We start from the raw sequence: 54538 nt of genomic DNA on the forward strand, positions 1-54538 counted from the left end.
GTGCCGCAACCGGCGAGCATGAATTCGACAAGCTCTGCGCCGAACTGGGCATCGAGCACCGCCTCACCCCGCCGAAATCGCCCCAGACCAACGGTATGGTCGAGCGCTTCAACGGCCGGATCGAAGAGGTTCTTCAAAGCCACCACTTCCGCTCAGGCGAGGAACTGGAGACCACACTTCATCGATATGTCTGGCTCTACAACCAGCAGCTCCCGCAATCAGCCTTGGGCAGCAGGTCGCCCTTGCAGGCGATGAAGGACTGGCACAAACTCAAGCCGCAGTTGTTCAGGAAGAAGCCATACTACCTTCCGGGATGTGACAGCTATCCCAAATGACACTTCGTTCCTCAACTGACGCAAATCGCGTCGGAACTCGCCGCTTCAGATACCACGTCTTTCCGCGCAGGACAGGTTTTGACATCCTCGCATTCCCCAACATACGGCTTCGTGAAGCATAATGTGGTGCAGAAAGGGTAGCAAAACAAGGGAGAGGGGTCAGCTCACGTGAACCACATCAAGATAAGTGTTTGATTTTAATGTATATTATAAAATTATCCACATATTACAGTGGCGGAGCCGATGGGATTCGAACCCACGAGACCCTTCCGGGCCTACTCCCTTAGCAGGGGAGCGCCTTCGACCACTCGGCCACAGCTCCGCTGATGCGTATAACGGGGCGGGCGGCGGGAACACAAGGCTGAATTTGCCCTGCGTTCCGAAAGCCTTCGATCAGAGCGTGATCACCGTGGAGCCGGTGGTCTCGCGCGCCTCGAGGGCGCGATGCGCCTCGGCGATCTCCTCGAGCGGGTAGCGCCGGCCGATGGTGGGGCGCACCGCGCCGCTGCCGACCTTGTCGAAGAGGTGCCGCGCCATGTCCTGACAGCGCGCGTGATCGGCGAGAAAGGTGAAAAGAGTCGTGCGCGTCATCTTGAGCGAGCCCTTGGCCGCCAGCGTCAGCAGGCTCACCGGCGCGACCGGGCCCGAGGCATTGCCGAAGGAAATCATCATGCCGAGCGGTTTGAGGCAGTCGAGCGAGCGCTCGAACGTGTCCTGCCCGACCCCGTCCATCACCACATCGACGCCCGCGCCACCGGTCAGCGCCTTGACCTCTTCGACGAAATCGCCCGAACGGTAGTTGAGGCAGGTCTCGGCCCCGTTCTCGACCGCGAGCGCACATTTCTCATCCGTCCCGGCGGTGCCGATCAGGCGGATACCTATGGCGCGCGCCCATTGGCAGGCCAGAAGCCCCACGCCCCCGGCGGCGGCGTGAAAGAGCACGCTCTGTCCCTTTTCCAGCGGCCAGACCCGGTGAAAGAGATATTCCACCGTCATGCCCTGCAACATGATCGCGGCGGCCTCCTCGAAGGAAATCCCCTCGGGCAGCGGGCAGACCTGGGCGGCGGGCATGACGCGGGCCTCCGTGTAGGCCCCCGGCGGGGTGGCGGCATAGGCCGCGCGGTCGCCGGGTTTGAGATGGCTGACGCCCGCGCCCACGGCCTCGATCACGCCTGCGGCCTCCATCCCGAGGGCATGAGGCAGGGCAAGCGGGTAAAGCCCGGTGCGCTGATAGACGTCGATGAAGTTGAGGCCACAGGCCTCGTGGCGGATGCGGATCTCGCCCGGACCCGGCGCGCCGACCTCACGCTCGACCAGCGTCAAAACCTCGGGGCCACCGGTTGTCTCGATTACCACAGTGCGTGCCATGACGCGTCCCTCCCTGTCCTGTTCGCGGCGCAGTCAACACCAGCGGCCGGGGCATGGCAAGGCTCAGCGCACCAGCACCACGGGCACCTTGCAGGAGCGGACCATTTCCGTGGTGGTGGAGCCGATGATCAGGCTGCGGATGCGGCTGTGGCCATAGGCACCCATCACCACCATGTCAAAGCCCGCCTCTTCCACCAGCTTGCCGAGCGCCGTCTCGGGCTGGCCGGCGACCACATCCGTCTCGGCCTCGATCCCGGCGGCGACCAGAAGCGCGCGGGCATCTTCCAGACCCTTCCTGACGTCCGGCGTGGCCTGACCGACCGTCACCACATGCACCTTCAGCCCGGAGAAAAGCGGGCTGCGCGCGATGTGATCGACCGCCTTCATCGCCGAGGTGCCGCCGTCATAGGCCACGAGCACCTTCTCGATGGGCTGAAACGCGCGGGAGGCCACGAAAACCGGCTTGTGGCTGGCGCGCACGATGCGTTCGAGGTTCGATCCCAGATGGCCCTTGGCGAAATCGGCGGCCTCGCCGCGCTTGCCGATCACGATCACGCGGGCGTCATGCTCGACCTCGGCCACCGTCTCGACGATATCGCCCTGCCGCAGGCGGGTGGTGATCTCGTTGATCTCGGCCTTCTCGAGGATCGCGCGCGCGTCTTCCAGGATCGCCCGCCCGCGATGCGCCACCAGCTTGGCGCGCTGTGCGTCAAGCTCGGCCAGTTCCTCCAGCAATGCCGTGCGCGCGCCCAGTCTGATCGCGCCTGAAAGGTCCTGCTTCTCCGCCCCTTCGCGCCGCCCGAGCACATGCAGCAACTCGACCGCCGCGCCGGTGCGCTGCGCGATCCAGGCCGCGTGGTCGCAGACCGAGGCCGAATAGATCGACCCGTCCACCAATGCGATCACCTTGTCCGTCATGGTCATATCCTCCCTCAATGCGCCATCAGCTTGTCCATCGCGCCCGGCTTGTCATGGATGGCAAGCCTGTCAACGATGGTCTCTGTGGCCTCGTTCATGCCGATGATCTCGACCTCGGCCCCGTCGCGGCGGAATTTGAGGATCACCATGTCAAGCGCCTGAACCGAGGAAATATCCCAGATATGCGCGCGGCTCACGTCGATGATGACCTTTTCCAGCGCTTCCTTGAAGTCGAAAGCGTTCATGAAATCCTCGACCGAGCCGTAGAATAGCTGCCCCTCCACGACGTAGGTGCGGTGGCTGCCGCTTTTGGTGATATGGCTCGTCACCTTGAAAAGCTGCGCGATCTTGCCGGCAAAGAAGATGCCCGACAGGAGCACGCCCACCAGCACGCCGATGGCAAGGTTGTGGGTGTAGACCACGGTGACCACGGTGGCCAGCATCACGATGGAGGACGAGCGCGGATGCGTGCGCAGGTTCTTGATCGACGACCACGAGAACGTGCCGACCGCGACCATGATCATGATCGCCACCAGCGCCGCCATCGGAATGAGGCTGACCACATCGCCGAGCCCCACCACCATCGCCAGCAGGAATACCCCCGCCGAAAAGGACGACAGCCGCCCGCGCCCGCCGGATTTCACGTTGATGATCGATTGGCCGATCATCGCACAGCCCGCCATGCCGCCGATAAAGCCGGTCGCGGTATTGGCGATGCCCTGCCCGACCATCTCCTGAGAGCGGTTGGATTTGGTGTCGGTCAGGTCATCGACGATGTTCTGCGTCATCAGGCTTTCGAGAAGGCCCACGACCGCCACCGCCATGGAATAGGGCAGGATGATCATCAGCGTCTCGAAGGTCAGCGGGATCTGCGGGATCAGGAACACCGGCAATGTGTCGGGCAGCGCGCCCATATCGCCCACGGTGCGCACATCGAGACCCATGAAGTAGGCGATTGCGGTCAGCACAACAATGGTCACCAAGGGCGACGGAATGGCGCTTGTCAGCAGCGGAAAGAGATAGATGATCGCCAACCCCGCCGCCACCAGCACAAAGGTGATCCATGTCACGGCGCGCGGATCAAGCTCGGGCAGTTGCGCCATGAAGATCAGGATCGCCAGCGCGTTGACAAAGCCGGTCATCACCGATTTCGACACGTAGCGCATGACAAATCCCAGCCGCAGCACCCCCATGCCGATCTGGATCAACCCTGCCAGCACGGTTGCCGCCAGCAGGTATTCCAGCCCGTGATCCCGCACCAGCGTGATCATCAGCACAGCCGTCGCGGCGGTGGCCGCCGAGATCATGCCCGGCCGACCGCCGGTGAACGCGATCAGCACCGAAATCGAGAAGCTGGCGTAAAGCCCCACCTTCGGGTCCACGCCCGCGATGATCGAGAATGCGATGGCCTCGGGGATCAGCGCGAGCGCAACCACCAGCCCGGCGAGGATATCGCCCCTGACATTTCCGAACCATTGTGCCCGATAGGCGTCGAGAGAGATCATGCGTTCATCCGTTTCCTGTCCGGCATTGGCGGCCGCCGGGCTGTCCTTGTCGTGCGAGAGCTGTGCAGGGAACCGACGACAGGACGCCATTACAAGGCCTGTCCGCTCCACCCTCCCGCCCCCTACCCGCCTGCCCCGCCCCTGCCAACCGGAAATTGCCGCATTGCAGAATTGCGTCATGCGCAAGGCTTGTCCGCCCTGACTGCCGTGCCGCCATGGGGCCATGGTGCGCGCACCGCTTGTTGCCTGCCCATGGGCGCGATAGAGAGGGAGCAAGACAGCGAGAGGCAGGCACATGCGCATTCTGATCACAAATGACGACGGCATCAACGCACCGGGCCTTGCGGTGCTTGCGGAAATCGCCAGCGCACTTGCGGGCGATGACGGTGAGGTCTGGACCGTGGCCCCCGCCTTCGAGCAATCGGGCGTGGGCCATTGCATCTCCTATACCCGCCCGATGATGATCAGCGAAATGGCCCCGCGCCGCTATGCCGCCGAGGGCAGCCCGGCCGATTGCGTGCTGGCCGGGCTTTATGACGTGATGAAGGACGCACGCCCCGATCTGGTTCTCTCGGGCGTCAATCGCGGCAACAACTCGGCCGAGAACGCGGTCTATTCCGGCACCGTGGGCGCGGCGATGGAGGCAGCCTTGCACGGTGTGCCCGCGGTCGCGCTCAGCCAGTATTACGGCCCCGCGCAGCGCGACGCGCCCGATCCTTTCGAGGCCGCGCGCGTGCACGGCCTGCCCGTGCTGCGCCGTCTTCTGGACAAGGGTGTGTGGACGCGCGACGATTACGGCATCTTCTACAACATCAACTTTCCGCCCGTCCCGGCGGCGGATGTCAAGGGCATCCGCGCCGCGCGACAGGGCTTTCGCCGCGACATGGGCTTTGGCGTGCAGCCCGCGCATTCCCCCTCGGGGCGGCGGTTCCTGTGGGTCACGGGCGCGCCGCAGAACATGCCCACCAGCCCCGGCTCGGATGCGGATGTGAACCTTCAGGGCTATATCTCGGTGACGCCGATGCGCGCGGATCTCACGGCGCATGACGCGCTGGAGGCACTGAAAGCCATCGAATGAGCGACGGGGACGATCATATCGCCGAACGCAAGATGCAGTTCCTTTATGCCCTGCGCTCGCGCGGTGTGACGGATGCGCGCGTGCTCACCGCGATGGAACGGATGGACCGTGGCCCCTTCGTGCGCGGCTATTTCACCGACCGCGCCTATGAGGACATGCCGCTGCCCATTGCCTGCGGCCAGACCATCAGCCAGCCCTCGGTGGTGGGGCTGATGACGCAGGCGCTGAAGGTCACGCCGCGCGACAAGGTGCTGGAGGTGGGCACCGGCTCGGGCTATCAGGCCGCGATCCTGAGCCAGCTTGCCCGCCGCGTCTATACCGTGGACCGTCACCGCCGCCTCGTGCGCGAGGCGTGCGAGATTTTCGCGGCACTCGATCTGACCAATATCATCGCGCTCACCGCCGATGGCAGCTTTGGCCTGCCCGAACAGGCCCCATTCGACCGGATCATCGTGACGGCAGCGGCCGAGGATCCGCCGGGGCCGCTCTTGGCGCAACTCAAGATCGGCGGTATCATGGTCTTGCCCGTCGGTCAGTCCGATGCGGTGCAGCATCTCATCCGCGTGACCCGGCACGAGACCGGATACGAGTATGACGAACTGCGCCCGGTGCGCTTCGTGCCGCTGGTCGAGGGGCTGGGGCGCGATGGGTAAGGGCCCGCACGGGCACGGCGCGACAAGAGGCGCAAAGACAGGACGAGGCAGGAAACAGGGAGTATCGAGGATGCGACAGTTACCGCGACATCTGGCGATCGGCATGGGGCTGGCTTTGGGGCTTGCCGCCTGTAGCCAACCGCTCGACATCGACATGCGCGGGGCCTTCGGCAACGCGCCCAGTACCGCCGACGCGGCGCGCACGGCCAGCACGGCGCGCCCGCAGCCCGACGACCGCGGCATCATCTCCTATCCCGGCTATCAGGTGGCGGTGGCGCGGCGCGACGATACGCTCGCGCGGCTGGCCACCCGTATCGGGGCCGACGCCGAGGAGCTTGCCCGCTTCAACGGCATCCAGACCGGCGACATCCTGCGTGACGGCGAGATCGTGGCCCTGCCCCGCCGTGTCGCCGAACCGACCGGCGGGCCGATCCAGCCTCCTTCGGGCGTCGATATCGCCTCGGTGGCGGGCGGAGCCATCGCGCGCGCCGATGCGCAACAGGTCCGAACCACGACACTCGCCCCCGCGGCGCAGGTGGGCACAGAGCCCGTGCGCCACCGGGTCGAGCGCGGCGAGACAGCCTTTTCCATCGCGCGGCTCTACAACGTCTCGGTGCGCAGCCTTGCGGACTGGAACGGGCTCGGACCCGATTTCGCCGTTCGCGAGGGTCAGCATCTGCTCATTCCCGTGGCGACGCCCGGCGCGACGCCCCCGCCGCGCGAAGCGGCGGCCGCCCCGGCCGCCGTCAGCCCGCCCGGCTCCGGCTCGCCCACACCCACGCCGCCAAGCGCGGCACAGCCCCTGCCCGCAGAAGAGACCCGGCCGGTCGCCACACCGACCCCGCCGGTCGCCGCCCCGGACCTCGGCCAAACCGCAACAGGCAGCGCGCGCATGGCGCAGCCCGTCGAAGGCTCGATCATCCGCGACTATGCCAAGGGCCGCAATGACGGCATCGACATCGCCGCCACCCCCGGCGCGCCCGTGAAGGCCGCCGATGCGGGCACGGTTGCCGCGATCACCGAGGACACCAACGGCATCCCCATCATCGTGATCCGCCATCAGGGCAGCCTGCTCACCGTTTATTCGAACGTGGACGCGCTCAGCGTCAAGAAGGGCGATACCGTTGCACGCGGCCAGAAGATCGCCGAGATCCGCCGCGACGGCGCGGCCGCGCTGCATTTCGAGGTGCGCGACGGGTTCGAAAGCGTCGATCCCAACCGGTTTCTCAATCCCTGAGCGCTCAGCGCGTCAGCGGCGGCGGGGGCGCGGCACAATGCCCGCCGGTGGCCGCCAGACCCGAGCCGAGCGCAATCATCGGCGGGGCGTTATAGGGGTTGAGCGGCTGCGACTGCGCCTGATCGAGCGCCAGCAGCCCGGCCACCCCCAGCGCCACCAGAAGCGTCACATGCACCCGCCTCATCGCCGCGCCTCCAGACCCAGCGAGGGCCGTAGCCTGATCCCCACCCAGGATCCGGCAAAGGCCGCCGCGAACCAGACCCAGCCATGCGCCGAGCCGGTGGCGATGCCGCTGAAGAACGCGCCGATATTGCAGCCGAAGGCCAGCCGCGAGCTGTAGCCCAGCACCAGCCCCGCCACGATCACCGCCACCCAGGCGCGCGCGGGCAGCACGCCCACAGGCGAGGCAAGACCCGTCCGCCACCACGCCACCAGCGCCGCGCCGCCGATGAGGCCCAGATCGGTGAGCGAGGTGATATCCAGCAAAAGGCTGGCCTCGACCTGCGCCGCATTGGCCGGAGCCGACCAGAAGACCGACCCCGAGAGATCACCCCCCACGGCCACCACACCCTTGGCCACCCAGAGACCAAGGCCGTAGACCACGCCCCAGGGCTGTCCCGCCACGACCAGATGCAGGATGGCCAGCGCCGCCAGCGCCAGCAGCGCGCCCCAGTATCGGGCAGGCAGCCGGTGACTGCCGCGGCGTCCGATCACGAGCGCCAGCGCCGCCACCCCGGCCAGCCCGAGAAGCGTGATGCCAAGACCAAACGTCCCTTCCAGCGCCATGACCGGCAGGCTGCCAAGCGCGGTCCACCAGCTCAGGTGCCAGGCGCCTGCGAAACTGCCGATGGCGAAGAAGGGCAGCGCCACCGCGCCGATGGCATTGCCGCTCCCGGCATTGACCAGCGTGCCCGAGCCGCAGCCAAGCACGATCTGCATCGCCGCGCCAAAGACGAAGGCCCCGCCGACCATCGCCAGCCCGATGGGCGCATGGGCCCCCTTCAACTCGGCCCCGTTGGCGGCCAGCAGCGGCAGCGCCGCGCAGGCGACAATGGCAATCGCCAGAAGCTGCGCCAGAAGGCCAGAGGCGTCGCGCTCGAGGATCATCCGCCGCCACGGCCCGGTAAAGCCGAAGCGAAAGCCTTCAAGCGTGAGGCCGAACCCCAGCCCGATCAGCAGCACCAGCCCCGAACGCGGCCCCGCGAACAGCGCCACAATCAGGACGGTCGCCGCCACGAGGGCAAGCATCGATGCGCGCGGCACGAGGCCCGGCGCGGTGGGGACAGCGGGCGCGGCCGTGGTCATGTCATTGCCTCAGTTCTTGCCGGTGATCTTGTCGAGCAGGTTTTGAAACAGCCCCGGCACATTCGCCATCTCGAGCCCGGCATTGGACCAGCCGACCACCGATTCGGGATACATCCGCACGCCCTCGATCCCCGCCAGTTCGCTCAGCGCGAACCAGTTTGTCGCGGCCCAATGCCCGGTATTGCAGAAACTCACCAGCCGGTCGCCGGGACCAAAGCCGTTTTCCTCGGCCAGTTGGCGCACGAGGTCCGGCTTGATCAGCGACGGCTCGCTTTGGCCGAACCAGCGATCATGGGTGAAATATTGCGATTGCGGGATGGTGCCGGGACGGGCGGCGGCGGCGTGCTTGGTCTCGCCTTTCCAGAACGCCTCGGGGCGCGCGTCGATCAGTTGGGCATTGTCGCGCCCGTCGACGATGGCCTGCACATCCTCCCGCGTGGCAAGCCATTCGCGCGAGAAACGCACGGTGATATCCGAGGGCGTGACCTGCGATGCGGGGCCGGTCTCTTGCGGCGCGTTGGCGGCAGCCCAGGCGTTCATGCCACCGTTGAGAATGGCCAGCGTCTCGACCCCGCTTGATTTCAACGTCCAGTAAACCCGCGCGGCCGCGCCGAAATCGGTCTGGTTGGTGCCCTGATGGACCACGACAACGGGCGTATCGGTGGAGATGCCAAGACCGCGCAGCACCTCGGTCAGATGCGCCTCGGAAACAAGCTCGCCGGGGTTCTCGGCGGGGCCGCGAAAGAGACCGTAGGGCGCGTTGAGCGCGCCGGGCACATGGCCGTTGGCGTAGGCATCGCCCGCGCGGATATCGAGCACGACAGGGGCCTCGGCGTCAAGCGCAGCGCGCAGATCGGAGACATCGACAAGCGGTCCGAGCGCGTGTGCCGCCATCGGAAACACGGCGAGCGCGAGGGCAAAGAGGGATTTGCGGAAGCGGGCGAACATGAGCGGGTCTCCTTTCGCGCGAAAGCTGACGGTTGCGCGATAGATACGCCCCAAGCCCCGCCGCAACAAGCCTCGTCACGCAGTCTGACACGCGTTTGAGACCGCGCATCGCGCCAGATGTGACTGGACAAGCGGCGCGCTTGGGCCAAGCATGGCCGGAGCCGGAACACTGCGAAAGGACCGCGCATGGCCAAGCCGCCCTTTACCCTCGTGCAACTCTCGGTGCTCGAGGCCATCGCGCGCTGCGGTGGGATCGGGGCGGCGGCGCGCGACCTGGGATTGTCGCAGCCGTCGGTCTCGAACCACCTGTCGCAGATCGAGGAGAAACTGCGCGCGCGCCTCTTTGACCGCTCCGGCCACCGGCTTGAGGCGAACGCGCTGCTGATGCCCCTTCTGCCGCGCCTGCGGGCATTGTTGCAACTCTCCGACGAGGTGGCGGACGGGCTTGGCGGACTGGCCACGCTCGATTCTGGGCGCCTGGCCATCGGCTACACCACGCATCAGTTCATCATGGACATTCTCGCCACATTCCGCTTGCGCCACCCCGGCGTGCGGATCGAGGCACGCTGCCATGGCTCGCATGACCTGCTCGAGGGGCTGCGCCATGGCGCGTTCGAGGCCTGTTTCGTCACCCTGCCCGAGCCGGAGCCGGACCTTGTCTGCCTCGAATTGCGGCGCGAGGATGTGGTGCTGATGGTCGGGCGCGACAGCGCGCTTGCGACCCGCGCGCAGGTGTCCTGGTCCGAGGTCGGCACGCTCGACCTCATTCGTCGCGAGGGGGCCTCGGGCACGCGACGCCTCTTTGACGCCTATGCCGCGCGGCAGGGCGTCAGCCTGCGCACCGCCATCGACCTTGGTTCGTGGGAATCGATGCGCCTCGCCGCCGCGCAGGGCGTGGGCGTGGGCATCGCCATGGCCGGCGAGATCGAGCCGGACGATCCGCGCATCGTGGCCGTCACCCTGCAAGAGCCGGTGCCGCGCCTCGGACATTACCTTGTGACCCTGCCCGAACAGCGCGACATGGGCGCGGTCGCGGCCCTCTTCGAGATCGCCGGGCTGCGCAAGCGCGCCGCCTGATAGGGAACCGTCCGTGAGCATTTGAGAAGCAAATGAATGCTTATGTTTCATTTATCCGTTACAGAATCGTGCAAAGGGATGACAGATTTGAAATTAGCGGTAACATCCCGCCACCAACACCTGGAGGAAAACCGATGCGTCCCAAGAAAATATCGCTGCTTGCCAGCACCACGGCGCTTGCCCTGAGCGGCACCATGGCCTTTGCCGCCTGCCCGCCTGCCACCGTGGCCGACATGAAGGGCCTTGCGCCCGCCTTCCCGCAACAGTTCGAACTGGCCGAGTTGCAGTCCGCCGCAAGCTGCACGCTCGATCTGGCCGAGAACCCGGCCATGGCCGATCTCAATGCGCGCATCGCGGGCAACCCGGATCTGCCGCCGGTGGCCGCACGCCTGCCCGAAGAGCCGCTGGTCGTGGCACCCTATGCAGCCATCGGCCAATATGGCGGCGTGCTGAGCGGGGCCTCGCGCGGCACCGAATCAGGCACATCCGACATGCTGTCGGTGCGTCATGTCAACCTCGTGCGCTACGCCGATGATCTCAAGACCATCGTGCCCAACGTGGCCAAGGGCTGGTCGTGGAACGCCGATTACACGCAACTGACCTTTACCCTGCGCAAGGGGCACAAATGGTCCGACGGCGCGCCCTTCACCGCGCATGACGTTGTTTTCTGGTATGATGACGTGCTCACCAATCCGGCGATCACCGAAACCACCCCCGGCCGCTGGCTCTTTGGCGGCGAGCCGGCCCGCGTCGAGGCGGTGGACGATGTCACCGTCACCTTTACCTTTCCCACGCCGCAGCCCAACCTCATCAACCGCTGGGCGATGGATTACGGCCAGACCTTCCTGCCGCGCCATTTTCTTGGCCGGTTCATGGACAAATACAACGATGGTGCCGCCGCGCTGCGCGCCGAACATGGCTTTGCCAGCGAGAAGGAGGCAATCGACTTCTATTACGGCGCGTCTGACTGGAAAGACGTGCCCTCACCGCTCATGAAGGACCCGGCCAAGGCCGCCGCCCTCGGCGCCGCCGTCAAGCCGACGCTGGAAAGCCATATCGTCGTGGCCGAGGATTCCAACGGCCGCCGCCTTGTCGCCAACCCCTATTTCCACATGGTCGACACGGCGGGCAACCAACTGCCCTATATCTCGGAGATCCGCGAGGATTACATCCCCGAGCGCGACGTGGTGAACCTCAAGGTCATGAACGGCGAAATCTCCTGGAAACAGCAGGCGATGGAGCTGAACGACTTTCCGCTCCTGAAGGAGAACGAGGCCAAGGGCAACTATACCGTGAGCCTTGCGCCGACACTGGGCGAGACGGTCTATTATTCCTTCGCGCGCAACCACAAGGACCCGGTTCTCCGCGACATCTTCAACGATCCGCGCTTTTCGCAGGCCATGTCACTGGGCCTCGACCGCGAGGAAATCCGCGAGATCGTGTATCTCGGACAGGGCACGCCCGCGCAGGCCATCCCGGTCGAGGCGCGCACCGTCGATTTCGTGCCCGACTATGCGCTCACGCAGTTTCTTGATCATGACGTGGCGGCGGCCAATGCGCTCCTCGACGAGATGGGCCTTGCCCGCGACGGCAGCGGCAAGCGCCAGCGCCCCGACGGCAAGCCGCTCGCCATCCGCATCCTCTTCGCCAGCCAGGGCAGTCCGGTGCAGTTGCACGAGTTGTCGCGCGGCATGTGGGAAGAGTTGGGGCTGACCGTCGATCTGCGCGAGGTGACATCGGACGAATATCGCTCCAGCGCCAATGCCAACGACGTGGACGTGTTCATCTGGAAGAATGACGGCATTTCGGGCCCGTTCATCGCGCAGGACGCCACCATGCTGGTGCCGCCCTTCGGCGATTTCTTCAACCCCGGCGGCGGTTTCGAATGGGCCAAGTGGCACCAGACGAACGGCGCCGAGGGGATCGAGCCGCCCGCCGATATACAGAAGCTGTGGGATCTCTCCGAACAGTTCCTGTCAGAGCCGCTCGGCACGCCCACGTCGAGCCGGATCGGCGAGGAGATCGTGCGCATCCATGCCGACCAGATGCTCAAGATCGGCGTCGTGGCGGAAATCCCGTCGCCTTACGTGCATCACAACAGCGTGCAGAACGTGCAGCCTCTCACGTCCAAGACCTATGACTACTACTGGACCTATCCCTACCGTCCGCAGCAGTGGTTCATCGCCAACTGAGGACTGAGCGCCGCCCGCCCCGGCCTTGCGCCGGGGCGGGTGCCGCCTGTGGGGGACACAGATGGCCCGTTTCCTGATCGACCGGATCGTCGGCATGGTCGTGACGCTCGTTCTCGTCTCGATCATGGTCTTCGTGATCATGGAACTGCCGCCCGGCGACTATGCCGAGCGCTATGCGTTCCGCAAATATTCCGGCACCGGCGTCACCATGACCGAAGCCGATGTGCAGGCGATCCGGGTCGAGCTTGGCCTCGATGCGCCAGCCGTGACGCGCTATCTGGACTGGATCGGCGGCATCGTGCTGCGCGGCGATTTCGGACCGGCCTATGCCTTTGACACCTCCGTCAACACCATCATCAGCGGCAAGGTCTGGCTGACGCTGGGGTTGCTCTTTGCCACGCTGATCGTGACTTATCTCGTGTCGATCCCGGTGGGGATCTATGCCGCCGTGCGTCGGGGCGGGTTCGCCGATTACGGGCTGACCGTATTTTCATATCTCGGCCTTGCGCTGCCGAATTTCCTTCTGGCGCTGGTGATGCTCTATTTCGCCAACCGCTGGTTCGGGGCCTCGATCGGCGGGCTGTTCAGCCCGCAATATTCCGATGCGCCGTGGTCGGGGGCGAAATTCTGGGACCTGATGAAGCATCTGTGGCTGCCCGCCGCCGTGCTGGCCTGGTCTGCCATGGCCTATCAGATCCAGACGGTGCGCGCGACCATGTCGGACGAGTTGGGCAAGCTCTCGGTCATGGCCGCGCGCGCGCGCGGCGTGCCCGAGGGGCGGCTTTTGCTGAAATATCCCGCGCGGCTGGCGATCAACCCGGTGGTCTCGACCATCGGTTTCGACGTCAACCGGATATTCTCGGAACTGCCCATCGTCGCGGTGGTCCTGGGGCTGACCGAACTGGGGGATCTCTTGCTCAAATCCTATCTCGATCTCGACATGAACGTGGCGGGCGCGATCCTTCTGCTGCTGACGGTGGTGATCGTGGTGATGAATTTCGTCTCCGACCTGCTGCTGGCATGGCTCGACCCGCGTATCCGGCTGGGAGGGTGACGTGACCGACAGGCCCGACACCCCCGAGAACCGCACCGAGACCGCCGCCGAACGGCGCGAGCGCCGCCAGCGCGAACGCTATTATTCGGCCAGCCAATGGACGCTGATCTGGTGGCGCTTCCGCCGTCACCGCGCGGCCATGGCCGCCGCTTGCGTGCTCGGCCTGATGGTGATTCTCGGCCTCTTCGCCGAGTTTTTCGCACCCTACGGCACCACTGAGCGCAACCGCGACTACCTGTCCGGCCCGCCGCAGATCCCGATGTTCTGCGACGACAATGGCTGTAGCCTGCGCCCCTTCGTCCACGGCACCCGCACAGAGCGCGACCCCGTCACGCTGCGCGCCGTCGCTATGCCCGACCCCGAAACGCGGCGCTACGTGGCGTTTTTCGTCGAGGGCCAGCCCGCGCATCTGCTGGGCGTGATCCCGATCGAGACCCGGCTGTTCGGGCTGGAGGACGGCGCGCGCCTGCACCTCTGGGGCACCGACCAGATGGGGCGCGACGTGTTCTCGCGCACGCTTTATGCCACGCGCACCTCGCTCTCCATCGGGGTGGCGGGGGTGCTCATATCCTTCGTGCTGGCGCTGGTGATCGGGGGGGCGGCGGGCTATTTCGGCGGCATGGTCGACAACGTGATCCAGCGCATGACCGAGGTGGTGCGCGTGATCCCGATCATCCCGCTTTACATGGGGCTGGCGGCGGCCATGCCCAAGGACTGGTCCTCGACGCAGGTCTATTTCGCCATGACCATCATCCTCGGCCTCTTCGGCTGGCCGACGCTGGCGCGGCGCATCCGAAGCCAGCTTCTGTCGATCCGGAGCGAGGATTACGTGCTGGCGGCCGAACTGGCGGGCGCGCGCCCGGCCCGCGTGATCGCCACTCACATGCTGCCGTCGTTCACCAGCTTCATCATCGTCGATCTGGTGATCTCGTTTCCCTACATGATCCTGTCGGAAACCGCGCTCAGCTTTGTCGGTCTCGGGCTGCGCCCGCCCTCGGTGTCCTGGGGGGTGATGCTGCAACAGGCGCAATCGGTGCAGGCCATCGAACAGGCGCCGTGGCTCTTTATCCCCGCCGGTTTCGTCGTGCTGGCGGTGCTGGCCTTTACCGTTCTGGGCGACGGGTTGCGCGACGCGGCCGATCCCTATTCGGAGGCGCGCTGATGCTGACGGTCGAGAACCTCACGATCAGCTTTCGCACCGACGAGGGGCGCGTCACCCCGGTGCAGGGGGTGGGGTTTTCGGTCGCCGAGGGGCGCACCCTCGGCATCGTGGGCGAAAGCGGCTCGGGCAAGTCGGTCTCGACCAAGGCGCTGATGCGGCTTCTGCCCGGCAATGCCGAAATCGCTCGAGAGGCGCGGATGCGCTATACCGCCAAATCCGGCGAGGAAATCGCCATCGAGTCCTTGAAGCCCAATGCGCGCGCGTTGCGCCACCTGCGCGGCGGCGAGATCGGCATGATATTTCAGGAGCCGATGGCGAGCTTCTCGCCGGTCTACACCATCGGCAACCAGATCATGGAGACGATCCGCCTGCATCGCGGCCTCAAGGGGCGCGCGGGCCGCGATCTGGCGGTGGACATGCTGGACAAGGTCGGCATCTCCAATCCCGATGCCCGCGTCGATCAATACCCGCACGAACTCTCGGGCGGGATGCGCCAGCGGGCGATGATCGCGCTGGCGCTGTCCGCCGGGCCGCGTCTGCTCATAGCCGACGAGCCGACGACCGCGCTCGATGTCACCATTCAGGCGCAGGTGCTTGACCTCATGCGCGGGCTGCAACGCGATCTGGGCATGGGGATGATCTTCATCACCCATGATCTGGGCGTGATCGCCCATGTCGCCGATGACGTGGCGGTGATGTATCTGGGCACCATCGTCGAGACCGGCACCGCGCGCGAGGTGCTGAAATCGCCCGCCCATCCCTATACGCGCGGCCTGATCAAGGCGATTCCACGCGCCGACAGGCTCGATGCACGGCTCGAGGCGGTGCCGGGCGATATCCCCTCGCCCTCCGCGCGGCCCGCGGGTTGTCCGTTCCATCCGCGCTGCGCCGAGGCCATCGCGGGGCTGTGCGACCGCGAAACGCCGCCCGAGGTCACGCTTGGCGTGGGCCGCCGCGTGCGCTGTCACCTGCACGGGACGAGGGCCGTGGCATGATCCCCGACAAAAGCCCGCTCCTTGAAATCCGCGATCTGGAAGTAAGCTTCGATCTTGGCAAGCGCGGGTTCTTTTCCGGCAGGCGCAAGCAGCTCAAGGCCGTGGACGGCGTCACCTTCGATATCCGCCGGGGCGAGACGGTGGGCCTCGTGGGCGAAAGCGGCTCGGGCAAGACCACGGTGGGCCGCGCCATCCTGCGGGTGATCTCGCCCTCGGGCGGGCAGGTGCTGCTTCATGGCGAGGGCGCGCCGCTTGACCTTGTGCCGCTTGGTCCGAAGGCGCTGCGCCCGCTGCGCCCGCGCATGAGCCTTGTCTTTCAGGACCCCTATTCCAGCCTCAACCCCCGCATGACCGTGCGCGACATCATCGCCGAGCCGCTGGTTGTCGCGGGCCTGATGCGCGACCGCGAGTCGATCGACGCCCGCGTGCGCGCCATCGCCGCGCGCTGCAAGCTCGACCTCGAACACCTGCGCCGCTTTCCGCACGCCTTTTCCGGCGGGCAGCGACAGCGCATCTGCATCGCCCGCGCCCTTGTCGCAGGACCCGATTTCGTGGTCTGCGACGAGAGCGTGTCGGCGCTCGATGTGTCGATTCAGGCCGAGATCATCAACCTTCTGAAGGATTTGCAGGAGGAAACCGGCACATCCTTCCTGTTCATCGCGCATGATCTGAACGTGGTGGCGCGCATCAGCCACCGGGTTGCCGTCATCTACGTGGGCCGCTTCGCGGAATATGCGCCCACCGAGAGCCTCTTTTTCCACCCGCGTCATCCCTATACCCACGCGCTGCTGTCGGCCGTGCCCGAACCCGATCCCGATCTGCCGTTTCGCCCTGAGCGCCTTCAGGGCGAGATCCCCAATCCCGCCGACGCGCCGCCCGGCTGCCGCTTTCACACCCGCTGCCCCTTCGCGCGCCCGCGCTGCGCCCTCGACGTGCCTGTCTGGCGCGAACTGGCCTCAGATCATTTCGTCGCCTGTCACTATGCCGAGGAGTTCGATTTCCGTAGATCAAGGGAACCGGCGGGCACAACGCCCGCAAAGGAAAGAGAAATACCGTGACCACCCTCAAGATCGAGCCGCCGCAGGGCGGCGAGCCGTGGCTTCTGACACCGGGGCCGCTTTCAACCTCCTACAGCGTCAAGGCGGCCATGCTGCGCGATCTGGGCAGTTGGGACGGCGATTTCCGCGCCATGACGGCGGACCTGCGCGCGCGGCTGGTCGCGCTGCTGGGACCGGGTGGCGAGGCGTTCACCTGCGTGCCGATGCAGGGCTCGGGCAGTTTCGTGGTGGAGGCGATGCTGGGCACATTGGTGCCGCGCGAGGGAAAGGCGCTGGTGCTGGCCAACGGCGCTTATGGCTTGCGCGCGGGTGCCGCCCTGCGGCAGATGGGCCGCGCGGTCGAGGTGCTCGACAAGGGCGATTACCTGCCGCCGCGCGGGGATGAGGTGGCCGGGATCCTCGCCCGCGATCCCGCCATCACCCATGTGGTCGCCATCCATTGCGAGACCTCATCGGGCATCCTCAATCCGCTGGCCGAGATCGCCGAGGCGGTCGCCGCCGCAGACCGCCGCCTGCTGGTGGATTCCATGTCCGCCTTCGGTGCGGTGGCCTTGCCCGAGGGCCTGCCTTTTGACGCGCTGGTCAGCTCGGCCAACAAATGCATCGAGGGCGTGCCGGGTTTCGGCTTTGCCCTTGTCCGCCGCGCGGTGCTGGAGGCGGCAAAGGGCAACGCCCATTCGCTGGCACTCGATCTCTACGCCCAATGGGCCGAATTCGAGCGCTCGGGCCAATGGCGCTACACGCCCCCCACCCATACCGTCGCGGCCTTCCTTCAGGCGCTGGATGAGCACGCGGACGAGGGCGGCACGGCGGCGCGCGGCGCGCGGTATGCGGCCAACCGCGATGCGCTGGTGGCGGGGATGCGGGGCCTTGGTTTCGAGACGCTGCTCGCGGATCGCTGGCTCAGCCCGATCATCACCACGTTTTTCTGCCCCGCCGATCCGGCCTTCCGCTTTGCCGAGTTCTATGACCGGATGAAGGCGCGCGGATTTATCCTCTATCCCGGCAAGCTGACCGTGGTGGACAGTTTCCGCATGGGTCATATCGGGCGGCTCGATGCGGGCGTGATGCGACAGGTCGTCGAGGCGGCGCGCGCGACGCTGCAAGACATGGGCGTGGCCTCCGCCGCCCCGCCCGAGGCCGCACAGGCCGAGAAACGACGCGCGGAAAGGGAGATGGCATGAGCAAATTCGACGCGGTGATTTTCGACTGGGCGGGCACGCTGATTGATTTCGGCTCCTTCGCGCCGATGGGGGCCTTTGTCGAGGCCTTCGCGCGCTTCGGCGTGACGGTCAGCATCGCCGATGCGCGCGGGCCGATGGGGGCACCCAAGCGCGACCATATCCGCGCCATGATGGCCCTGCCCCATGTCGCCGAAGGCTGGCGCGCGGCGCAAGGCTCCGCGCCGGACGAGGCGGCGATCGACCGGCTCTACGAGGTTTTCGTGCCGATGAACGAAGAAGTGGTCGCGCGCTACGCGACCCTTGTCCCCGGCGCGCCCGCCACGCTTGACTGGCTCTCGGCCCAGGGCATCCGCGTGGGCACCACCACGGGCTATGTCCGCTCGATCATGGCGTGGGTGCTGCCCGTGGTGGCCGATCAGGGCTTTGCGCCCGAGGTCTGCATCTGCGCCGATGACGTGCCCAAGGGCCGCCCCGGCCCGTGGCAGATGTATCGTGTCTTTGCCGACATGACGCTCCTGCCCGGCCCCCATATCGTCAAGGTCGATGACACGCCGCCCGGCATCGCGGAGGGCCGCGCCACCGGTTGCACCGTTGTGGGCGTGGCGCTCTCGGGCAATATCGCGGGACGCACGCCCGAAGAGCTTGCGGCGCTGCCCGAGGCCGAGCGCGACGCGATCCGCGCGCAGGCGGGGGCGGAATTGCGCGACGCCGGGGCCGATCACGTGATCGATTCCATCGCCGATCTGCCCGCGCTTCTCACGCGGCTCGACGCGGAGGGGTGATGGCCCCGAACCTCCTCTTTGTGACGCTCGATCAGTTGCGCGCCGATGTGCTCTTCGGCGCGCTTCATGGCATCGTGCCCACCCCCGCGCTCGACCGGCTGATGGCCGAGGGCACGTCCTTCACCCAATGCTTCACCGCCGCCGTGCCCTGCGGCCCCGCGCGCGCCTCGCTTCTGACCGGGCTTTACGCCTTCAACCATCGCGGCATCCGCAACGGCACGCCGGTGGCCGCGCATCATGCCACGGTGGCCACCGAGTTGCGCCGCGCCGGGCATGAGCCGCTCCTGTTCGGCTATTGCGACATGGCCGCCGATCCGTCCGAGCATCCCCCCGGCGATCCAGACCTTGCCACCTATGAGCTGCCCGCGCGCGGTTTTCGTGAAATCGTCGAAATGCGGTTCGAGGCCCCGTTGGCCTGGATCGGGCATCTGCGCCGCCGTGGCTATGACCTGCCCGCGCCCCTGCCGCAACGCTGGTTCGATCTCTATCAGCCGGTCGGCGAGGGGCTGCGCGCGCCCGCGCTCTACCGGACCGAGGACAGCGATACCGCCTGGCTCACCGACCGCACATTGGAGGCACTGGAGGCGCGGCGCGACGGGGCGTGGTGCGCGCATCTCACCTATATCCGCCCCCACCCGCCGCTGGTCGCCCCAGAACCATGGAACGCCCTGGCCGACACCGCCCGCATCCCCGCGCCCGCGCCCGCCGGAACCGATCACCCATTCCGCGCCGCGTGGTTTTCGGCCCCCGCGCAGCACGGGCTCTTCCGGGGGTTCGACGGGCGCTGTGACCGGCTCTCGCCCGATCAGGCGGCCGATCTGCGCGCCACCTACCTTGGCCTCGTGGCGGAGGTGGATCACCACCTTGGCCGCCTGCTTGACTGGCTGGATGCGACCGGACAGGCCGGGCGCACGCTTGTCGTGCTACTGTCGGATCATGGCGAGATGCTGGGCGATCAGGGGTATTGGGGCAAGGACAACGTGCTCGCCCCCGCCCATCACGTGCCACTGGTCATGCGTGGTCCCGGCGTGGCGGCGGGGCAATCGGTGGCGGATATGATCTCGACCGTGGACGTGGCCCCGACGATCCTCGAACTGATGGGCACGGATGTGCCGCCCGCCATGGACGGCGCAAGCCTTGTGCCCTTTCTGAACGGCAGGCGCCCCGAAGGCTGGCGCGGCCTGTCGCTGACCGAGATCGACCTCGCCGAGCCGGACGCGCCCACGCGGTTCGAGCGCGCGCTTGGCCTCACGCCGCTCACGGCCAATGCCGCCATCCTGCGCGACGCGACCCACAGCCTTGTGCATTTCAATGGCGGTGTGCCGCCGATGCTGTTTGATCGGCGCAACGACCCTTTGGAATGTCACGATCTGGCGTCAACACCCCAAGGAGCGGCTGAGGTGGCGCGCTTGCGCGCGGCGCTCCTCGATCTGCGGATGACGCGCGCCGACCGGCGATTGACCCACCTGTCGCACCTGCCATGACCGGCACTCAGTCCCGCAGCGGCAGCGCCCGCTCGACCAGCCGCGCGAAAAACGACGCGCCGACCGGGGCCACCGCATCGTTGAAATCAAACGCCGGATGGTGCAGCCCCGGCCCCGCGCCCTGCCCCAGAAAGAGATAGGACCCGGGCCGCGCCGCCAGCATGTAGGCGAAATCCTCTGCCCCCATCTCGCGGGTGCGGTCAGCGATCACCGCACCCGCGCCCACGACCTCGCGCGCGACCTCGACGGCGAAGGCGGTCGCCTGCGGCTCGTTCACCGTCGGCGGATAGCCAAGCTCGATCTCGACCTCCGCACGCAGCCCATGCGCCGCCGCCACCCCATGGGCCACCTCGCGCAACCGCCGGTGCACCATCGTCTGCACGGTTTCCGAGAATGTGCGGATGCTCGCCCCCACATAGGCGCGGTCGGGGATGACGTTATCGGCGCTGCCCGCGTGGATCTGCGTGACCGATATGACCAGATCGTCGAGCGGGTCACGGTCGCGCGTCACGATGGTCTGGATCGCCTGCACCAGCGCAACCGCCGCCGGGATCGGATCGCGCGTCTCATGCGGCATGGCGGCATGGCCTCCCTGCCCGATCACCTGCACATGAAGCGTGTCGACGGCGGCCATGATCGGCCCCGGCGTGGTCTCGAACTGCCCCTCGGGCGCACCGGGCAGGGTATGGAGCGCGTAGACCTCCCGCACGCCGTGGCGGTCGAGCGCGCCCTCCTCCACCATCAGCCGCCCGCCGCCCGGCCCCTCTTCGGCGGGCTGGAAGAGGAGCACCGCGCGCCCCGCAAAATTGCGCGTCTCGGCCAGGTATTTTGCCGCGCCGAGCAACATGGTGGTATGCCCGTCATGGCCGCAGGCATGGGCACGCCCCGGCACGGTGCTGGCATGGTCCGTGCCGCTCAGGTCCGCCATCGGCAGCGCGTCCATATCCGCGCGCAGGCCGATGGCCGGCCCCGCGCCGTGCCCCTCGATCACCGCGACGACGCCGGATTGCGCCACCCCGGTCTCGATCTGCTCGATCCCGAATTCGCGCAACTTTGCCACCACGAAAGCCGCCGTCTCGTGACACTCAAGCCCGATTTCGGGATGGGCGTGCAGGTGCCGCCGCCACGCGGTCATCTCGTCGGCGAAACCACTGATGCGGTTGATCACGGCCATGGCTGGACTCTCCCCCCTCGGTCAGGTCAGGGTGCAGTCAATCCCAAAGACGAAGGCGCTGCAATGGCTGACGATGCTCTTATTCACGACTCCAAGGGCGGGCTGCCCCGGCTGATTGCGATCATGGCGCGGTTGCGCGATCCCAGGACGGGCTGCCCGTGGGACATCGAACAGGATTTCGCCACCATCGCCCCCTATACCATTGAAGAGGCTTACGAAGTTGCCGACGCCATCGAACGGGCCGACTGGCAGGACCTGCGCGCGGAACTGGGCGATCTGTTGTTGCAGGCGGTGTTCCACGCCCAGATTGCGCAGGACAAGGGGCTTTTCGACATCTCGGATGTGGCCAATGCCATTTCCGACAAGATGGTGGCGCGGCATCCGCATGTGTTCGGCAATGAGAGCCGCGAAAAATCCGCCGAACAGCAAACCCGCGACTGGGAGGTGGTGAAAGCCGCCGAACGCGCGGAACAGGGGCAGCGCGGCACGCTTGAGGGCGTGGCGCTTGGCCTGCCTGCGTTGCTGCGCGCGGTGAAATTGCAGAAGCGCGCCGCGCGGGTGGGGTTTGACTGGCCAGACTCGTCTCAGGTTCTCGACAAGATACGGGAGGAAGTTGAAGAACTGCATGAAGCCGCGGCCGACGGGGACCCCTACAGGATCGAGGACGAATTCGGCGACCTGCTCTTCGTCATGGCCAATCTTGCGCGGCACATGGCGCTCTGCCCCGAGGCCGCGCTGCGCCGCGCCAATGCCAAGTTCACCCGTCGATTCGCGTGGATCGAGGCCCGTCTGGCCGCGCAGGGCCGACGCCCCGAGGACAGCGACCTTGCGGAAATGGACGCGCTCTGGAACGCGGCGAAGCTCGAAGAGCAGCGGTGACGCGGGCCGTCACTCCAGCGTGCGCGCCTCGTCGATCAGCATCACCGGGATGCCGTTGCGGATCGGAAAGGCAAGGCCCGCCCGGCGGCTGACGAGTTCCTGCCGCGCGGCGTCGTAATCAAGCGGGCCGTGGGTCTGCGGGCAAATCAGCGCCTCGAGCATCCGGCGGTCAAAGGCGGGCGCAGATGCTTCGGTCATTGCATGATGTCCTCATTGTCGCCGCCACGCAGGGTGTATTCGATCAGCGTGACCAGCGTTTCGCGCCGGGTCGAGAGGGAGGGCGCTTCGAGAAGGGCCTGCTTTTCCTCGGGCTCGAACCCCAGAAGCATCGACAGCGAATTGATCAGCAATTCGTCCTCCGCCTCTTTCAAAGAGCCCCAATCCGTCTGCAAACCGCGCGTCTCGAAATAGCGCGCAAGCAGGGCCATGAACTTCGGACGCTTGAACCCCGGATCGGTCTCGGGCGGGCCAAGGTCGCGCTCGAACCCGGCCCAACTCACCTTTGCCCGGCGGTAGGGGGCAAAGCCCTCCACCTCCTCGATCACGCGAAATCGCGAGAGACCCGAGAGCGTGATCATGTAGCGCCCGTCCTCGGTTTCGGAAAACTGCGTCACACGGCCCACACAGCCGATGGTATGAAGCCCGTGCCCGTCGCGCCCCGGCACGCGGTTGGGCTGGATCATGCCGATCACCCGCTCGGGCGTCTTGAGCGCGTCGTCGAGCATGGCAAGATAGCGTGGCTCGAAGAGATGCAGCGGCAGCCGGGCGCGCGGCAGCATGAGCGCGCCGGGCAGCGGGAAAACCGGAATGATTTCGGGCAGATCGTGGGTGTATGTCATGACGTGGAGCTAGCCCGACGCGCCGCTCAGGCAAATATCATCGACGAGAGCCTGCGCCGCCCGTTCAGAAGCACCGGATCGTTTGGTTTCAGCGCTTCGAATATGGTGAAAAGCTGCGCGCGCGCGGCACCGTCGTTCCACTCGCGGTCGCGGCGGAAGAGGTCGAGCAACGCGTCAACCGCCTCGGCCACCTGCCCGTTGGCATGCAGCGCCAGCGCCAGATCGAAGCGGGCCTGGTGGTTCTCGGGATCGGCCTCGACGGCGGCGCGCAGCGCGTCCACCGGGCCCGCATCCTGAGCCTGTCGCGCAAGGGCGATCTGGGCATGAACCGTCTCGATCTCGGCCTTGCCGGCAATGGTGGCGGGCGCGCCGTTCAGCACCGCCTCGGCCTGATCAAGCTCGCCAAGGGCTATCTGCACGCGCGCCATCCCGGCAAAGCCGCGGGCATTTTCCGGGTCTTCCTGCACCACGGCGGCATAGGTCTGCATGGCATCGCCGAGCGCGCCCGCCTCGAGCATCTCGTCGGCCGCGTCAAGCGCCTCGTCAAGTCCGCCGCTCGCGTCGCCGCCCGCCGCCTGCACCACGCGGGCCACGAAAGCCTCTATTTCCGAGGGCGGCACCGCGCCCTGAAAGCCGTCGATCGGCTGGCCCTGCCAGAAGGCATAGACCGTCGGGATGGATTGCACGCGAAGCTGTCCGGCGATCATCTGGTTCTGGTCCACATCGACCTTGGCCATGCGCACCGCACCCTTGGCCTTGATCACCGCCGCCTCGAGCGCGGGGCCAAGCGTCTTGCACGGGCCGCACCACGGCGCCCAGAAATCGACGATCACCGGCACGGTCATCGAGGCATCCACCACCTCGGCCATGAAATCCGCCTCGGTCACGTCGCGCACCAGATCGGCGGCCGTGGGGCCCGTTGTCTTGCCCAGTTCCAGCATGTCCTGTCTCCCCTTCATCCGGTTGCGCCCGGTATATGTGGGTGCATCCGGCAGTGTCAAAGATCAAATGTCGCGAAAACCGGCGCGTGGTCGCTGGGCTGATCCCAGCCGCGCGCGGCCCGCAGGACGCGGCTGGAATGGCCCGCGGCCGCGATATCGGCACTGGCCCAGACGTGATCGAGGCGGCGGCCCTTGTCGGCCTCGTCCCAGTCGCGGGCGCGGTAACTCCACCAGCTGTAAAGCTGCCCCTCGGGGATGTCCTGCCGGGTGATGTCGCACCAGCCCCCCGCCTCCATCGCATCGCCCAGATGCGAGACCTCAACCGGCGTGTGGCTGACGATCTTCAGAAGCTGCTTGTGCGACCACACGTCATCCTCGCGGGGCGCGATGTTGAGATCGCCCACGAGGATGGATTTTTCCGGGCGGTTCTCCTGGAAGAAGTCGCGCATGTCGGTGAGGTAATCGAGCTTCTGGCCGAATTTCACATTCACCTCGCGGTCGGGCACGTCGCCCCCGGCGGGCACGTAGAAATTGTGGATCACCACGCCGTTTTCCAGCCGTCCGGCGATGTGGCGCGCGTGGCCCAGTTCGGCGAAATCGAAACTGCCCGCCTCCTCGATGGGCCGCCGCGACAGGATCGCCACGCCGTTATAGCCCTTGTCGCCGCGCGCGATCATGTGCGGATAGCCGAGGGCCGCGAAAATCTCGGCGGGGATCTTCTCGACCGGGCTCTTGCATTCCTGAAGGCAGAGCACATCCGGCCCCTCCTCGCGCAAGAGCCGCGCGACAAGCGGCGCGCGCAGCCGCACCGAGTTGATGTTCCAGGTGGCAAGGGTAAAGGGCATGGGCACTCCGGCATGTGGCGTCTCGGGCGCAAATGACCGCAGGGCGCGGGCGAGGGCAAGCGGAAATCCGGAGAGGGGGCAGGTGTGGTCTGAAGCGGTCGTTGGAGTGAAGCCCCCGCGCGGAATCAAGGCGCGCTTGCGCGCCGCCGCGCGAGCGCCCGACCGCCCCCCGGGCGGGCGCTTTTTCGACGCTGAACCCCTACAATCGTTCCAGTATTTGGCACCATAAAGCGCCCCCCGAAACCGTTGCAGCGCCCACCCGCGGTCGGGCCCTCGCACGGCTACACCAATGTCAGCAACAGGCCCGCATCCCGACATGCCCCCGGCGCGCCCGATCGGAAATACCCCCTCCGGGCGGACGTCAAGCGACGCTTGAGGTTTACACCGGTCAAACCCGAAGGCACTCTCCGGGCAAACGCAGCTTCCGGAAGGCCCCCCATGACCGACAGCACGAGCATCAACCCGACCGCCAGCGATCTTGCCTTTACCCGGCCCGACCCGCGCGGCACCGTCGCAGAGCCTGCTTATGCCGGCGCGCTCAGCTTCATGCGCCGCCGCTACACACGCGATCTGAGCGGTGCCGATGTGGCGGTCATGGGCGTGCCCTTCGACATGTCCGTGTCCGGGCGCTCGGGCACCCGGCTTGGCCCCCGCGCGATCCGCGCGGCGTCGGCGCATATCGCCTGGTCCGCGCCCTGGCCCTGGCCTTTCGATCCGTTCGAGCGGCTGTCCATCGTCGATTACGGCGATGTGTTCTTCGATCACGGCTATCCCACGGCGATCCCCGAAACCATCGCACAGGCCGCGCGCGATGTGCTGGCCACCGACACCGCCCTCCTGACGCTGGGGGGGGATCATTTCATCACCTGGCCGCTGCTGAAGGCCCATGCCGAAAAACATGGGCCTTTGGCCTTGATCCAGATCGACGCCCATTCCGACACATGGGAGGACGAGCCGGGCCGCATCGACCACGGCACGATGCTCTGGCACGCGGTGCGCGACGGGTTGGTGGTGCCCGAGCACTCGGTGCAGGTCGGCATCCGCACCCACAACCCCGATCCCTTGGGCGTGCATGTGATCGACGCGCGCGAGGTGCATCTGACCGGCCCGGTGGCAGTGGCCGCGCGGGTGCGCGACATCGTGGGCGACAGGCCCTGTTACCTGACATTTGACATCGACGCGCTCGACCCGTCGATGGCACCCGGCACCGGCACGCCGGTCATCGGCGGGCTTACAACCTTTCAGGCACAGGAGATCCTGCGCGGGCTGGAGGGAATCGCGCTGCGCGGCATGGATATGGTGGAGGTGGCCCCCGCCTATGACGTCTCGGAAATCACCGCGCTCGCGGCGGCAACGCTCGCCTGCGACATGCTCGCGCTCTATGCGTCGGCGAGATAACCCCCGGAAAAGAAAGGGCCCCGGGCAATGCCGGGGCCAGTCCAACAGGGAGGTTCACGTATAACCGTAAGTGAACGATACCATATTAATCGTGAAACGAGGATAAGACTTTGATCTTGGTCAAGCCAGCGTGACTATTAAACCACAAGGCGATAGCCGCCCGATTCCGTGACCAGCAGACGCGCATTGCCGGGATCGGGTTCGATCTTCTGGCGCAACCGGTAGATATGCGTCTCGAGCGTGTGGGTGGTCACACCCGCATTGTAGCCCCAGACCTCATGCAAGAGCACGTCGCGCGCCACCACGCCTTCGGGAGAGCGGTAGAGGAACTTCAGGATATTGGTTTCCTTCTCGGTCAGGCGCACCTTGCGCTCGTCGTCGGTCACCAGCATCTTCATCGCGGGCTTGAACGTGTAGGGGCCAAGCTGGAACACCGCATCCTCGGACTGCTCATGCTGGCGAAGCTGCGCGCGGATACGCGCGAGCAACACCGGAAACTTGAACGGTTTGGTGATATAGTCGTTCGCACCCGCATCGAGCCCCAGGATCGTGTCGGCGTCGCCATCGTGGCCCGTGAGCATCAGGATGGGCGACTTGACCCCCTGCTTGCGCATCCGCCGACACAGTTCGCGCCCGTCGGTATCTGGCAGGCCGACATCGAGAATGACAAGGTCGTAGATCATGTCCTTGATCCGGGCCATCGCGTCCACGCCGGTGCCGGCCTCGAAGACATCGAAATCCTCGGTCATGATGAGTTGTTCGCCAAGCGCCTCGCGCAGGTCGTCATCATCGTCAACCAGCAATATTTTCTTTACTTGTGCCATGCTGCTATCCTCTTCCTGTCGGGCAACATGCGCAAGCCGTGCCGTCCGGGCAAGAGTGACGACATGCGCCTCACGCCCAAGTGTTGCAGCGCGAGCGTTTCTTTCACTTCGTTACAGAATACGCTAGAGCGGTGTCGAGACAGCGGAGAAAACGCATGGGGCTTTCCCCGGACATCCTCGAAATCCTCGCTCGCGCGCGGGCCGATCTGCGCATGGGCGTGCCGGTCGTGCTCTCGGGGCACGGCGGCGCGGCGCTGGTGCTGGCCGCCGAGACGCTGGGGGCGCAGCGGCTCGCGGATCTTCAGGCGCTGGGCGGCGCGCCGGTCCTTGCCATCACCGCGCGGCGCGCGGCCACGCTCAAGGCGCGCGCCTATGACGGCGATCTGGCGCGCGTGGCGCTGCCGCCCGATGCGCGGCTCTCCTGGGTGCTGGCGGTGGCCGATCCGGCGGACGATCTGCGCGTTCCGATGAAAGGCCCCCTCGTCACACGCCGCGAGGGTGCGGCGCATCTGCACCGGCTGGCGATTCTTCTGGCCAAGGGCGCGCGGCTCCTGCCTGCCGCGCTCGTGCTTGAGCTTGCCGACGGGCCGGGCTTTGCCGCCGCGCATGGCCTCACGCTGATCGACGCCGCCGCCGCCCTGCCGCGCCTGACGGAAACCAGCCCGCTCACCCCGGTGGTGAGCGCGCGCCTGCCGCTTGCCGTGTCCGAGGCCGGGCGGCTGCACATCTTTCGCCCCGAGGATGGCGGAGAAGAGCATTACGCCATCGAAATCGGCCAGCCGGACCGCGCGGCTCCGGTGCTGGCGCGGCTGCATTCGGCCTGCTTTACCGGCGATCTCATGGGCAGCCTGAAATGCGATTGCGGCCCGCAACTGCGCGGCGCGCTGGCGCAGATGGGGGCCGAGGGCGCGGGGGTGCTGCTTTACCTCAACCAGGAGGGGCGCGGCATTGGCCTCGCCAACAAGATGCGCGCCTATTCGTTGCAGGATCAGGGGTTCGACACGGTCGAGGCCAATCACCGGCTGGGATTCGAGGATGACGAGCGCGATTTCCGCATCGGTGCCGAGATCCTGCGGCGGATGGGGTTTTCCGCCGTGCGGCTGATGACCAACAATCCGGCGAAACTGGCCATGATGGCGCAGAACGGTCTCAGCGTGGCCGAGCGCGTGCCCCTCAAACTGGGCGAGAACCCGCACAATCACGCCTATCTGGCGACCAAGGCCGCGAAATCGGGGCATTTGCTTTAGGCTGCTGAAACAGTCACCGAGCCGGAACGCGTTCCCGTCATCAGGTGCGGTTCGTCGCTATCGACCCGAGAGGGCCGGGTTTCGCTTGTCCCGCAGCGTGCTATTCTATCGCAGGATTGGCCGGAGCGCGGACGTACCGGTTCCGCGCTCCAACCCTCAGTCTCCTCAGCTGCACCCGCTCGTCGAGCCGCAGGTGTTGCATTTCATGCAGGTGCCGTTGCGCACCAGCGTGTAGTTGCCGCATTCGCCGCAGGCCTCGCCCTCGTAGCCCTGCATCCGGGCCTTGGTGCGCGCGTCGAGCGAGACCGTGGCGACGGTCGCCGTGGTCACGCTGGCCTTCATGGTCTCGGGGACCAGCGTCCGCAGCGCCGTCGCGGCGTCGCCCATCAGCCCGGTCGTGCCATTGGCCTGACCGCCCTGGAACACCACCAGTTCCTGAGGCAGGCGCTTGCGCAGATAGCCGGTGGAACTGATCTGCTTGAGAACCTCCAGCGAGCGGTTGGCGGCCTCCTGCGACATCTCGGAGATGTTGCGCACGCCTTCCTCCTCGCCCCGGCCCAGATCGTCGAAGCTGGCACCCGAGGGTTTGACATGGGCAAGGTCGGTGCGGTCGAGATAGCTCACCGCCAGTTCGCGGAAGATGTAATCGAGGATCGAGGTGGCGTTCTTGATCGAATCGTTGCCCTGCACGAGCCCTGCGGGCTCGAACTTGGTGAAGGTGAAGGCATCGACGAATTCCTCCAGCGGCACACCGTATTGCAGGCCCACGGACACAGCGATGGCGAAATTGTTCATCATCGCGCGGAAACCGGCCCCTTCCTTGTGCATGTCGATGAAGATTTCACCCAGCTTGCCGTCCTGATATTCGCCGGTGCGCAGGTAGACCTTGTGACCGCCGACGATGGCCTTCTGGGTGTAGCCCTTGCGCCGCTCGGGCAACTTTTCGCGGGCGGCGCGGATGATTTCCTTGATCACCACCTTCTCGACGATCTTTTCGGCCAGAACGGCGGCCTTTTCCTGCTGGCTGCCGGATTCGAGGATTTCGGCGGCCTCGTCGTCATCCTCCACCAGCGCCGATGCGAGCGGCTGGCTGAGCTTGGAGCCGTCGCGGTAGAGCGCGTTGGCCTTGACGCCCAGGGACCACGAGAGCTCATAGGCCTTCTGGCAATCCTCGATGGTGGCGTCGTTGGCCATGTTGATGGTCTTGGAGATCGCCCCCGAGATGAACGACTGTGCCGCCGCCATCATGTGGATATGGCTTTCCACGCTCAGATAGCGCTTGCCCTTCTTGCCGCAGGGATTGGCGCAGTCGAAGACGTGGTAATGCGCCGGATCGAGATGCGGCGCGCCTTCGAGCGTCATCGTCCCGCAGACGTGATCGTTGGCGGCCTCGATGTCGCGGCGCGAATAGCCCAGATGCGACAGGAGATCGAAGGTCGGATCGTTCAGCTTTGCCGCCGGGATACCCAGCACGCCCGCGCAGAACTCCTCCCCCAGCGTCCACTGGTTGAACACGAAGCGGATATCGAAGGCAGACCCGAGGGCCGCCTCGATCTTGACGAGTTGCGCCTCGCCGAACCCGTGGCCGATGAGCGAGGTGTGGTTGATCCCCGGCGCATTGCCAAGGCTGCCGTGGCCGACCGCGTAGCTCACGATCTCGCCGATCTGCGCCGGGCCATAACCCAGCTTTTCAAGCGCGGCGGGCACCGACTGGTTGATGATCTTGAAATAGCCGCCGCCCGCCAGTTTCTTGAACTTGACCAGTGCGAAATCCGGCTCGATGCCCGTCGTGTCGCAATCCATCACCAGCCCGATTGTGCCCGTGGGGGCAATGACCGAGGTCTGCGCGTTGCGATAGCCGTGTTTCTCGCCCAGCTTGAGCGCCTCGTCCCAGCTTGCCATCGCCAGATCGACAAGCCGTGCATCGGGGCAGTTGGCATGGTCGAGCGGCACCGGTTTGACCGCCAGCGCCTCATAGCCCTCGGTCGCGCCATAGGCGGCATTGCGGTGGTTGCGGATCACGCGCAGCATATGCTTGGCGTTGCGCTTGTAGCCTGCAAAGGCCCCCAGTTCGCCCGCCATCTCGGCGCTGGTCGCATAGGCCACGCCGGTCATGATCGCCGTCAGCGCCCCGCAGAGCGCGCGCCCCTCCGCCGAATCGTAACCCAGGCCCATGTTCATCAGGAGACCGCCGATATTGGCATAGCCAAGGCCGAGCGTCCGGAACTCATAGCTCAGTTGCGCGATTTCCTTCGAGGGGAACTGCGCCATCAGCACCGAAATTTCCAGCGTCACCGTCCAGAGCCGCGTGGCGTGCATATAGCTTTCCGCGTCGAACCGGCCGTCCTTGTGGAACTTCAGGAGGTTCATCGAGGCGAGATTGCAGGCGGTATCGTCGAGGAACATGTATTCCGAGCACGGGTTGGAGCCGCGGATCGCGCCATCCTCGGGGCAGGTATGCCAAGCGTTGACCGTGTCGTGATACTGAATGCCCGGATCGGCGCAGGCCCAGGCGGCGTGACCCACCTGCTCCCACAGGTCGCGGGCCTTGATCGTCTTGGCGACGGAGCCGTCCACGCGGTTGATGAGCGCCCAATCCGCATCGTCGCGCACCGCCTTCAGGAAGGCATCGGTCACGCGGATCGAGTTGTTGGAGTTTTGCCCCGAGACAGAGGCATAGGCCTCGGAGTCCCAATCGGTGTCATAGGTCGGGAATTCGATGCTGCCATAGCCCTGCTTGGCGTAATCCAGCACGCGCTTGACATAGGTCTCCGGGATATGGGCGCGCTTGGCGCCGCGAATGGCGGCTTTCAGGTCGGGGTTCTTCGCGGGGTCCACCGCATCCTCGCTGCTGCCATCCCAGGTGCGGATCGCGGCGAAAATCTCGTTGAGCTTGGCCTCGTGCGCCTTCGATCCGGCGACGATGCTGGCGACCTTCTGCTCTTCCTTCACCTTCCAGTTGATGAATTCCTCGATATCGGGGTGATCGGCATCGCAGATCACCATTTTGGCCGCGCGCCGCGTGGTGCCGCCCGACTTGATCGCCCCCGCCGCGCGGTCGCCGATCTTGAGAAAGCCCATCAGGCCAGAGGATTTGCCGCCGCCCGAAAGCCGCTCGCCCTCGCCGCGCAGGCTGCTGAAATTGGTGCCCGTGCCGGAGCCGTATTTGAACAGCCGCGCCTCGCGCACCCAGAGATCCATGATCCCGCCGTCGCCCACCAGATCGTCCTTGACCGACTGGATGAAACAGGCATGCGGCTGCGGATGCTCATAGGCAGAGGCGGATTTGGTCAGCTCACCGGTCTCGAAATCCACGTAGTAATGACCCTGGCTCGGCCCGTCGATGCCGTAAGCCCAGTGCAGACCGGTGTTGAACCACTGCGGGCTGTTGGGCGCGGCCATCTGCATCGCCAGCATGACGCGCATCTCGTCGTAATAGGCGCGCGCATCCTCCTCCGTGGTGAAATAGCCGCCCTTCCAGCCCCAATAGGCCCAGGCCCCCGCCAGCCGGTCGAACACCTGCCGCGCGCTCGTCTCGCCGCCGAAACCGTCATTGTCCTTGGCCGCGGCCGACCGCCAGAGAAATTCGGGCACGCCCTCTTCCCTGATGCGCGCCAGCTTGTTGGGCACGCCCGCCTTGCGGAAATATTTCTGCGCGATCACGTCGCTGGCGACCTGGCTCCAGCCGGCCGGCACCTCGATTCCATCAAGCTTGAAGACGGTGCTGCCATCGGGGTTGCGAATCTCGGAACTGGTGGTCACGAATTCAAGCGCTGCATAGGCGTCCTTGCCGGCACTGGTGAATTTGCGTTCGATCTTCATGGTCGCTGCCCCGTCCTGTGATATGGCCTTCAGGCCTGTTGTCTGCGTCGCGCCGAACGTCCGATACGCCTCATGCGTGCCGCCAGAACACCCTGTCTGGCAGTTGGAAGGCCCGGAAAACCGGCGATCATGTTGCTTTGGTCCGAATGTCCCTGTCGGGCTCAACCACTATATCTTGTGGCCTTGAAGCCCGCCCACACAAACTGACGTAAAACACCGCTCTCGGTCAACGGGAAAAATCGCCAATTCGAGAGAAAAAGGATTTGACCCGACCGCCACGCAACACGGCCCCGCGCCGTGCCGATTCCCCAACAGGCGCCCTGAAGAGGAAAGACGTCAAAAAAGCCTTTTTGTCCGCCCGCTTGGCGGCCAATGTTCAGATGTGAGGTGAGGCAGCCGGACTGTGCCGGTTGATATGGTCGGGGCGGCGAGATTCGAACTCACGACCCCCTGTACCCAAAACAGGTGCGCTACCAGACTGCGCCACGCCCCGGACCATGCGCCCAGATAAGCCGCTTTGCCCGCGTTGAAAAGCGAAAACCGCCGCGCCTCAGTCGGCGGTGCAGGGCCAGGCGGCAGCGGCCTGATCGACCGCCGGATGGCGCATTTCCCACCCCTCGGCAATCCCGATGCGCCGCGCCAGCCCGCCATTGATCTCGAGCACGGTCTGAATGCCGTCGCCGCCCATCACCGGGCGCTCGTCATGCGGCTGTGCCTCGTGGCCGATCCGTTGCACCGTTCCGGTCGCGTCCATGAAGATCATGTCGAGCGGAATGAGCGTGTTCTTCATCCAGAAGCCCACCGGCCGCGGGCTGGGGTAGACAAAAAGCATCCCCGCCGAGGAGGCCAGGCTTTCACGGTGCATGAGACCCTGCGCGCGCAGGGCGTCGGTATCGGCGACCTCGACGTGAAACGCCGCCTCGCCCCCCGGCCCGCGCAGATGCACCATCTCGTCCCGGCAGGTTTCCGCTGACGCGGCCCCCGCCGACAGAGCAAGAAGCGCCGCGCCCGTCAGAGCGCCGATCACTCTCTTGAATGTGTTGCCGCTTCCCATCCGCAGACCTCGGTTGCCATGCGGCCTCTTTTACCATCAATCACGCGAATGGCCAGCGCCTCTCCGGGCTGAACATCGGCAAGACCGGAGCGGCGGAGCACCTCGACATGCAAAAACACGTCCTCGGCGCTGCCGAAGGTATTGGCAAAGCCGAACCCCTTGCCTTTGTCGAACCATTTCACGCGCGCAGGCAGAAGCGGTGCGGCACGAATCAACTCCGGGTCGATCTCCTCGAGGTCCGCAAGACCCGAGTGCTCCATATCATCGGGCGGCTCGATCGCATGAACCTGAACCGCCTGCCGCCCCCGCGAGGTTGTCTGAACGTCGAGCAGAACACCGGCACGGTCCGCGATGGAGCTTTGCCCGAAATTGCGCAGCACATTCGCGTGGAGCAGGATATCAGGCCCACCTTCATCGGCCAGCACAAAGCCGAAGCCCTTGACCGGATCGAACCACTTTACACGCCCCCTCACGCGGAGGATCTCTTCTTCTTCTGTCACAGTGCCCTACCTTACAGCCTTCATCCCCAAGACCGAGCCTAGACTTGCTTCATATTGAAAGCATCATGCAAGCCAAAAATACGGCGCTCTTTCAACGTTTTGCATTTCACGCAACGTGAAATTCACGGGTTCAGGCGCCGAATGTCCCATTCGTCGGCAGGTGACGCGCGCCGCCAGACGAAGCGGTCGTGCAGGCGAAACGCCCCGTCCGCCCAGAACTCAATCTCAAGCGGCGTGATTTGGAAACCTCCCCAAAAGGGTGGGCGCGGCGGGTTCGGCCCCTTCTGTGCCGTGACCTTGGCCACCTCGGCCATCAATGCAGCGCGCGACGAGAGCGGGCGGGACTGTTGCGAGGCCCAGGCCCCAAGGCGGCTCTTGAGCGAGCGCGACGCATAATAGGCATCGGCGCGCGCGCCCTCCTCGCGCGTGACCGTGCCGCGAAAGCGCAACTGACGGCGCAGCGATTTCCAGTGCAGCACCCCCGCCGCCAGCGGATGCGCGCTCAGTTCCTGCCCCTTGGCGGAGCCGTAATTGGTATAGAAAACAAACCCGTCATCGGCGATTTCCTTGAGCAGCACCATGCGCACATTGGGCAGCCCCGCCTCGCCCACGCTGGCCAGCGCCATGGCATTGGGGTCATTGATCTCGGCGGCCTCCGCCTCGGCCAGCCAGCGGCGCGCGATCGCAAACGGGTCATCCCCCGCGAAAATTCCGTCCCGTTCCATTCTGTCGCCTCCGCGCGTGATCAATCCACCGTGATTATGACCGTTTTAGGACAGTCCATGAGCATTGCCAATTCGCGCCGCGAGGGCAGGCCTTGATGCACCCTGCCCAATCGCCTAAAGGTCAGAAAAATCGCATAAGGGCGGGGGATGGGAATGTCGCACTCATTGATGACGGGCAAGCGCGGGCTGATCATGGGGCTTGCCAACGACAAGTCCATCGCCTGGGGTATCGCCAAGGCGTGCGCGGGCGCGGGCGCTGAACTGGCGTTCAGCTATCAGGGCGAGGCGCTGAAAAAGCGCGTCGATCCGCTGGCGGCGGAACTTGGCTCCGATATCGTGCTGCCCTGCGACGTGGGCGACATGACCTCGGTCGATCAACTCTTCGTCGATCTGAAGACCCATTGGGACAGTCTCGATTTCGTCGTCCATGCCATCGGATTTTCCGACAAGAACGAATTGCGCGGCCGTTATGTCGATACCAGCCGCGACAATTTCCTGCGCACCATGGATATCTCGGTCTATTCCTTCACCGCCGTGATGCAGCGCGCCGAAAAGATGATGGGCGAAGGCGGCAGCGCGCTCACCCTCACCTATTACGGCGCCGAACAGGTCATGCCGCATTACAACGTCATGGGCGTGGCCAAGGCCGCGCTGGAGGCAAGCGTGAAATACATGGCCGAGGACCTGGGCCGCGACGGCATCCGCGTCAATGCCATCAGCGCCGGACCGATCCGCACGCTGGCGGCCAGCGGCATCGGCGATTTCCGCTATATCCTGAAATGGAACGAGCTGAATTCACCGCTGCGGCGCAACGTGACCATCGACGATGTGGGCCGCTCGGCGCTTTATATCCTTTCGGATCTGAGCAGCGGCGTGACCGGCGAGGTGCTTCATGTCGATGCGGGCTATCACATTGTCGGCATGAAGGCCGTCGATGCGCCCGATATAGACGCCACCTGAGGCACGCCCGTGAGCGCGCTCGACCTTCTTGCCTTCAACGCCGTTCTGGCCGCCGCCATCCTCAGCCCCGGTCCCGCCCTGCTTTTTGCCCTGCGCACGGCGCTGGCCGACGGGCGGGGGGCGGGCATCGCGGCGGGGCTGGGCCTCGGGCTGGTCGCCGCACTCTGGACGCTGGCGGCGCTTCTGGGGCTCGAGGCGCTCTTTGGCCTTTTCCCATGGGCCTACATGGCGCTCAAGATCGCCGGGGCGGCCTATCTCCTCTACATCGCCTGGACCACGTGGCGCGCCGCGCGGCAGCCCGCAGCCGAAGGCCCACGCAAACCGCGCGGGCGGGCGTTTCTCGACGGGGTGCTGATCAACCTCGGCAATCCCAAATCGGTGCTGTTCGCGGCTTCCGTGCTGGTGGTGATCTTTCCCAAGGGCCTCTCGGCCAGCGACATCGCCCTCATCACCGCCAATCACATGGTGGTGGAGTGGCTGTTTTACGCCGGTTTCGCCACGGTTCTGAGCGGGACCACGGCGCGGCGCGCCTATCTGGGTGCCAAACCGATGATCGACCGCGCGGCAGCACTTTTGCTTGGCGCGCTGGGGCTGAAACTTCTCTTGAGCAGGGACTGACATGATGGACCGCCTCCCCCACGAAAAGGGCTTTCACGTAAGCTGGGACCAGATTCACCGCGATGCGCGCGCGCTGGCCTGGCGGCTTCAGGGCGAGGCCCCGGAGGGCGGCTGGCGCGCGGTGGTGGCGATCACACGCGGCGGCATGGCCCCCGCGATGATCGTCGCGCGCGAACTCGATATCCGCACCGTCGACACGATCAGCGTCAAGTCCTACAACCATCAGGAACAGACCGCGCCGCGCATCATCAAGTTCCCGGATATGGAGATCGTGGGCGACGGTGCGGGGGTGCTGATCGTCGATGACCTGGTCGATACCGGGCGCACGCTGGAAGTGGTGCGCGCGACCATGCCGCGCGCCCATGTGGCCACGGTCTATGCCAAACCGATGGGCCGCGCGCAGGTCGATACCTTCATCACCGAGGTGAGCCAGGACACGTGGATTTTCTTCCCGTGGGACATGGCCCTGCAATATGTGGAGCCGTATCGCGGAGCGTGAGGCAAAACGAAAAAGGCCGCGCCCGAGAGCGCGACCTTTGACATTTCCCAAGCCGGGTTTCAGCCTTTGCGCGACTTGAGCGCGGTCCAGCCGCCCCAGACCACCATCGCGGCGATCACGGCCTTGACCACATCCCCCAGAAGGAACGGCGCCATCCAGTAGGCCCAGAGGTCGGGCATTGCCTTGCCCATGACGAGCGCGGGCCAGGCGAGGCCGGGAATATAAAGCAGCGCCGAAACCGCGACCCCCACCAGCGCCGTCGAGACCACGCCGCGCGCGATCCCGCGCTCGACCGCCAGACCGGCGAGCCAGGCCATCGCCACGAAACCGTAAAGGAAACCGGCGGTCGGCCCGATGAGCGAGGCCGTGCTCTGCGCGCCCGCGAAGACCGGCAGCCCCATCGCCCCCTCGGCAAGATAGGCCAGAACCGCCGCAGCCCCGAGGCGCGACCCGAACGTGAGGCCCACGATCAGGATTGCCAGCGTCGAGAGTGTCAGCGGCACCGGGAAGAAGGGCACGCTCACCTGTGCCGCCAGCGCGATGAAGAGCGACCCGCCAAGCACCAGACCCGCCTTGCGGATCGTCGTATCGTGGCCGATGACGGCCTGAGTGAGAACCTGTGCGCGCATGTCGCGTCCCTCCATTGTTCCGGTTGTCGGGCTGACTTTTTCGCCGCAGGCGCGAAAAAGTCAAGCGATAGTCCTTGATCTGGCGCGCGACAGGTGGGAATTGCCGCCTATGAGCGAAACACAGGATCTCCCCGTTGCCCTCGTCACCGGCGCCTCGCGCGGGCTGGGGGCGGCCATGGCCGAGGCGCTGACGCCCGCCCATCACGTCGTCGCCGTCGCCCGCACCGTGGGCGCGCTCGAGGAGTTGGACGACCGCATCAAGGCGCGTGGCGGACAGGCCACGCTGGCGCCCATGGACATCACCAACCGCGAGGCCATGGCGCAGCTTTGCCGTGCGATCCATGACCGCTGGGGCGGCATCGCGCTCTGGATTCACGCAGCGGTTCACGCGGCCCCCCTCAGCCCTGCCATGCATCTGGCCGAGAAGGACTGGGAGCGCTCGGTCGCCGTCAATGCATCGGCCACGGGGCTTCTGATTCCGTTCGTCGCGCCGCTTCTGGGCGAGGCGGGTCAGGCGGTGTTCTTCGACGATCCGCGCGGCGGGACCAGGTTCTTCGGGGCCTACGGGGCGACCAAGGCGGCGCAGATCGCGCTTGCCCGAAGCTGGCAGGCGGAAAGCGTCAAGACCGGCCCGCGCGTGCATATCCTGACGCCTGCCCCCATGCCCACGGCCACGCGCGCGCGGTTCCATCCCGGCGAGGACCGTGACGGCCTCAGCCATCCCCGCGACGAGGCGGCGCGCCTTCTGGCGGCGCTCTCTTGACCGTCTATTCCCATTCCAGTTCGGTGAAGGCCACGGTGGCGTTGCGCGCATTATAGGCATCGAACAGCGCCCATTGCGCCGCTTCACCCGCCGCGATTTCCAGAACCGCATCGCCCAGCCGCGCGCCTGCGGCAATCGCCGCGCGCGTGTCGCGCTCCAGCACCGACAGATAGCGCGCCGTGGCCGCCCCGCCATCGGGCCAGTCAAGGGTCGGGCCGCCGTGCCCCGGCACCACGCGGTCAAACGCGCGTGCCTGCAACCCGGCCAGCACCGCGCGCCAGCCGCGCAGGCTGCCATCGAGCGCGGGCAGATGGGTGTCGAATACCAGATCGCCCGCAAAAAGCGTGTCGGTTGCGACGTCATGCACCGTGAGGTCCGTTCCGGTATGCGCCATCGGCCAGGCCTCCAGCACCAGCACACGCGCGCCAAGGTCGATGTCCGACCGCCCCGCCACCGGTGCCGTCACCACGGGCACCGCCGTGCCGATCATCGCGCCCTGCCCGATCTCCCGGTCAAGGCTTTCAAGGTAGTTCCCGGACCGGTCCGCCAGCGCGCGGTTGAAATCCGCGTGCCCCCAGACCTGCGCCCCCGCCGCCACGAAGGGCCCTGCCCCGAAAACGTGGTCGGGATGGATATGCGTCAGGATCACATGCGTGACGGGCAGATCGGTGCGCGCACGGATCGCGCGCCAGAGCGCCTCGCCCATCCACGCCGCCGAACCGGTGTCGATCACGGCCACCGCCGCGCGGCCAACCACGAAGCCCAGATTGGACGCGTCGCCAAGGTTCTCGGGATCGGGTTCGGCGACCTGCCCCAGATGCACGAAGACCCCCGGCGCGATCTCGTCCACGTCGAGCGCGGCCCCCACGGGCACGCAGCGCGCCTCCCCTGCCCCGTCGGGCGCGCGCGCCGACAACGCGGCTACGCAGGCGGCCTCTGTCGCCGCCTCATATCCCGGCAAGAGCACCTCGCGGCACGGGGCATCGCCCCCGACGCCTGCCAGACAAAGGGTAAGGATCGCCTCGAACATGGCCGCACTCCGGTTTGTCGCGCCTGATCCTCAGCCTACACGCGGATGTGTGCCACGCCAACTTTGGTCGGGCTTCGCGCAAGACCTGATCCGTGATATACAGCCCCGGGAATATGAAGAGGAGCCAGCCATGCCCCGCGCCCTGATCCGCGCCACAGCCCTTGCCCTCATGCTCGGGACCGCCGCATATGCCGGCGAGGTGACGAACCCGCTGGAACCCAGCGAGATGTGGGACATGCTGCGCGAGGATATCGTGGGCGATGCGGAAATCGCCGATGGTGCGGCCCTGCTGACGCTCGATGCGCCTTACCGCGCCCATGACGCCGCCACGGTGCCGATCGTGCTGCACCAGACCGACCTCTCCGCCACGATCCGCAAGGCCACCGTGGTGATCGACGAAAACCCCGCCCCGGTCGCCGCCGAACTGGGCTTCGGTTCGGCCATGGCCCCGATCGACTTTGAGTTGCGGGTGCGGGTGAACCAGTATTCCAACATCCGCGTGATCGCCGAAACCGACGCGGGGCTTGCCATGACGGGGCGCTTCGTCAAGGCGTCGGGCGGCTGTTCCGCCCCGGCCAGCCGCGATCCGCAGGTCGCGCTTGCCACCATGGGCGAGATGAAGCTGCGCAGCTTCCTGACCGAGACCGCCGCGCCGCAGATGTCGCCCGCCCGCCGCGAGGCCCAGATCATGGTGCGCCACCCGAATTACTCGGGCCTGCAACGCGACCAGATCACCCAGCTTTTCATCCCCGCCCATTTCATCGACCATCTCGAGGTCTGGCAGGGCGAGGATCTGCTCTTCACCATGGATGGCGGCATATCGATCTCGGAAAACCCGGTGTTCCGCTTTTCCTATGCCGATAACGGCACACCTGCCTTGCGGGTCCTGGCCACCGACACGGACGGCAACAGGTTCGAGCAGATCCTGCCAAAGGGCGTAGGGAGTTAGGCGGCAGAGCGGCTCTGTTGATGGCGTGGATGCCCCCTCCCGACGGCATCGTAATGTGCCAATGTGATGAGTGTTGAAACCATCACATGAGTGAGAGACCATCCATGTCCGAGGTTACCATCATCGGAATTGATCTGGCAAAGCGTGTCTTCCAGCTTCATGGCGCGCGCCACAACGGATCAGTCGCTTTTCGCAAGAAGCTGTCCCGGGGTCAGCTATTGGCGTTCATCGCGCAGTATTCCATTGGCTTTCACGGAATAACGCCGAGAGGGATTGGCGACGACAAGGGCCGTTAGGGTTTCCCCCGCGCTCGACGCCGCCAACCTGCTGTTGCGTCATGGTCGCGCCAGTGACCGAGCGCGATGCTCCCTTGATCTGTTACTTTCCCGACCAACAGGCCCGTTGTCGCGGACATCGTGGTCTCCCTGACATCCGGGCAACTTCAGCGCTCAGGCCTCGAGTTCGGCATCCCAGTAGAGGAAATCGAGCCAGCTTTCATGCAGGTGGTTGGGGGGAAACTTGCGTCCCATGTTGCGCAATTCCTCGGCCCCCGGCGCGCGGGGTGGCTTGCGCAGGTTCATGCCGGCCTGCCGCAGGCTGCGCGCACCCTTGCGCAGGTTGCAGGGCGAACAGGCCGCCACCACGTTTTCCCAGCTTGTGCGCCCGCCGCGTGCGCGCGGCACCACATGATCAAAGGTCAGATCGCCCCTTGCCCCGCAATACTGGCAAAGAAATTCGTCGCGCAGAAATAAATTAAAGCGCGTGAAGGCCACGCGCTTTTGAGGTTTTACATAATCCCGCAGAACGATCACCGAGGGTATTCGTATCGCCGTGCTCGGACTGTGGACCACGTGATCGTATTCGGCGACGATATCGACCCTGTCGGACCAGACCGCCTTGATCGCCTCCTGCCAGGTCCAGAGCGAGAGCGGATAATAGGAGAGCGGGCGGTAATCGGCATTGAGCACCAGCGCCGGGAAATGCCGCAGCGCGGCGGGGTCCCTTACGAACTCGGTTCTGAAGTCTCCGTCCATCGCGTCACGCGCCTCTTTCCCGGCCCCCGATCACCCTCTCAAGTGCTACTATATATCGTGGCGTCAAGCTGGCAAGCCCCCGATATCGCCGCACATCTAGCCGCGTTCTAGCCCGCTTTCGTAAAACCGATGTGACAGGCTCAGGCGGCCGCGCCCCGCTCCTCGCGCGATTGGCGTTGCCACAGCGCGGCATAGCGGCCCTCACGCGCCAGCAGGTCGGCATGGCTGCCCTCCTCCACCACGCGCCCTTCTTCCAGAACCACGATGCGATCCGCCCCCGCCACGGTCGAGAGGCGATGCGCGATCATGATCACGGTGCGCCCTTGGGCCGCGCGCGCCAGCGCATCCTGAATGTCGCTCTCGGTGGCGGTATCGAGCGCGCTTGTCGCCTCGTCCAGAAGCAGGATGGGCGGGTTCTTCAGCAGCGTGCGCGCAATTCCCACCCGCTGTTTCTCGCCGCCCGATAGCTTGAGCCCGCGCTCGCCCACCTGCGTGTCATAGCCCCGGGGCAAGCCCTGGATGAAGTCATGGATCTGCGCCGCGCGCGCGGCATCCTCGATCTCGGCGCGGGTCACGTCCCCGCGCCCATAGGCGATATTATAGCCGATCGTATCGTTGAAGAGCACGGTATCCTGCGGGACGACGCCGATGGCCGCATGCAGGCTGTCAAGCGTGACATGCCGGATATCCTGCCCGTCGATGGTGACCGCGCCGCCCTGCACATCGTAAAACCGGAAGAGAAGCCGCCCGATGGTCGACTTTCCCGCGCCCGAAGAGCCCACCACCGCCACCGACTGTCCGGCAGGCACATCGAGCGTGACGCCCTTGAGAATGGGCCGCGCCGGATCATAGCCGAATTCCACCGCGTCAAAGCGGACATGCGCCCCCGCGACCTTGAGCGGCGTGGCGCCGGGGAGGTTGCTCACATCGGGGGGTTGCTCGAGCAGGCCGAACATCTCGCCCATATCCACCAGCGCCTGCCGGATCTCGCGGTAGACGGTGCCGAGGAAGTTGAGCGGCATGGTGATCTGGATCATATAGGCATTGACCATGACGAAATCGCCCACCGTCATCGTGCCCGCCTGCACCCCCATGGCGGCCATGACCATCACCGCCACAAGACCGCCGGTGATGAGGAAGGACTGGCCGAAATTGAGGAAGGCGAGTGAATAGGCGGTCAGCAGGGCCGCGCGCTCATAGCCCTCCATCGCGCGGTCATAGCGCGCCGCCTCGCGCGCCTCGGCCCCGAAATACTTGACGGTCTCGTAGTTCAGCAGGCTGTCGATGGCCTTTTGATTGGCGTCGGTGTCCTGATCGTTCATCTCGCGGCGCAGCTTCACGCGCCATTCGGTGACCTTGAAGGTAAAGGCCACATAGGCCGCGATCACGCCCGCGACGACCACCAGATACCAGATGTCGAAGAGAACCCAGAGGATGATCCCCACCATCAGCAATTCGAGGATCAGCGGCCCGATCGAGAAGATCAGGAAGCGCAGCAGGAAATCGACGCCCTTGACGCCCCGCTCGATGATCCGGCTCAGGCCCCCGGTCTTGCGCGTGAGGTGATAGGACAGCGAGAGCGCATGGATATGCCGAAAGGTTTGCAGCGCCAGACGGCGCAGCGCGCGTTGGCCCACCTTGGCGAAAACCGCGTCGCGCAACTGCTGAAAGCCCACGTTCATCAGCCGCGCCATGCCGTAGGCCACGGTCAGGCCGATGGCCCCTGCCCCCAGCATCCAGGCCGCTTCCTGCCCCTCGCCCGCCAGCACGTCGACCGCACCCTTGTAGAAAAACGGCGTGATGACCGAGACAAGCTTGGCCGCCACCAGCAGCAAGAGCGACAGCACCACGCGCCGCTTCACCCATGGCTGACCCTCGGGCCAGAGATAGGGGGCGACACGGGCAATGGTGCGCCAGCCGCTCGCGGCGGTCTCGCTTGGGTGGGGGGCGTCGGTCTGCATCGCTGGCCTTCTCGCTTGCGCGCGCAACAGATAGCGGTGCGCGGGAGCGATGACCAGAGCGCGGCCCTATTCAGGAAGTTCGAACACTTGCCCCGGATAAATCAGGTCGGGGTTGCGGATGCGGTCGCGGTTGGCCTCGAACACGCGCACGTAAAGGATGCCCTCGCCATACCGTTCGCGCGAAATCGCCCAGAGAGTAGAGCCGGGCTGCACCGTGACCACCGACATGCGTGGTGGCGCGGGGGTGTCCGGTGCCACAAAGGCGGCTGGCTCCTCGCGCTTGAACGGCGTTTCCACCCGCGAGGTGACGGCCCCATCGGGGCCGACCTCATCGACGCGCAGCGTATAGATGCCGCTGTCCACATCCGGCAGGTCACTGCGCCAGCTCCCATCCTCGCCGATCCGCGAGGTGGTGACGGGACGGTTATCGACATAGATGCGCACGAACCCCTCCGAGGCCGAGGCCCGCCCGGCAAGCTCCACCTCGCCCGCCTCGGAATAGCTGATCGAATCGAGCGCGACGGACTGCACCTCCGGCCCCGGCCCGGCGGGGACCTGAAGCACGCGCACGCCCGCCTCATCCGACAAGAGCACCGTGGGCGGCTCCGGGGTGGGTTGCGATGCGGGTTGGGTGATCCCGGTCGGGATGGAAGCGCTCTCCACCGGCGGTTCCGGCGCGACCGGGGCGACGGGGGCGGTGGTTGCCGATATCCCGGGCGGCGTCGCCGCGACATCGGCCGGGGCCCCCCCGGTTGCCTCCTCGGTTGGCGGTTCCGCGACAGCGTCCCCGGGCACCGCGCGGGGCGTCGGCGCGATCAGGATATCCTCAAGCGAGCGGACCTCGCGCCCGTCGGGCAAGAGCAGCGACAGGCTCAGCGCGCGCGCCACATCCGCCGGGGGCAGGTCGAGAAAGGCCACGAACTTGCCTGCCCCGTCCGTCTCGGTCAGCCCCAGCCGCGCCTCATCCACAAGGATCGCCACCGATCCACCCGGCACCGCGCGCCCCGCCACGAGCATCCGCCCATCCGCCTCGAGCCGGAACGTATCGAGAGCGGGCGGCGCAGGTATCGGGGCGGCGGGGGCCTCCACCGGGTCGGGCACGTGCCCGGCCTCCGGCCCCGACACATCCGGGGGGGCGGCGTCAACATCCGCCACCACCGGCGCCGCTGGCTGCGGCGCGGGCAGCGTCACGGTTTCAACGGGCCGGTCCGCCACCGGATCCGGCACCCGCTGTGAAAGCACAAAGACCCCGAGCGCAATCGCCCCGGCCACCACAGCCCCCGCGATACCCAGCACGGGCCCCGCTCCCAAACCGGCGAATTTGCTCATCTTTTCCGTCATCCCCAGCCGGGACACCGCGCCCGGTTGAAGGAGCATATCAACAAGGGTATCACGGGTCAAAGCAACCCTTCTTGTGCCGGAGCCGTCCCATGCCACAAAATGCCGTCTGTGTCTTTTGCGGCGCACGCAATGGCGCACACCCCGCCTACGCCGAGGCCGCCGAGGCCACGGGCCGGATGCTGGCCGAGAACGGCTGGCAGCTTGTTTATGGCGCGGGGGATGTCGGGCTGATGGGGGTGGTGGCGCGCGCGGCGCAGGCGGCGGGCGGCGAGACGATGGGCGTCATCCCCGAGCATCTCGTGCGCCGCGAAGTGGGCAAGCGCGACCTGACCCGCTATGTCGTGACCGAGACCATGCACGAGCGCAAGAAGGTCATGTTCATGAATTCCCACGCCGTCGTGGTGCTGCCGGGCGGCGCGGGATCACTCGACGAGTTTTTCGAGGTGCTGACATGGCGGCAGCTCGGCCTGCATGAAAAACCGGTCTTTTTATTGAATACAGAAGGTTACTGGACACCCCTCATGCAGTTGATCGACCATGTCATCGCGCAGGGATTTGCCGATGAGTCTCTCAAGACCTTCGTGCAATCCATCGACACGGTTCAGGATCTGAACACCGCCCTGCGCGCCGCCCTGTCCTGACGCCAGCTTGCCGTGGTGTAGATCGCCAGCGCCACCCAGATCATGCCGAAGGCAAGCGCGTGCCAGGGGCTGAAAGGCTCAAGAAACCAGAAGGTTGCGACCAGGAATTGAAGTGTCGGGTTGAGGTATTGCACCAGCCCGACCGTGGCCAGCGTGATCCGCTTGGTGGCATAGCTGAACAGAATCAGCGGCGCGCCCGTCAGAAGGCCGGAAAACGCCAAGAGCGCGCTGTCCCTCACGGAGGTCCCGAACGCCCCGCCGCCATCCGCATGGGCAAGCCACAGGACAACCAGCGCGACCGGCGCAAGCAGCAGAACCTCGGCCGTGACCGAAACCACCGGTCCGACCGAAAGCCCCTTTTTAACAAGACCGTAAAGGCCAAAGCTGATGGACAGGATCAGCGCGATCCAGGGCGGCACGCCCAGCCCGAGCGATAGCGTCACCACCGCCAGAGCCGCCAGCACCACCGCCACCCGCTGCGCGCGTCCCAGCCGCTCCTTGAGCACCACCGCGCCCAGAAGCACCGCCACCAGCGGAAACACGTAATATCCCAGCGAGGCCTCCATCGCGCGGCCCACCTGAATCGAGGTGATGAACACGAACCAGTTGGTCGAGATCATCAGCGCCGCCAGCGCCGTGAGCATCAGCGCGTGCCGCGTGCCGATGGCACCCATGAGCGCCGCAAGCCGCCCCTGCACCGCCAGTGCCGCGGCGAAGAAGATCAGCGACCAGAGCGTGCGATGCGCGAGGATCTCGATGGGGGGCACATGTTCGAGCAGCTTGTAATAGATGCCCGACAGCCCCCAGACCGTGCAGGTCCCGACCAGCGCGATGATGCCTTTCGTCGCCTCCCGCATGATGCCTGTCCTCCCCGGCCTTTCCCTTCGCACGAAAACGCCCCGCCCGAAAGTGACGGGCGGGGCGCGCAAACCGGCTATGCGCCGGGATCAAGGCCGGGATCACATCCGCGAGGCGACGTTTTCCCAATTCACCAGGTTGTCGAGGAAGTTGGTGAGATAGGCGGGCCGCTTGTTGCGGAAGTCGATATAGTAGGAATGTTCCCACACGTCGCAGCCCAGAAGCGCTGTTTGCCCGAAGCAGAGCGGGTTGACGCCGTTCTCTGTCTTGGTGACTTTCAGTGCGCCGTCGCTGTCCTTGACAAGCCACGCCCAGCCGGAGCCGAACTGACCGGCACCGGCGGCGGCGAAATCTTCCTTGAACTTCTGGACCGAGCCAAAGCTCTCGGTGATCGCCTTTTCCAGCGCGCCCGGCATACCCGTGCCGCCCGGTGCCATCATCTCCCAGAACTGCGCGTGGTTCCAGTGCTGCGAGGCATTGTTGAAGATGCCCGATTGCGCCACGGCGCTCGCCTGATAGGTGCCGCGCACGATCTCCTCAACCGGTTTGCCCTCCCACTCGGTCCCGGCAATCAGCTTGTTGCCGTTGTCGACATAGGCCTTGTGGTGAATGTCGTGGTGATATTCGAGCGTCTCTTTCGACATGCCATGCGCGGCCAGCGCGTCATGGGCATAGGGAAGATCGGGAAGTTCAAAGGCCATGGGGGTCCCCCTGTTCGTCTGCGTTGAAACCTGTGCCCATACATGGAGCGGTGGAGCGCGGAACGTCAACCCTGCGACAGAGTTTTTCTGTCGGGATTTCGTCAGCGGTAGACGCCGACCTCGCCCCCCGGCAGGGCCGCGTCCCGAAGCGCGCCAAAGGCATAGTCGGCCACGGGCCGAAAGCAGATCAGGTGAAACACGCCCCTGTCATCCAGCCAGAAGGCGGCCGGGATCTGCGCCATCCGCGTGCGGCGAAACATGCCGGGGGTGAAGGCGTGCGGCGCAAGATCCACCGGGCATAGCTTGGCCAGGGTTTCGCGCGCACCCGCGCCCGAAATATGCAGGTAGGTGCGCGCGTCGGAGACGTTGACAGCAAGGAAATGCTGGCCCTTCAATGCCTCTTCCAGCGTGGCGATGGTCTCGGCCACCCCGTCATAGGCGCAGATCAGCAAAAGCTCGTCCGGCGACATCCAGAACGCGGCGGTTCCCTGCCCCATCAGGGCCTGACGCTGTTCAGGCACGCCAAGGCCCACGGCCTGTTTCACCGCCGCCTTGACCTCGGCTGACGCGAGATCACCACGCAGGGTGATCATGCCGGTCAGGCCCGCATCGGCGATGGTGGCAAGCCCCTCATAGCGGGCCCCGTTCAGGGGGGTGACGGCCTCAGACATTCTGCTTCTCCCCGTCCTTGTCATAGAAAACCGGATCGACGATCCGCGCCTTGACGATCCCGCCATCGAGTTTGGGAAAGTCCAGCACCTCGCCCATCCGGTCAGGCCCGTGCAGCACCAGCCCCATCGCGATGCCACGCCCCAGCGTGGGCGAATGGTAGGTCGAGGTCACGCGCCCTTGGGTCTTGCGCTGACCGTTGGCGTTGTGGCCCGGCGCGGTGGCATAGGCCCCATCCGGCAGCACCTCGCCGTCAAGCGTCTCCAGCCCCACCAGTTTCCAGCGGTTTGGATCGGCCATATGGGCGCGTTCCTGCGCGCGCTTGCCGAGATAGTCGTCTTTCTTCTTGGAAATGGCCCATTGCATGTTGAGATCCTGCGGGATCACCGTGCCGTCGGTCTCGTCGCCGATCATGATGAACCCCTTCTCGGCGCGCATCACATGCAGGCCCTCGGTGCCATAAGGCGTCACGCCATACTCGGCCCCGGCCTCTAACAGCGCATCCCAAAGGGCGCGTCCCTGACTGGCCGGGACGGCCAGCTCATAGCTCAACTCGCCCGAGAAGGAGATGCGATAGGCGCGCACCGACATGCCCGCCAGCGTGAGGTCCGCCCAGCCCATGAAGGGCAGCGCGTCATTGCCAATGTCGGCATTGGTGAGTTTCGCCAGCGTGTCCCGCGCCTTGGGGCCGACGACGGCCACTTGCGCATATTGCTCGGTGACATTGGCGGTGTAGACCTTCCAGTCCCACCATTCGCATTGCAGCCAATCCTCCATATGCCCATGGATTGCCTCGGCCCCGCCGGTGGTGGTGTGGCAGAGGAACGTGTCCTCGTCGATGCGCGCCACAACGCCGTCATCCATGAGAAACCCGTTCTCGTTGCACATCAGCCCGTAGCGGCAACGCCCCGGTTTCAGCGTGCTCATCATGTTGGTGTAGAGCATGTCGAGAAATTTGCCCGCATCCGGCCCCTTGACGATGATCTTGCCCAAGGTGGACGCATCGAGCAGGCCAAGGCGCGCGCGTGTCTGGGTGATTTCGCGGCTCACGGCCTCGCGGTGGCTTTCCTCGCCCTTCGGGAAGCAATAGGGGCGGCGCCATTGGCCGACAGGTTCAAAATGCGCGCCATGCGCCTCGTGCCAGCTATGCATCGGCGTCTTGCGGACCGGCTGGAAGACCGGGCCGCGCGCCCCACCCGCGATGGCCGAGAGCGAAATCGGCGTGTAGGGCGGGCGGAAGGTGGTGATGCCGGTCTGCGGTATCGGCTGACCCACCGCATCCGACAGGATGGCGAGGCCATTGATATTGCTGAGCTTGCCCTGATCGGTGGCCATGCCGAGCGTGGTGTAGCGCTTGGCGTGCTCAACGCTCTCGTAGCCCTCGCGCGCGGCCAGTTGCACGTCCGAGACCTTCACGTCGTTCTGGTAATCGAGCCAGGCCTTCATCCGCAGCTTCATGCCCGCACCCTGCGGCATGAGCCAGACGGGCTCCATCGCCGCCTCGGGCGAGGTGCTGGCCGTAGGCGCCTTGCCCTTGGCGGTGTGGCCCATGGCCTTTGCGGCGGCTTGCCCCGCGCCATGCGCATCCGCGACAACGCTGGCCAGATCGCCCGCGCCATTGGCGGCACCTGCGGGGATGACAAATGCCTCGCCCTTGGCACCCCGCGGCGGGTGCGCCGGGTCGGGGCGGAAATGGGCGCTCGCCTCGTCCCAGAGGAGCTTGCCGCCGCAATGCGACCACAGATGCACCACCGGCGACCAGCCGCCCGACATGGCGACCGCGTCGCAGGCGATCTCTTCCAGCACGGCACCCTCGCCCGCCTGCGCGCAGATGGCGACGCCGGTCACGCGCTTGCCGCCCTTGACCTTTGCGATGCCCTTGCCGTTTTCGACGCGGATACCCATGCTGCGCGCCTCATCGGCCAAGGCACCGCCACCCGATTGGCGGGCGTCGAGGATGACGGGGATTTCCAGCCCCAGTTTTTTCAGCGTGATGGCGGTGCGGTAGGCGTCGTCATTGTTGGTCACAACCACGGTGCGGTCGCCGATGGAGACGCCGTAATCCACCGCGTAATCGCGCACCGCCCCTGCGAGCATCACGCCGGGAATGTCGTTGCCGGCAAAGCTCAGCGGGCGCTCGATGGCCCCGGTGGCCGTCACGATCTGGCCCGCGCGGATGCGCCACAGGCGGTGGCGGGGCGCGTTCGTGCCGGGGGTGTGATCGGCCACACGCTCATAGCCCAAGAGATAGCCGTGATCGTAGACCCCTGCGCCCATGCAGCGCTTGCGCAGGGTGACGTGGGGCATATCTTGCAATTTTGCAAGGGTTGCGGCGATCCAGTCCGCGGCCGGTTGGCCGTCGATGTCTCCCCCATCCACCGGCGCGCGCCCGCCCCAATGGGCGGTCTGCTCCATCAGGAGCACCTTGGCACCCGCCTCTGCCGCCGTCAGCGCCGCTTGCAGGCCCGCCACACCGCCGCCGATCACCGCCACGTCGCAGAAGAAATGGAAATGCTCATACCGGTCCGGGTCGCCGGGATTGGACGCGCGGCCAAGGCCCGCCGACTGGCGGATGAACGGCTCGTAGACATGTTTCCAGAACGGGCGGGGATGGATGAACATCTTGTAGTAAAAGCCCGCAGGCAGGAACCGCGCGAGATGGGTGTTGACCGCGCCGATATCGGTCTCGAGGCTCGGCCAGTGGTTCTGGCTCACGCAGGTCAGCCCGTCGAAAAGCTCGGTCGTGGTGGCGCGCTGGTTGGGCTCGAAGCGCGCCCCCTCGCCCAGCCCCACCAGCGCATTGGGTTCCTCCGCGCCGGAGGCCACAATGCCGCGCGGGCGGTGATACTTGAACGAGCGGCCCACCAGCATCTGACCGTTGGCCAGAAGCGCCGAGGCGAGCGTGTCGCCCGCGTGGCCCTGCATCCGCTTGCCGTTGAAGCTAAATTCGCAGCGGCGGCTGCGGTCGAGAAGGCGGCCGCCGGTGGCCAGTCTGGTGCTCATGTCTCAGCCCCTCTTGCCCGTGGCGGGCGTCGTCGATTGAGTATTTTCGGAACAGTGAAGGCTCATGCGAAGTCGCGCCATGTCCAGCCGGGGCGCTTGGCGGTGATGGCCTCGCGGATATGCTGGGGCGGCTCATGGGTCTGGGCCGGGTATGTGCCGTAGACCTCGAGCGTCACGGTATCGCGGGCCATGATGAACCACTTGCCGCAGCCATTGTTGTGCCGCCAGCGCTCGAAATGCGCGCCCTTGGGGTTTTCCTTGGCGAACATGTAGGTGTGGAAGTCGTCATCCGTTGAGCCGGGGCCATGGCGCTTGAGATGCGCCTCGCCGCCCTGGTGGAATTCGGTCTCTTCGCCGGTGGTGCCGCAGCAGGGGCAGGTGAGGATCAGCATGTCTTGTCCCTCCTTAGTGGGCGACGCCAGCGGCGACGGATTCATCAATGAACCGGCCCTGATAGAACCGGTCGAGGCCGAACTCATCGCAGAGCGGCGAGTGGCCCTTGGCCATCAGTTCGGCAAAGCCCCAGCCGGAGCCGGGGATGGCCTTGAAGCCGCCCGTGCCCCAGCCGCAGTTGATGAAGATGCCATCCACCGGCGTTTTGCTGAGGATCGGCGAGCGGTCGCCGGTCACGTCCACGATGCCGCCCCATTGGCGCAGCATTTTCAGCCGCGCGACCATCGGGAAGGTCTCGATCAGGGCGCGCACCGTTTCCTCGATATGGTGGAACGAGCCGCGCTGCGTGTAGTTGTTATAGCCGTCGGTGCCGCCGCCGATCACCATCTCGCCCTTGTCGGATTGCGACATGTAGCCGTGCACGGTGTTGGCCATGACGACGCAATCCATGCAGGGCTTGATCGGTTCCGACACCAGCGCCTGAAGCGCGACGGATTCAATCGGCAGGCGAAAGCCCGCCATGTCGGCCAGGTGGCCGGAGTGACCGGCGACGACGATCCCCAGCTTCTTGCAGCCGATATCGCCGCGATTTGTGGTCACGCCGGTGACGCGGCCATTCTCGCGGCTGATCCCCGTGACCTCGCATTTCTGGAGGATGTGCATCCCCATGGCCGAGCAGGCCCGCGCATAGCCCCAGGCCACCGCATCATGCCTCGCCGTGCCGCCGCGCGCCTGCCAGAGCCCGCCCAGGACGGGATAGCGCGGCCCGTCGAGATTGATGATCGGCACGATTTCCTTGACGCGGGCGGGCGGGATGAATTCGGTGGTGACGCCCTGCAGCGCGTTCGCGTGCGCCGTGCGCTTGTAGCCCCGCACCTCGTGTTCGGTCTGCGCCAGCATGATCACGCCACGGGGGCTGAACATGATGTTGTAGTTGAGGTCCTGTGACAGCGTCTCGTAAAGCGAGCGCGATTTCTCGTAGATCGCCGCCGAGGGGTCCTGGAGGTAATTCGAGCGGATGATGGTGGTGTTACGGCCCGTGTTGCCGCCGCCCAGCCAGCCCTTTTCCAGCACCGCGACATTGGTGATGCCGAAATTCTTGCCGAGGTAATAGGCGGTGGCCAGACCATGCCCGCCCGCGCCCACGATGATCACGTCGTATGTCTTTTTCGGCTCGGGCGAGGCCCAGGCCCGCTCCCATCCCATGTGGTCGCGCAGGGCCTCGCGGGCGATGGCAAAGACGGAATAGCGTTTCATGCGCGGGTCTTTCTCGTGGATTCGGGGTCCGGTCTCGGTCCGGATGGTAATGCGACGGGGGCGCGTTGAACAGGTGACTGAGGGCGGCGCTTCGCCAGCAAATTGCGACATTGCGACATCGCGGCGCGGGTAGTCGGTCGCTTGCCCCTTTTTTCCGGCGCGCGCGCGCTTTAGATGGGGTGCAAAAGGATGGGCTCATGACTTTCTGGATCATCGCCGGGGCGCTGGCGCTCGGCACGGGGATGCTTATGGCGCTGGCGCTTCTGCGCGGCCATTCCGGGGGCGAGTCCCCCGCCGCCTACGATCTGCGCGTCTACCGTGACCAGCTTGGCGAGATCGAGCGCGACCTCAAGCGCGGGGTGATCGCCGAGGACGAGGCCGAACGGCTGCGCGCCGAAATCTCGCGTCGTATCCTGGCCGCGGATGCGCAACTGCGCGCGGGCGGCCAGACGGGCGGGCAGCCGCGCATCATGGGTCTTGGCATGGCGGCGGTGAGCGTCATCGTGCTCGCCGGTGGCGGGGTCTGGATCTATGGGCAGGTGGGCGCGCCGGGATATCCCGATCTGCCGATGGCGCAGCGCATCGCCGCCTCCGACGCCGCGCGCGCCGAACGCCTCTCGCAGGCCGAGGCCGAGGCGCGGTTCGGCCCCGAGAGCACCCCGCCCGAGGGGGTAAGCGAGGAGCATCTGGCCCTGGTCGAGCAATTGCGCGCGGTGGTGGCGACGCGGCCCGAGGATGAGCAGGGCTTGCAATTTCTGGTGCGCAGCGAGGCCGCTCTTGGCAATATGGTCGCCGCGCGTGCCGCACAGGAGCAGCTTGTCGGTCTGCGCGGCGCGGCGGCAACGGCGACAGATCACGCCACGCTGGCCGAGCTGATGATCGAGGCTGCGGGCGGTTACGTGTCAAGCGATGCCGAGGCCGCGTTGCGCGCAACGCTCGAGCGCGATCCGCGCGCGCCGACCGCGCGGTTTTATCTGGGGCTCTATTTCCTTCAGGTGGACCGGCCCGACCGGGCCTTTCGCCTCTGGCGCGACCTGCTGGAGGAAAGCACCGATCAGGCCCCCTGGGTGCCGGTGATCCGCGCCGACATCGAGGAAATCGCCATGCGCGCGGGTGAGCGCTACAGCCTGCCCCCTCTGGGTCCTGGCCCCTCTGCCGCTGACATGCAGGCCGCCGCCGGGATGGACCCGGAGGCGCGCAACGAGATGATCCGCGGCATGGTCGCGCGCCTGTCGGAGCGGCTTGCCACCGAGGGCGGCCCGGCCGAGGACTGGGCGCGGCTCATCAACGCTTACGGCGTGCTGGACGAGCGGGAAAACGCGCAGCGCATATGGGATGAGGCAAAAGGCGTGTTCGCGCAGGACGCGGGCGCGCTTGCGACCCTGCGCGCCGCAGCCCGGAGCGCGGGCGTGGCCGAATGATCCACGAGGACATCGCCGGATTTGCCGCCGCGCTGCCCTCCGCACGGGGCGTCATGGGGCTCGACCTCGGGACCAAGACCATCGGGGTTGCGCTTTCCGACCGGCTCTTGTCGAGCGCGACCGCCGTCGAGACGGTGAAACGGCAGAAATTCACCCTTGACGCCGCGCGCCTGCTGGAGATTGCCGCCAAGCGCGAGGCGGGGGGCATACTGCTCGGCCTGCCGCGCAACATGGACGGCTCCGAGGGGCCGCGCGCGCAATCCACCCGTGCCTTTGCCCGCAATCTGGCCGCGCTCACCGCGTTGCCGATCGGCTTCTGGGACGAGCGTTTGTCCACCGTGGCGGCCGAACGCGCGCTCCTGGAGGCGGATACGTCGCGGAAACGTCGCGCAGAGGTGATCGACGCGGTGGCCGCAAGCTATATCCTGCAAGGGGCGCTCGACCGGATGCGCCATATGAGGGCAGAGCATGGCGGATGATGTCTGGCAACGCGACGAGGTCGAAAGCCCCTGCGTGCGCATCTGCGTGGTCCATCCGGAGGCGCGCATCTGCACCGGCTGCCTGCGCTCCATCGACGAGATCAGCCGCTGGTCAAAGCTGAGTGCCGATGAGCGCCGTGCCATCATGGCCGCCCTGCCCGACCGCGCCGACCTGTTGAAAAAGCGCCGGGGCGGGCGCGCGGCGCGTCTGGCGCGGGGCTGATCCTCAGGGCAGGTTGAGCCACAGGGCGCTGGCAGTGTCGGGAAGTTCGGGCCGGAAATAGGCCACCATGCGCCCCTCGGGCGGGGCCGTTGCCCCCTCTTGCCACGGGGCCACGCCGTGCAGCGTCATGCGGTGCAGAAGATAGGCCGCACCGGGACGGGCATGGACGGCCACGCGCGGGCAGGTCGCGAACACCGCGCGCCGGGCGGCGTGATAGGTCTCGGTCAGGTCCACCTCGCCCCAGTCGCGCGGAGGACACCCCGCCAGCGCCGTCCCGAAGGCGCGGCGCATGACGTGGTGGCTGCCCTCCCAGACCACAAGCGGGCTTGCCCCCTCATCCGCCTCGGTGAGCGGCAGACCAAGGATCCAGGCGTGGCGTTCGCGCAGCTTGCGCCGTCGCCCGGATCCCACCGGCAAAAGCCCGTCCACATGGGCCGCGTCGCGCCTCAAACGGTACTGAAACGCCGCCGCCCCCTCGCCCGCACGCGGGCGCGGATAGCCCGGCCAGATCACCGAGACCTGTGCG

At 66.1% G+C, this 54538-nt stretch carries 53 protein-coding genes, 2 tRNA genes and 1 pseudogene (1 of these 56 cut by a window edge); 26 read left to right on the forward strand and 30 right to left on the reverse strand.

Going from position 1 to position 54538, the window contains the following annotated elements; genetic code table 11:
- Positions 1-335 (forward strand): integrase core domain-containing protein (locus ABIE57_RS06490; RefSeq protein WP_354538196.1); only part of this gene is annotated, 335 nt, incomplete at its 5' end.
- Between the two features lie 232 nt (positions 336-567).
- On the opposite strand, the gene ABIE57_RS06495 is transcribed toward ABIE57_RS06490, so the two are convergent.
- The 4 genes from ABIE57_RS06495 to ABIE57_RS06510 all read right to left on the reverse strand — a co-directional run bounded on the left by ABIE57_RS06495 (position 568) and on the right by ABIE57_RS06510 (position 4126).
- A tRNA-Ser gene (locus tag ABIE57_RS06495) sits at positions 568-657 on the reverse strand.
- 71 nt (positions 658-728) lie between these two features.
- Positions 729-1703 carry a quinone oxidoreductase family protein gene (locus ABIE57_RS06500; RefSeq protein WP_354538197.1) on the reverse strand — a complete coding sequence of 325 codons (975 nt, stop codon included), beginning with the start codon at positions 1701-1703 and terminating at the stop codon, positions 729-731.
- 63 nt (positions 1704-1766) lie between these two features.
- Positions 1767-2621, reverse strand: coding sequence for a universal stress protein (locus ABIE57_RS06505; protein ID WP_354538198.1), 855 nt, complete (start codon positions 2619-2621; stop codon positions 1767-1769).
- A 14-nt stretch (positions 2622-2635) separates the two neighbouring features.
- Positions 2636-4126 (reverse strand): SulP family inorganic anion transporter, encoded by a 1491-nt coding sequence (locus tag ABIE57_RS06510; protein ID WP_354538199.1) that lies wholly within the window; start codon positions 4124-4126, stop codon positions 2636-2638.
- 295 nt (positions 4127-4421) lie between these two features.
- On the opposite strand from ABIE57_RS06510, the gene surE reads away from it, so the two are divergent.
- The 3 genes from surE to ABIE57_RS06525 all read left to right on the forward strand — a co-directional run bounded on the left by surE (position 4422) and on the right by ABIE57_RS06525 (position 7094).
- Positions 4422-5204, forward strand: coding sequence for a 5'/3'-nucleotidase SurE (gene surE, locus ABIE57_RS06515; RefSeq protein WP_354538200.1), 783 nt, complete (start codon positions 4422-4424; stop codon positions 5202-5204).
- The gene (locus ABIE57_RS06520) at positions 5201-5857 is read left to right on the forward strand and encodes a protein-L-isoaspartate(D-aspartate) O-methyltransferase (RefSeq protein WP_354538201.1); all 657 of its coding nucleotides are present in this window, start codon (positions 5201-5203) and stop codon (positions 5855-5857) included. The genes surE and ABIE57_RS06520 overlap by 4 nt, the downstream gene beginning before the upstream one ends.
- Positions 5858-5927: 70 nt before the next feature.
- The gene (locus ABIE57_RS06525; RefSeq protein ID WP_354538202.1) at positions 5928-7094 is read left to right on the forward strand and encodes a peptidoglycan DD-metalloendopeptidase family protein; all 1167 of its coding nucleotides are present in this window, start codon (positions 5928-5930) and stop codon (positions 7092-7094) included.
- 4 nt (positions 7095-7098) lie between these two features.
- On the opposite strand, the gene ABIE57_RS06530 is transcribed toward ABIE57_RS06525, so the two are convergent.
- Genes ABIE57_RS06530 through ABIE57_RS06540 form a run of 3 tightly spaced genes read right to left on the reverse strand, consistent with a single transcriptional unit; the run spans position 7099 to position 9347 of the window.
- Positions 7099-7278, reverse strand: coding sequence for a hypothetical protein (locus ABIE57_RS06530; RefSeq protein WP_354538203.1), 180 nt, complete (start codon positions 7276-7278; stop codon positions 7099-7101).
- The gene (locus ABIE57_RS06535; RefSeq protein WP_454283718.1) at positions 7275-8399 is read right to left on the reverse strand and encodes a YeeE/YedE family protein; all 1125 of its coding nucleotides are present in this window, start codon (positions 8397-8399) and stop codon (positions 7275-7277) included. Before ABIE57_RS06535 ends, ABIE57_RS06530 begins: the two co-directional genes overlap by 4 nt.
- A gap of 9 nt (positions 8400-8408) precedes the next feature.
- Entirely contained in the window at positions 8409-9347 is a 939-nt protein-coding gene (locus ABIE57_RS06540) for a sulfurtransferase (RefSeq protein ID WP_354538204.1), read from the reverse strand.
- Positions 9348-9533: 186 nt separating this feature from the next.
- Here ABIE57_RS06540 and ABIE57_RS06545 point away from each other — a divergent pair, with 186 nt between their 5' ends.
- The 9 genes from ABIE57_RS06545 to ABIE57_RS06585 all read left to right on the forward strand — a co-directional run bounded on the left by ABIE57_RS06545 (position 9534) and on the right by ABIE57_RS06585 (position 20335).
- Complete coding sequence (locus ABIE57_RS06545) at positions 9534-10424, forward strand: LysR substrate-binding domain-containing protein (protein WP_354538205.1); 891 nt, start codon at positions 9534-9536, stop codon at positions 10422-10424.
- A gap of 134 nt (positions 10425-10558) precedes the next feature.
- Positions 10559-12616, forward strand: coding sequence for an ABC transporter substrate-binding protein (locus tag ABIE57_RS06550; RefSeq protein ID WP_354538206.1), 2058 nt, complete (start codon positions 10559-10561; stop codon positions 12614-12616).
- Positions 12617-12677: 61 nt separating this feature from the next.
- The gene (locus ABIE57_RS06555; RefSeq protein WP_354538207.1) at positions 12678-13670 is read left to right on the forward strand and encodes an ABC transporter permease; all 993 of its coding nucleotides are present in this window, start codon (positions 12678-12680) and stop codon (positions 13668-13670) included.
- A gap of 1 nt (position 13671) precedes the next feature.
- On the forward strand, positions 13672-14832 hold the full coding sequence (locus ABIE57_RS06560) for an ABC transporter permease (RefSeq protein ID WP_354538208.1): 1161 nt from the start codon (positions 13672-13674) through the stop codon (positions 14830-14832).
- Positions 14832-15827: an ABC transporter ATP-binding protein gene (locus ABIE57_RS06565; protein WP_354538209.1), complete on the forward strand. Its 996-nt coding sequence runs from the start codon at positions 14832-14834 to the stop codon at positions 15825-15827. The genes ABIE57_RS06560 and ABIE57_RS06565 overlap by 1 nt, the downstream gene beginning before the upstream one ends.
- Positions 15824-16885, forward strand: coding sequence for an ABC transporter ATP-binding protein (locus ABIE57_RS06570; RefSeq protein WP_354538210.1), 1062 nt, complete (start codon positions 15824-15826; stop codon positions 16883-16885). The genes ABIE57_RS06565 and ABIE57_RS06570 overlap by 4 nt, the downstream gene beginning before the upstream one ends.
- Positions 16882-18069, forward strand: a complete 1188-nt coding sequence (locus ABIE57_RS06575; protein ID WP_354538211.1) for a 2-aminoethylphosphonate--pyruvate transaminase — start codon at positions 16882-16884, stop codon at positions 18067-18069. The genes ABIE57_RS06570 and ABIE57_RS06575 overlap by 4 nt, the downstream gene beginning before the upstream one ends.
- On the forward strand, positions 18066-18851 hold the full coding sequence (phnX, locus tag ABIE57_RS06580; protein WP_354538212.1) for a phosphonoacetaldehyde hydrolase: 786 nt from the start codon (positions 18066-18068) through the stop codon (positions 18849-18851). The genes ABIE57_RS06575 and phnX overlap by 4 nt, the downstream gene beginning before the upstream one ends.
- Positions 18851-20335 (forward strand): sulfatase-like hydrolase/transferase, encoded by a 1485-nt coding sequence (locus ABIE57_RS06585; RefSeq protein ID WP_354538213.1) that lies wholly within the window; start codon positions 18851-18853, stop codon positions 20333-20335. Before phnX ends, ABIE57_RS06585 begins: the two co-directional genes overlap by 1 nt.
- Before the next feature lie 7 nt (positions 20336-20342).
- Here ABIE57_RS06585 and ABIE57_RS06590 read toward each other — a convergent pair whose 3' ends face one another.
- Complete coding sequence (locus ABIE57_RS06590) at positions 20343-21509, reverse strand: M20 aminoacylase family protein (RefSeq protein WP_354538214.1); 1167 nt, start codon at positions 21507-21509, stop codon at positions 20343-20345.
- 63 nt (positions 21510-21572) lie between these two features.
- On the opposite strand from ABIE57_RS06590, the gene mazG reads away from it, so the two are divergent.
- Positions 21573-22388: a nucleoside triphosphate pyrophosphohydrolase gene (mazG, locus tag ABIE57_RS06595; protein ID WP_354538215.1), complete on the forward strand. Its 816-nt coding sequence runs from the start codon at positions 21573-21575 to the stop codon at positions 22386-22388.
- A gap of 9 nt (positions 22389-22397) precedes the next feature.
- Here mazG and ABIE57_RS06600 read toward each other — a convergent pair whose 3' ends face one another.
- Genes ABIE57_RS06600 through ABIE57_RS06615 form a run of 4 tightly spaced genes read right to left on the reverse strand, consistent with a single transcriptional unit; the run spans position 22398 to position 25013 of the window.
- The gene (locus ABIE57_RS06600; protein ID WP_354538216.1) at positions 22398-22586 is read right to left on the reverse strand and encodes a Trm112 family protein; all 189 of its coding nucleotides are present in this window, start codon (positions 22584-22586) and stop codon (positions 22398-22400) included.
- Positions 22583-23227, reverse strand: a complete 645-nt coding sequence (locus ABIE57_RS06605; RefSeq protein ID WP_354538217.1) for an LON peptidase substrate-binding domain-containing protein — start codon at positions 23225-23227, stop codon at positions 22583-22585. The genes ABIE57_RS06600 and ABIE57_RS06605 overlap by 4 nt, the downstream gene beginning before the upstream one ends.
- A gap of 26 nt (positions 23228-23253) precedes the next feature.
- Complete coding sequence (locus ABIE57_RS06610; RefSeq protein ID WP_354538470.1) at positions 23254-24168, reverse strand: tetratricopeptide repeat protein; 915 nt, start codon at positions 24166-24168, stop codon at positions 23254-23256.
- 56 nt (positions 24169-24224) lie between these two features.
- A complete protein-coding gene (locus ABIE57_RS06615) occupies positions 24225-25013 on the reverse strand; it encodes an exodeoxyribonuclease III (protein ID WP_354538218.1) in 789 nt (262 codons plus the stop codon).
- A 438-nt stretch (positions 25014-25451) separates the two neighbouring features.
- Here ABIE57_RS06615 and speB point away from each other — a divergent pair, with 438 nt between their 5' ends.
- Complete coding sequence (gene speB / locus ABIE57_RS06620) at positions 25452-26411, forward strand: agmatinase (RefSeq protein WP_354538219.1); 960 nt, start codon at positions 25452-25454, stop codon at positions 26409-26411.
- Between the two features lie 137 nt (positions 26412-26548).
- Here the strand turns inward: speB and ABIE57_RS06625 are convergent, their stop codons facing one another.
- Positions 26549-27235 carry a response regulator transcription factor gene (locus tag ABIE57_RS06625; protein WP_354538220.1) on the reverse strand — a complete coding sequence of 229 codons (687 nt, stop codon included), beginning with the start codon at positions 27233-27235 and terminating at the stop codon, positions 26549-26551.
- A 155-nt stretch (positions 27236-27390) separates the two neighbouring features.
- Between ABIE57_RS06625 and ribA the strand changes: the two genes are divergently transcribed.
- On the forward strand, positions 27391-28482 hold the full coding sequence (gene ribA / locus ABIE57_RS06630) for a GTP cyclohydrolase II (RefSeq protein WP_354538221.1): 1092 nt from the start codon (positions 27391-27393) through the stop codon (positions 28480-28482).
- A gap of 165 nt (positions 28483-28647) precedes the next feature.
- Here the strand turns inward: ribA and ABIE57_RS06635 are convergent, their stop codons facing one another.
- The 5 genes from ABIE57_RS06635 to pdxH all read right to left on the reverse strand — a co-directional run bounded on the left by ABIE57_RS06635 (position 28648) and on the right by pdxH (position 34583).
- On the reverse strand, positions 28648-32304 hold the full coding sequence (locus tag ABIE57_RS06635; RefSeq protein ID WP_354538222.1) for a vitamin B12-dependent ribonucleotide reductase: 3657 nt from the start codon (positions 32302-32304) through the stop codon (positions 28648-28650).
- Positions 32305-32720: 416 nt separating this feature from the next.
- A tRNA-Pro gene (locus tag ABIE57_RS06640) sits at positions 32721-32797 on the reverse strand.
- 57 nt (positions 32798-32854) lie between these two features.
- Complete coding sequence (locus tag ABIE57_RS06645) at positions 32855-33358, reverse strand: DUF192 domain-containing protein (protein WP_354538223.1); 504 nt, start codon at positions 33356-33358, stop codon at positions 32855-32857.
- The gene (locus tag ABIE57_RS06650) at positions 33328-33840 is read right to left on the reverse strand and encodes a cold-shock protein (protein WP_354538471.1); all 513 of its coding nucleotides are present in this window, start codon (positions 33838-33840) and stop codon (positions 33328-33330) included. The genes ABIE57_RS06645 and ABIE57_RS06650 overlap by 31 nt, the downstream gene beginning before the upstream one ends.
- A 140-nt stretch (positions 33841-33980) precedes the next feature.
- Positions 33981-34583 (reverse strand): pyridoxamine 5'-phosphate oxidase, encoded by a 603-nt coding sequence (gene pdxH, locus ABIE57_RS06655; RefSeq protein ID WP_354538224.1) that lies wholly within the window; start codon positions 34581-34583, stop codon positions 33981-33983.
- Positions 34584-34736: 153 nt separating this feature from the next.
- Between pdxH and fabI the strand changes: the two genes are divergently transcribed.
- Genes fabI through gpt form a run of 3 tightly spaced genes read left to right on the forward strand, consistent with a single transcriptional unit; the run spans position 34737 to position 36660 of the window.
- Positions 34737-35543, forward strand: a complete 807-nt coding sequence (fabI, locus tag ABIE57_RS06660) for an enoyl-ACP reductase FabI (protein WP_354538225.1) — start codon at positions 34737-34739, stop codon at positions 35541-35543.
- A gap of 9 nt (positions 35544-35552) precedes the next feature.
- Entirely contained in the window at positions 35553-36161 is a 609-nt protein-coding gene (locus tag ABIE57_RS06665; RefSeq protein WP_354538226.1) for a LysE family translocator, read from the forward strand.
- Position 36162: 1 nt separating this feature from the next.
- The gene (gene gpt / locus ABIE57_RS06670; RefSeq protein WP_354538227.1) at positions 36163-36660 is read left to right on the forward strand and encodes a xanthine phosphoribosyltransferase; all 498 of its coding nucleotides are present in this window, start codon (positions 36163-36165) and stop codon (positions 36658-36660) included.
- Between the two features lie 59 nt (positions 36661-36719).
- On the opposite strand, the gene ABIE57_RS06675 is transcribed toward gpt, so the two are convergent.
- Positions 36720-37289, reverse strand: coding sequence for a biotin transporter BioY (locus ABIE57_RS06675; protein ID WP_354538228.1), 570 nt, complete (start codon positions 37287-37289; stop codon positions 36720-36722).
- Positions 37290-37398: 109 nt separating this feature from the next.
- Here ABIE57_RS06675 and ABIE57_RS06680 point away from each other — a divergent pair, with 109 nt between their 5' ends.
- Positions 37399-38052, forward strand: a complete 654-nt coding sequence (locus ABIE57_RS06680; protein WP_354538229.1) for an SDR family NAD(P)-dependent oxidoreductase — start codon at positions 37399-37401, stop codon at positions 38050-38052.
- A gap of 4 nt (positions 38053-38056) precedes the next feature.
- Here ABIE57_RS06680 and ABIE57_RS06685 read toward each other — a convergent pair whose 3' ends face one another.
- A complete protein-coding gene (locus ABIE57_RS06685; RefSeq protein WP_354538230.1) occupies positions 38057-39082 on the reverse strand; it encodes a quinoprotein relay system zinc metallohydrolase 2 in 1026 nt (341 codons plus the stop codon).
- A 130-nt stretch (positions 39083-39212) separates the two neighbouring features.
- Between ABIE57_RS06685 and ABIE57_RS06690 the strand changes: the two genes are divergently transcribed.
- Positions 39213-40031 carry a quinoprotein dehydrogenase-associated SoxYZ-like carrier gene (locus ABIE57_RS06690; protein ID WP_354538231.1) on the forward strand — a complete coding sequence of 273 codons (819 nt, stop codon included), beginning with the start codon at positions 39213-39215 and terminating at the stop codon, positions 40029-40031.
- A gap of 104 nt (positions 40032-40135) precedes the next feature.
- A pseudogene (locus ABIE57_RS06695) lies at positions 40136-40264 on the forward strand (IS110 family transposase); the annotation flags it as partial.
- A 216-nt stretch (positions 40265-40480) separates the two neighbouring features.
- On the opposite strand, the gene ABIE57_RS06700 reads toward ABIE57_RS06695, so the two are convergent.
- From ABIE57_RS06700 to ABIE57_RS06710, 3 genes are all read right to left on the reverse strand, one after another.
- A complete protein-coding gene (locus tag ABIE57_RS06700) occupies positions 40481-41065 on the reverse strand; it encodes an HNH endonuclease (protein WP_354538232.1) in 585 nt (194 codons plus the stop codon).
- Positions 41066-41205: 140 nt separating this feature from the next.
- Complete coding sequence (locus ABIE57_RS06705) at positions 41206-43026, reverse strand: ABCB family ABC transporter ATP-binding protein/permease (RefSeq protein WP_354538233.1); 1821 nt, start codon at positions 43024-43026, stop codon at positions 41206-41208.
- Between the two features lie 66 nt (positions 43027-43092).
- Positions 43093-44355: a LysM peptidoglycan-binding domain-containing protein gene (locus ABIE57_RS06710; RefSeq protein WP_354538234.1), complete on the reverse strand. Its 1263-nt coding sequence runs from the start codon at positions 44353-44355 to the stop codon at positions 43093-43095.
- A 101-nt stretch (positions 44356-44456) separates the two neighbouring features.
- On the opposite strand from ABIE57_RS06710, the gene ABIE57_RS06715 reads away from it, so the two are divergent.
- Positions 44457-45008 carry an LOG family protein gene (locus ABIE57_RS06715; protein ID WP_354538235.1) on the forward strand — a complete coding sequence of 184 codons (552 nt, stop codon included), beginning with the start codon at positions 44457-44459 and terminating at the stop codon, positions 45006-45008.
- Here the strand turns inward: ABIE57_RS06715 and rarD are convergent.
- From rarD to ABIE57_RS06745, 6 genes are all read right to left on the reverse strand, one after another.
- Entirely contained in the window at positions 44969-45865 is an 897-nt protein-coding gene (gene rarD / locus ABIE57_RS06720) for an EamA family transporter RarD (RefSeq protein ID WP_354538236.1), read from the reverse strand. The two genes, ABIE57_RS06715 and rarD, sit on opposite strands and share 40 nt — an antisense overlap.
- 102 nt (positions 45866-45967) lie before the next feature.
- Entirely contained in the window at positions 45968-46567 is a 600-nt protein-coding gene (locus tag ABIE57_RS06725; protein WP_354538237.1) for a superoxide dismutase, read from the reverse strand.
- Positions 46568-46668: 101 nt separating this feature from the next.
- Positions 46669-47238: a sarcosine oxidase subunit gamma gene (locus ABIE57_RS06730; RefSeq protein WP_354538238.1), complete on the reverse strand. Its 570-nt coding sequence runs from the start codon at positions 47236-47238 to the stop codon at positions 46669-46671.
- Positions 47231-50239 (reverse strand): sarcosine oxidase subunit alpha family protein, encoded by a 3009-nt coding sequence (locus tag ABIE57_RS06735; RefSeq protein WP_354538239.1) that lies wholly within the window; start codon positions 50237-50239, stop codon positions 47231-47233. Before ABIE57_RS06735 ends, ABIE57_RS06730 begins: the two co-directional genes overlap by 8 nt.
- Before the next feature lie 62 nt (positions 50240-50301).
- On the reverse strand, positions 50302-50631 hold the full coding sequence (locus ABIE57_RS06740) for a sarcosine oxidase subunit delta (protein ID WP_354538240.1): 330 nt from the start codon (positions 50629-50631) through the stop codon (positions 50302-50304).
- A gap of 13 nt (positions 50632-50644) precedes the next feature.
- Positions 50645-51889, reverse strand: coding sequence for a sarcosine oxidase subunit beta family protein (locus tag ABIE57_RS06745; RefSeq protein WP_354538241.1), 1245 nt, complete (start codon positions 51887-51889; stop codon positions 50645-50647).
- Positions 51890-52086: 197 nt separating this feature from the next.
- Here ABIE57_RS06745 and ccmI point away from each other — a divergent pair, with 197 nt between their 5' ends.
- The 3 genes from ccmI to ABIE57_RS06760 are packed head-to-tail and all read left to right on the forward strand — an operon-like array spanning position 52087 to position 54012.
- Positions 52087-53310: a c-type cytochrome biogenesis protein CcmI gene (gene ccmI / locus ABIE57_RS06750; protein WP_354538242.1), complete on the forward strand. Its 1224-nt coding sequence runs from the start codon at positions 52087-52089 to the stop codon at positions 53308-53310.
- Positions 53307-53789: a Holliday junction resolvase RuvX gene (gene ruvX, locus ABIE57_RS06755; protein ID WP_354538243.1), complete on the forward strand. Its 483-nt coding sequence runs from the start codon at positions 53307-53309 to the stop codon at positions 53787-53789. Before ccmI ends, ruvX begins: the two co-directional genes overlap by 4 nt.
- Entirely contained in the window at positions 53779-54012 is a 234-nt protein-coding gene (locus tag ABIE57_RS06760; RefSeq protein ID WP_354538244.1) for a DUF1289 domain-containing protein, read from the forward strand. Before ruvX ends, ABIE57_RS06760 begins: the two co-directional genes overlap by 11 nt.
- Before the next feature lie 3 nt (positions 54013-54015).
- On the opposite strand, the gene ABIE57_RS06765 is transcribed toward ABIE57_RS06760, so the two are convergent.
- Positions 54016-54538: the 3' portion of a hypothetical protein gene (locus ABIE57_RS06765; protein WP_354538245.1), read on the reverse strand. The gene runs 251 nt beyond the window's last position; the window shows 523 of its 774 coding nt (coding positions 252-774); its start codon lies beyond the right edge, outside the window — the gene reads right to left on this strand; the stop codon is at positions 54016-54018.

The sequence above is a fragment of the Roseovarius sp. MBR-6 genome, from assembly GCF_040547525.1.
Taxonomy (GTDB): Bacteria; Pseudomonadota; Alphaproteobacteria; order Rhodobacterales; family Rhodobacteraceae; genus Roseovarius.

Excerpts from the sequence above, each read along its gene's own strand:
- ABIE57_RS06500 (WP_354538197.1), bottom strand. The coding sequence starts at position 1,703 with ATGGCACGCACTGTGGTAATCGAGACAACCGGTGGCCCCGAGGTTTTG.
- ABIE57_RS06505 (WP_354538198.1), bottom strand. The coding sequence starts at position 2,621 with ATGACGGACAAGGTGATCGCATTGGTGGACGGGTCGATCTATTCGGCC.
- ABIE57_RS06510 (WP_354538199.1), bottom strand. The coding sequence starts at position 4,126 with ATGATCTCTCTCGACGCCTATCGGGCACAATGGTTCGGAAATGTCAGG.
- surE (WP_354538200.1), top strand. The coding sequence starts at position 4,422 with ATGCGCATTCTGATCACAAATGACGACGGCATCAACGCACCGGGCCTT.
- ABIE57_RS06520 (WP_354538201.1), top strand. The coding sequence starts at position 5,201 with ATGAGCGACGGGGACGATCATATCGCCGAACGCAAGATGCAGTTCCTT.
- ABIE57_RS06525 (WP_354538202.1), top strand. The coding sequence starts at position 5,928 with ATGCGACAGTTACCGCGACATCTGGCGATCGGCATGGGGCTGGCTTTG.
- ABIE57_RS06530 (WP_354538203.1), bottom strand. The coding sequence starts at position 7,278 with ATGAGGCGGGTGCATGTGACGCTTCTGGTGGCGCTGGGGGTGGCCGGG.
- ABIE57_RS06535 (WP_454283718.1), bottom strand. The coding sequence starts at position 8,399 with ATGACCACGGCCGCGCCCGCTGTCCCCACCGCGCCGGGCCTCGTGCCG.
- ABIE57_RS06540 (WP_354538204.1), bottom strand. The coding sequence starts at position 9,347 with ATGTTCGCCCGCTTCCGCAAATCCCTCTTTGCCCTCGCGCTCGCCGTG.
- ABIE57_RS06545 (WP_354538205.1), top strand. The coding sequence starts at position 9,534 with ATGGCCAAGCCGCCCTTTACCCTCGTGCAACTCTCGGTGCTCGAGGCC.
- ABIE57_RS06550 (WP_354538206.1), top strand. The coding sequence starts at position 10,559 with ATGCGTCCCAAGAAAATATCGCTGCTTGCCAGCACCACGGCGCTTGCC.
- ABIE57_RS06555 (WP_354538207.1), top strand. The coding sequence starts at position 12,678 with ATGGCCCGTTTCCTGATCGACCGGATCGTCGGCATGGTCGTGACGCTC.
- ABIE57_RS06565 (WP_354538209.1), top strand. The coding sequence starts at position 14,832 with ATGCTGACGGTCGAGAACCTCACGATCAGCTTTCGCACCGACGAGGGG.
- ABIE57_RS06570 (WP_354538210.1), top strand. The coding sequence starts at position 15,824 with ATGATCCCCGACAAAAGCCCGCTCCTTGAAATCCGCGATCTGGAAGTA.
- phnX (WP_354538212.1), top strand. The coding sequence starts at position 18,066 with ATGAGCAAATTCGACGCGGTGATTTTCGACTGGGCGGGCACGCTGATT.
- ABIE57_RS06585 (WP_354538213.1), top strand. The coding sequence starts at position 18,851 with ATGGCCCCGAACCTCCTCTTTGTGACGCTCGATCAGTTGCGCGCCGAT.
- ABIE57_RS06590 (WP_354538214.1), bottom strand. The coding sequence starts at position 21,509 with ATGGCCGTGATCAACCGCATCAGTGGTTTCGCCGACGAGATGACCGCG.
- mazG (WP_354538215.1), top strand. The coding sequence starts at position 21,573 with ATGGCTGACGATGCTCTTATTCACGACTCCAAGGGCGGGCTGCCCCGG.
- ABIE57_RS06600 (WP_354538216.1), bottom strand. The coding sequence starts at position 22,586 with ATGACCGAAGCATCTGCGCCCGCCTTTGACCGCCGGATGCTCGAGGCG.
- ABIE57_RS06605 (WP_354538217.1), bottom strand. The coding sequence starts at position 23,227 with ATGACATACACCCACGATCTGCCCGAAATCATTCCGGTTTTCCCGCTG.
- ABIE57_RS06610 (WP_354538470.1), bottom strand. The coding sequence starts at position 24,168 with ATGCTGGAACTGGGCAAGACAACGGGCCCCACGGCCGCCGATCTGGTG.
- ABIE57_RS06615 (WP_354538218.1), bottom strand. The coding sequence starts at position 25,013 with ATGCCCTTTACCCTTGCCACCTGGAACATCAACTCGGTGCGGCTGCGC.
- speB (WP_354538219.1), top strand. The coding sequence starts at position 25,452 with ATGACCGACAGCACGAGCATCAACCCGACCGCCAGCGATCTTGCCTTT.
- ABIE57_RS06625 (WP_354538220.1), bottom strand. The coding sequence starts at position 27,235 with ATGGCACAAGTAAAGAAAATATTGCTGGTTGACGATGATGACGACCTG.
- ribA (WP_354538221.1), top strand. The coding sequence starts at position 27,391 with ATGGGGCTTTCCCCGGACATCCTCGAAATCCTCGCTCGCGCGCGGGCC.
- ABIE57_RS06635 (WP_354538222.1), bottom strand. The coding sequence starts at position 32,304 with ATGAAGATCGAACGCAAATTCACCAGTGCCGGCAAGGACGCCTATGCA.
- ABIE57_RS06645 (WP_354538223.1), bottom strand. The coding sequence starts at position 33,358 with ATGGGAAGCGGCAACACATTCAAGAGAGTGATCGGCGCTCTGACGGGC.
- pdxH (WP_354538224.1), bottom strand. The coding sequence starts at position 34,583 with ATGGAACGGGACGGAATTTTCGCGGGGGATGACCCGTTTGCGATCGCG.
- fabI (WP_354538225.1), top strand. The coding sequence starts at position 34,737 with ATGTCGCACTCATTGATGACGGGCAAGCGCGGGCTGATCATGGGGCTT.
- gpt (WP_354538227.1), top strand. The coding sequence starts at position 36,163 with ATGATGGACCGCCTCCCCCACGAAAAGGGCTTTCACGTAAGCTGGGAC.
- ABIE57_RS06675 (WP_354538228.1), bottom strand. The coding sequence starts at position 37,289 with ATGCGCGCACAGGTTCTCACTCAGGCCGTCATCGGCCACGATACGACG.
- ABIE57_RS06680 (WP_354538229.1), top strand. The coding sequence starts at position 37,399 with ATGAGCGAAACACAGGATCTCCCCGTTGCCCTCGTCACCGGCGCCTCG.
- ABIE57_RS06685 (WP_354538230.1), bottom strand. The coding sequence starts at position 39,082 with ATGTTCGAGGCGATCCTTACCCTTTGTCTGGCAGGCGTCGGGGGCGAT.
- ABIE57_RS06690 (WP_354538231.1), top strand. The coding sequence starts at position 39,213 with ATGCCCCGCGCCCTGATCCGCGCCACAGCCCTTGCCCTCATGCTCGGG.
- ABIE57_RS06700 (WP_354538232.1), bottom strand. The coding sequence starts at position 41,065 with ATGGACGGAGACTTCAGAACCGAGTTCGTAAGGGACCCCGCCGCGCTG.
- ABIE57_RS06705 (WP_354538233.1), bottom strand. The coding sequence starts at position 43,026 with ATGCAGACCGACGCCCCCCACCCAAGCGAGACCGCCGCGAGCGGCTGG.
- ABIE57_RS06710 (WP_354538234.1), bottom strand. The coding sequence starts at position 44,355 with ATGAGCAAATTCGCCGGTTTGGGAGCGGGGCCCGTGCTGGGTATCGCG.
- ABIE57_RS06715 (WP_354538235.1), top strand. The coding sequence starts at position 44,457 with ATGCCACAAAATGCCGTCTGTGTCTTTTGCGGCGCACGCAATGGCGCA.
- rarD (WP_354538236.1), bottom strand. The coding sequence starts at position 45,865 with ATGCGGGAGGCGACGAAAGGCATCATCGCGCTGGTCGGGACCTGCACG.
- ABIE57_RS06725 (WP_354538237.1), bottom strand. The coding sequence starts at position 46,567 with ATGGCCTTTGAACTTCCCGATCTTCCCTATGCCCATGACGCGCTGGCC.
- ABIE57_RS06730 (WP_354538238.1), bottom strand. The coding sequence starts at position 47,238 with ATGTCTGAGGCCGTCACCCCCCTGAACGGGGCCCGCTATGAGGGGCTT.
- ABIE57_RS06735 (WP_354538239.1), bottom strand. The coding sequence starts at position 50,239 with ATGAGCACCAGACTGGCCACCGGCGGCCGCCTTCTCGACCGCAGCCGC.
- ABIE57_RS06740 (WP_354538240.1), bottom strand. The coding sequence starts at position 50,631 with ATGCTGATCCTCACCTGCCCCTGCTGCGGCACCACCGGCGAAGAGACC.
- ABIE57_RS06745 (WP_354538241.1), bottom strand. The coding sequence starts at position 51,889 with ATGAAACGCTATTCCGTCTTTGCCATCGCCCGCGAGGCCCTGCGCGAC.
- ccmI (WP_354538242.1), top strand. The coding sequence starts at position 52,087 with ATGACTTTCTGGATCATCGCCGGGGCGCTGGCGCTCGGCACGGGGATG.
- ruvX (WP_354538243.1), top strand. The coding sequence starts at position 53,307 with ATGATCCACGAGGACATCGCCGGATTTGCCGCCGCGCTGCCCTCCGCA.
- ABIE57_RS06760 (WP_354538244.1), top strand. The coding sequence starts at position 53,779 with ATGGCGGATGATGTCTGGCAACGCGACGAGGTCGAAAGCCCCTGCGTG.